Consider the following 57,671-nt stretch of genomic DNA (forward strand, 5'->3'; position numbering starts at 1 on the left):
ACATCCAATGGGAAGTTTCGGGATCTTTTGGCCATGGGGCTGAAGGATAATCCATGGTTTTCCCTAGCCGGACCGGGTGGAACGCCCGTGCTGGATAGCAAAGAGTGGGGGCTAGCTTTCCGGCAGTTTTTGCAGGACACCAAAGATCGACACCAGTTGCCGGCAGCGGCGATTATTGAGCCGATCCAGGCGGCGGAAGGTATTTTTGTCATAGCGCCATCCCTGCTGGCGGAAATGATTTCAGCCTGCGCCGAATTTGGCGTATTGAGTATTTTCGATGAGATTTACACCGGTCTTGGCCGCACGGGGACACCTTTCGTGGCCTCGCGGCAGCTTTGCCCCGACATGATCGTGCTTGGAAAATCTCTTGGCAATGGGGTGCCGGTTTCCGCCGTTGCCGGTCCGCCTAGCATCATCGATGTGCTGGGCTTCAGTCAGCATTCGTCCACCTTCACCTTCATGCCGCTGGCCTGCGCTGTGGCAAATGCGGTTCTGGAGGTGCAGAGACGGGACAATATTGCTGATCGGGCGGCGCAAAGCGGAGGCCGATTTACCGAACGGCTCCATGAGCTGGCAAATCGTGACGACCGTATCAGCGGTATTCGCGGCACGGGTCTTATGCTGGCATTCGATGTAGCGATCTCGGGTTCCGGGGCGCGGGTGCCGCTGGCCGCAGAGGTGGGGGCAGAACTGCTGAAGAATGGCGTTATTGTCAGAACCGGTGGTCTCGATGGCGCAACGGTGAAGCTTACGCCGCCGTTGACCTTCAGTGAGGCGCATATGGATGAATTCTTCGCCGCGCTGGATAAAACACTGGAGTCCTGCCGATGCCAGTGAAAGCCGAGATGACAGATCAGTGTCTGCTGCGCCGCAATCCGGCTGATCTAGCCGCGATTGATCTTGATGGTGCGTGGCGCTGGGGCGCGCTGGAGCGGCGGATTGGCGTCCTCTCCGGCGAGCTTGCCGCTGCCGGGGCGCAGGGAAAAACTGTTGTTCTGCGCGCATCCCATGGCGCGGGTAGCTATGCTGCCCTGATCGCCGTGCTGGGGATGGCGCGGCGTGTGGTTTTCATCGATCCCGAAATGCAGATAGAGCCGTTAGAGCCGGTGATGAAGGCGCTGAACATTGGCTGCGTGGTCAATCTCGGCGATGAGGCACCTATGAAGAGCCTGCGGGATTGGTTGCCGCAGGCGCGTTTCATCACGGTCGCTGAAGGCGCATGCGATCCGGATGATCCACAATTCCTGGGCCAAGGGGAAATGATCGAACGTCCTCTCCTCTGTGACGACTATGTCATTTTGACCAGCGGTACGACAGGAGCGCCGAAGGCCATTGTGCAGACGATGGCGGCGCTGCGCCAGCATATCGCCAATTACGCAGGTTATGTGCAGGTCAGGTCGGGGGAAAAGCTCTTGCAACTGGCCTCGACGGCCTGGGATGCAGGGTTGATGGATGTGTTCTCCGCCCTGTTTCATGGTGGGGTGCTGTGTACGATCAATCCCAGGGTCTCCTCCATGGAGACGGTGGCGGATTTTATCGCGCGGCACGAGATCGACGTGCTGCATATGACGGTACCCTATTTCCGGCATTTCCACCGCGCTGGGCTTGGGACTTACCGGCAACCGAAGCGTATCGTCATTGGTGGCGAGAAAATCTACGACGGCGATCTCGATCTGTTCAGCAGCTGTTTTCCTGTGGGGTCCCGGCTGTTTAATGCCTATGGGCCGACCGAATGCACCACGGCGATGTATGCCGTGCATGACCAGGGCGCGGAGCGGAAGGCTGGGTTATGGCCCCTGGCGCATCCGGTGACCGGCGTGATCACCGAACTGCGGGATGAAGACGGAAATCGCATATCCACGAGCGGCGTGGAGGGGGAGGTCACCTTGATCTCCGATCTCGTCGCGTCCTTGCTGGATTTGACGCATGGCGGTTTTGTGCCTCTGGGAGAGGGACTGGCTGGCACGGCGCGTGCCTATGCCACGGGCGATCTTGCCCGCTATGATGATCAGATGCGGCTGGTCATCATTGGCCGGAAGGATTCTGTCATCAAGGTCAACGGGCTGAAAGTTTCGTTGGCTGAGGTCGAGGCCGGGCTTCTCTCGCTCGATCTGGTGGCGGATTGCTGCGTTTTTACCCTCGTCGGTGAGGATGGGGATGAGATTGTCGCAGCTGTCGTTGCCAAGGGGGATGGTGTTACGGAAGCGAGTGTGCAGAAAGCGTTGGCGGACTTTCTCGACAGTCACAAACGGCCACGTTTGATATTACTCATGGACAGGCTACCGCTGACCCGCAACAACAAATTCGACCGGGAGGCGCTGGCGCAACTGGCCCGCGACAAGCGGGAGGCTGCGGAGACCGTGAGCCAGCAACACGCGCCGATTCTGGCGGCGATGGCCAAGGCATTGAAGGGCGCTAGTCTCGATACCAATCACAGTTTCTTCGAAAATGGTGGAAATTCACTGCTGGCGCTTTCCGTTGTGGCGGCCTTGAAACGGCAGGGAATCAAGCTGGCCCTGGAAGAAATTATCTCCGACAAGCCGATTTCCGGTCTTCTAAAGGCAAAAGAGCAACAAGCCGATCCGGTGGCTCCCGCAATGCGCACGGTCGCGACCGGATTGGATGCGGCACTTCCCAATCGGAATTTTCTCGAAAGTCGCGGCATTCCTGATCTGGATGGTTGGTGCCAGACGTGTGTGATCGATTATTCAGGACCTGTCAGCGACGCAGACCGGATCGGTTCCCTTGTGAAGGCCTTGCTGGAACGGCATGTGCCGGATGCGAGCCTGATCGAGATTGACGCTCTCAAGTCAGGGATGACGGTGTCGCAAGCCGTGACGGAGTGTGAAAGCGCGATTTCGTTTCGCAACAACCGGGTTGTTGTCGCGGCCCTTGTGGCCGACGGGGAGCAACTCAGCGTCGTCGTTAGCTGCCATCAGTTCCGGGTGGATCGGGTGTCCTGGATCATTCTGCTGTCGGAATTGTCGGAGGCCGATACGGCTGAGGTGATACGGGCCTGGCCAAAGCCAGATATAGACTATGCGGATTGGGTGAGGGCCTATGGTCAGTTTCTAGCGAATGAACGCGTGCCCGAAGTCTGGGATCGGCTGCCATGGGGTGAGTGTCCGCAGCCGATTGCCCGGGATTTGGCCTTCCCGGCAAGGGATGCGTTCAAGATCCTGCATCTCGACATCGGATCACCCTCAAAGATGCTTGCCCGCGATCCCTTGATGGAGGTCGCCGACTGGGTATTGGCCGCCGTTTTACTGGCTTTCGATCAGGTCTTTCCCGCCGCTTGTCAGAAAATCGATGTCCTGGGGCATGGTCGGGGACTGTCCGGCGGAGGCTTGTCCACCGATGGTATCTTCGGCTGGTTCACGGTCATCTGTCCGTTCCTTGTCAAAGTGCGGGGATTGGATGTGGCAGCGGCGGCCAATGCGGTTCGTCACTATCGCCACGAGGTTGAAAAGATTGCTCATACCTTCGGCAATGAACATTATCGATCCGGTGAACGGAGCGGGGTCTCTGCGGAACGGCAGTGTTTTGCCAGCTTCAATTATCTTGGCGACATCGCAATCTCCTCGACGGACCGCTTCTCAGTCAATCCGCTTTCGCTCACTACCTTGCATGGTCGGCCCAGCCACCATCTGGAAGTGACCGGCTACCAGCATGACGGACGCCTGCTTCTCAAGGTGGATTACAATGCCACCGCGCTGGGTGATGCGCTTGTTTCTGATATCGGACGGCATATTGCGACAGCACTGCGCGATTGCGGAGTGATCACGCTTGCGGGAGAGGCGGCATGAGTGCGCCATCCACGACAGACGCCAAGAGCATGGCCGCGAGCACTCTTCTGCTGTTTCTCGCCTGCGTGGCGATATGGTCCACCAACTGGATCGCAATCACCACACAGATCGTCGAAACGCCTGCTGTCGTGTCGCTGTTCTGGCGGTTTCTTCTGGCCTTTGTCACACTGACCATCGTTGATATGGTCAAACGACCCTCGGGCGAACGAATGCCAGCACCATTGCTGCTTTGTGGTCTCGTCGGCACGGTCTATTATTTTGCCGGGATCGGCCTGACCTATCTCGCCACCCGCTATCTGCCCAGTTCCTATGTGGCCTGTCTCAGCATATCGGTGATCTTCTTCGCCATGGCCTTGAAACGGATTTTCCAAGGGGTGCGCATTCGCACCAGCAATCTCATGGGTGCCGTGGTGGCCTCGTTCGGGGTCGCCTTATTTTTCCTGGGCGGCGAGGGTCGGGCCTCCAATGTCTGGCTGGGGTTGGGACTGGCGCTTTTGTCGTTCCTGGCCGTTGCCGCAGGGTCGGTCCTTTCTGAACATATTCAGAAAACCCATAAGCTGTCGTCGGTGCGGATCAACCGGATCGCTATCGGCTTTGCCTGTGCGCTCTATCTCGTTGTCGCCCTTGCTCAGGGCGCGTCCCTGGCTGTGCCGCTCAGTCTGTCCTATCTGTTGCCTCTGGCATATCTCGGTATTGTCTGCTCCGCGCTGGTTTTTGTCATGTATATTGCGCTGGTTGGCAGGATAGGGGCTGAATATGCCGGTTATATCGGCTTCATCTATCCGTTGATTGCCACCTATATTTCTTTTGCCTTCGGTGAAACCGATATCAGTGCCGCGATGATCGGCGGCAGCCTTCTGGTCGTTGTCGGATGCGTCATCGGCCTCAGGTTCGAAACGCTGTTCAGACGCAAGACGGCGTCTGCACGGTCATCAGGGTGAGGGTTGGCGAGATGCAGCATTTCGAGATCCGTCTCGCCACCGATGAAGACTGCCCGGACCTGTTTGACGTTCATCGCCACTCGGTGCGAAGCCTTTGTACCGCGCACTATACCAGTGAACAGATCGACATGTGGCTGGATGGGCGCCATCCCGGCATGTATCTGCCCGCTATCGAGCGCAGGGAGCTTTGGGTTGCAGCATTTTCCGATGCCATTCTGGGCCTGGTGGAAGTGCAGGGCAATGAGGTGACCAAGCTGTTCGTCAGCGGTGCGGCTGCCGGGGCTGGTGTGGGCAAAGCCCTGATGGGGCAGGCAATCGCCCACATCAGACAGGCTGGGGAAAGACGTATCTATCTGGAATCAACGCTCACTGGCCGGGATTTCTACCGGAAACTGGGTTTTGCCGAAATTGGAACCGGCACGTTCTCTCACGGGCCAGGTACGGTTTCTCTTGAAATCGTGCAAATGGAACTGCATGTCGATTGAGTAAATATTTGAATATTTAAAAATTATTTCAAAGTAATTCTTCTGATAAAAGGACTATATTGATGTCGATCAGAATTTTACAGGAAAATGTTCTTGATTCCAATTTATGCGCCGGTTGCGGGGCCTGCCAGTTGGTTTGTCCTGAGCAACTGATTGTCCTGCACCCGGACACTCTTCTGCCGGTGCTGGATTTCGACCCGGCCTCTTGTGGTGACTGCCACCTTTGCCATGATGTCTGTCCCGGTGCTGACCCCGCCACCGATGCGGCGGAGATGCAGCTTTTCGGCCGCGAGCGCCAATCCAGCGAACGGTGGCTGGGCATCCACATTGATCTCTTCGGCGCGCGCTCGACACGAGCGGATGTGTTCGAGGCTTCGGCCAGCGGCGGAACCGTCACCACCCTGCTGCTGGCCAGCCGCAGCACTGGTTTTCGTGTTGACCACGTTCTGACCATGGGCCGCAACCCTGATGCAGGCTGGCGCGCCAAGGGCGTGGTCTCCGGGGATGAGGAAACCATCATCGCCAATGCCCAATCCACCTACCAATTGGCGCCTTATCTGGCCGAATTGCGAGGCCTTTACGAACATTGTCGCAATGACAAGATCGCCGTCGTCGGCCTGGCCTGTCATATGCAGGCCATCCGCAAGCTTCAGCAATTGCAGGGCGATATTGCCGATTGGGCGCGGGAAAATATCATCCTCCTGATTGAAACGGCCTGCTCGTCCAGCACATTACCCAAGGGAACGGCGGATATCGTTCAAGGCTGCCTGAACCTGCCGCTGGACGCCGTTAGTGACCTTCGTTACCGCAGCGGTCCCTATCCGGGAAAACTGACGGTTTCCACCAAGGATGGCGGCAGCCATGCTCTGGAATTCTGGCAGATCCTGAAAGAGCTAAAGGGCGGGAAAAACCACCGCTGCCTCTCCTGCGGCGACTGGATGAGCGGCCTTGCCGACATCAGCGTCTGTGACGGTGATCCCAATATTTTCGATGCCAGCATCAACGGCACGGCGTTCGGCAAACATGGCCGCGTCCTCGTCCGGACGCCAATCGGCCAGAAGCTTGCCGATTACTGTCGTGACGAAGGATTGCTGGAGCAATGGCCGATTGATCTGGAAGGTTTCAATCTCGGTTTGGAGCGCAAGCGCAACCGCCGCCGCTCCTATGAGGCCGGAGCTTTGCCGGTGCCTAAGGGGCCATCGGCACCTGACATATTCGATCCTGAACAGATCCTCAGCGACGAGGCACTGATCGATCCCAAGCGTTACAAACGGGGCTGAGAGTGTGCTGATTTATCCGGACCGTCATATTCCTTCCACTACCCCGCCGGATCGGCCGGATTGGGCTGCTGCCGCTGCCCACATTCCCTCCGATAAATCCATCTCGCATCGGGCATTGCTGTTTGCCGCCCTGTCCGACCGTCCGGTGACGATCAGCGGCATCAATCAGGGGGCTGCCATTACCCTGCTGATCGATGCCCTACAGCAATTGGGGGTGTTGATCGACTTCGACCGATACTCTGGCACGGTGGCGTTCCATAACTCCTTACGTATCATGGCAAGCCAGGGCCTGCCCGAAACAAGGCAAGAGAGGGTGTACCTGGGGCCATCAAGCGCGGCGGCCCGGCTGTTGATCGGGGTGCTGTGCGGACTTGGTGTCGGCTGCGTTGTCGATGGCGACGAGACATTACGCAACAGACCTTTCGACTGGATCGTCGAACCTCTGACGGAATTGGGTGGCCGGTTCGAATATCTCGAGCGACCGGGATGCCTACCGCTGCGGATTTTGCCCGCGCAGATCGGGCCGGGCCGGGTTCAGACCACCATCGGCAGTGCGCAATCGGTCTCGGCCATCCTGTTTGCCGCCATCGCCGCGCGGGTGCCGGTCGAGATCGCGTATCCGGTTGTGGCCAGGGATCACACCCAGTTGATGGCACGGGGCTTTGGCGATGCGGTCGAGGACCGGGATCATGTCGTCACCTACAGGCCAGGCCAGTTTCAAGTTCCAGACACCCTGACCATTCCGCTCGACCCCTCGGCGCTTGCCTATCCGGCTGCGCTCTTATGGCTGATGAACAGGGATAGGCCGGAGGTGAGCCTGCGGTTTGAAGGGGTGTGCATCAATCCGACCCGGATCGGCTTTTTTCACTGGATGCAGTCCTGCGGGTTCGGCCTGGAGATATCCCCGGATGAGGGCGCACGCGGAGAGAAGGTGGGCGCGATTACCCTGAAAGGCGGCGGGACATTCAAGGCGCAGGGCATGCACGGCAAAGAAAGCCTGCATTCGATGATTGATGAAATTCCCCTGATGGTTGCCATCGCCGGTCTTTTGCCGGGCGAGGCGGTGTTCGAAGACCTTTTCGAGCTGACATTCAAGGAATCCGACCGGATCGCGGCGACCTGCCAGATGGTGCGCAGCCTCGGCATCGACACGGTCATCGATGGCTATGCGATCCGCACCACGGGCGGGCAAAGGCCGAGCGTGCAGGGTGATATCGCCGTTTTCAACGATCACCGGCTGTCGATGACGGCGCATGTGTTGATGCTGGCGCATGGGCTTGCGGGCCGTATTCCCGGCGGCGAGTGCTACAAGACCTCCTTTCCGCATTTTGACAAGTGCCTCCAGGCCGTGTTCGCGGGGCAGATATGATGCAGCAGGAAATACGGCAGCTGTTTGCGGTTCAAGGCGCGAAAGGTGTGCAGGTCCGGCGCGAAACTGTGCCGCCCTGCGATGACAACCATGTGGTCGTGGCAACGGACTTCACCATGATCAGCCCGGGTACGGAAATGCATTATATTCGTCAGGCACGCGAAACGGGCGAAATGCTGGAACTCGGTTACTGCGCCGTCGGTACGGTGCTGCACAAGGGCGCGCATGTCGATCATGTCGAGGAGGGAGGCAGGGTGATCGCCATGGGGTGGCGCGAAGCCATCCATTCGGATTACCTGGTCATGCCGCGTCGGCTGGTCTGCCGGATCATCGGGGATTTGCCGGGGGAACTCGCCATCCTGGCCACACTCGCGGCCACGGTGATCCATGCCGGTGACAGAAGCCGGCTGACGAGCCGCGACCGGGTTCTGATCCTTGGTCTCGGCGGGCTTGGCATGCTTATGGCGCTTATGGCAACGGATGCTGGCGCGGAGGTCTGCATCTGGGATCTGCAAGCGGAGCGGATGCGCCAATGTGCCGCTTGGCCGGCTTTCGATCCGGGTCAGTTGCGGCCCGGCAGTGGCGGACGGTTTACCAGGATCTATTTCTGCGCCGATGGCGATGTCAGTGATCAGATCGGCGGTTTTCTCAACCTGCTGGACCCGGATGGCAATGGTCAGGATCGCTCCATGCTGGTCAATCTCGGCAGGCTGTCGGGCCGGATCGGATTTTCACCAGCCTCCGGCAATTTCGATCTCGTCAATGTCTCGCGTTGCGGTGCCGGATATCGTGATGACCGCTATCACGCTGGCCTTGCCGATGTGGTTCCCTTACCCGGCGAGGCGCGGGTGGATGACAATCTGGCAAGGGCGCTGGCGCTGATCGACCGGCAGCGACAACTGGCTGCCACACTGCCACGAACAGTTTTTTCGCCACGTCAGGCCTTGGCGCTCTATCGCGGTGAAGCGGCGTTTCCCGTGGGTTTCAGTCTCATACGCCATGGTGACAGAGGAGAGGGTGTTGGTCTCGACGGTCATTGATGCATTTGAAAAGGCCGTGGCAGCCAATCCACAGGGGTGTGCGGTGCGCTATCAGGACGCTACGCTGACCTATGCGCAACTGGATGCACGCTCCAGTCTGGCCGCCACGCGCCTGTTGCAGGCGGGTGCCCGGCCCGGCCACACGATCGGCATCCAGATGCCGCGCGGCATAGATCTGATCGTCATGCTGCTGGCGACCTTGAAGGCGCGCTGCGGCTTCTGTTTCATCAGTCCGAAGAATCCGCAGAGCTGGAACAATTCGGTGATTGAAAGAGCCAAGGTTCGGCTGTTCATTACCGATGGCCCGCTGTGCAACGTCACCTTTGCGGGACATCTCCAAGCCACGGACCTGCTGGCTCCCGGGCAGGCGTCCTTGCCTCAAAGACCGGCAGCGGGGGATATCGTCTATGTCAATTTTTCGAGCGGCACGACCGGAGCGCCGAAAATCATTCCCTGCACCCATCTGGGGGTGATCGGCTTCTGTTATCAGCCGCCGCATTTTCCGGCGGGTCCTGAAACCGTGATGATCCATCACTCGGCGCTGACTTTTGACGCATCGCAGTTCGAGATCTGGACTGCGCTGTGCAATGGTGGCTGCCTCGTGCTGGCACCGGAGGAGCATCTGACCGGGGACACGTTGCGCCAGCTGATTGTCGAAAGCGGCGCCAATGCCCTTTGGCTGACGACCTCCTTGCTGAACATGCTGATGGATGCAGATCCCGAATGCCTGGGAGGGATTTCCAATATCATGGTGGGCGGCGAGGCGCTTTCTCCGGGTCATATCGACAGGCTGTACCGTCATAATCCGCGCATCACGGTCTATAACGGCTATGGCCCGACGGAAAATACCATGGGTACCTGCGTCTACCGTATCCCACGAAGCCATCATTTTTCTCGGGCCATCCCTATCGGATATCCGGTGCATGACAGCCGTCTTTATGTTGCCAACGAGGAAGGAAGGCCTTGCGCCTTTGGTGAGGAGGGAGAACTGGTGATTGCCGGAGACGGGCTATCGCCTGGCTATATCGGCGATGCGCTGCTGACCGCCAGTAAATTCCGCGCTTTCCCGCTATTGGGTGAGGAGAGGGCCTATGCCAGCGGTGATCTGGTGTCCCGCGATGAGGGGGGGCTTTTTCACTATGCCGGGCGCAAGGATGATCAGGTCAAGATCAGGGGCAACAGGACATCCCTGAGTGACATTGCGCTTGCCTATGGGCGGCATCCCGGCGTCGCAAATTGTGTGGCTGCGGTGCAGGCCACGCCCACCGGCAAGAGGGTCATGCTCTACTACCTGGTGAAAAGCATGGCAACTTCGCCAGAAGAGGCGGAGTTAAGAGAGTTTGGCATCATCTCCCTGCCGGATTTCATGGTTCCCGACCGCTTCGTGCAGGTTGAGGTCTTGCCCGTCACGGCGCATGGCAAGATCGACATGGCCGCCTTGGAGGCAATGAACGAGGCCAAGGACCGCCCCGTCACCTCTCTTCATTGGTTGCTGGATGCCTGCGGGCTCTCGGATTGGCAACCGGATCAGGATTTCTTTCAGGCTGGCGGTCACTCGGTCCTGGCGGTCAAGCTGGTGACCTTGCTCAACCGGCATCGGAAGGTGCCGCTTAGCCTGACGGAATTTTATCGGGACTGTTCCTGGCCGCGTATGGCGCATCTGCTGGACGAGGTGAGCGATGAGCTGTCCCATGATCCTGAGCCTGATATCTACGACTATCACATCATCCGGCTTTGAAGCGGAAGGAAGCGCGTCATGCCGCCACTGCCAGAGATTGTAACGCTCACCCTCCCTAGCGGACGTTTTGCCTTTGTCTATGCCCGCGGCAGAGAGGAGGCAAAAGAGCATTTGGCCGGGCGCCGCGCATTGCTGACGCCTGATTATGCCCATGAACTGACGGAAATTCCCTTGACGCCGATGCAGGCCTCAATGGTGTATCCCGAGTTTTTTCACGGTCATCTGACGGCGAATACTGTCGCCTATATCATCAAGCCCGGCGCTTTCGGCCAAATCGACCCGGACCTTGAAGAGATTGCGACATGCCTGGGACTGGCCTTTCCCCTGGTGACGGCGGTGGTTGTCGAGGGTGACGATGGTTTCGCATTTCGTCTGCCAAAAGAAGAGGTTCTGGGCGAACACTTTGTCTTTCGGGCAGAGCGGGGTTTTATCGACGAACGCGACTGTATTTCCTTTCTGTTGGATCGCCCAATAAGCCTGTTCGAAGGGCCGCTGCTGCGGTTGGGCGACGTCGATATCCTGGGACAGCGACATCTCGCCGTGCTGTTTCACCATATTCTTGGCGACCATATTGGCCAGCTGCAATTGCTTCGTGCGCTGATGGCGTTTTGTGCGCCAGGCAAGGTTGCTCTTGATGAGAGCTTGCCGGACCTTACTTTCGTTCCTGAGACTTTGAAGCTGGAAAGACGTCACGGCGATGCTGTGGAGCAGAGCCTGGATTTCTGGGCAGGCTATGGTGAAAGGGCAACCGTTTCGAGCCTGAGTCACGATGGAGGCGGCGTCATCTGGCATCAGACAGAAATCCCTCTGCCTTGGACCCGCTATACTCGCCTGCAATGGGCTGCCATGCGGGCCTATCGCTCTGCGATTGGCCGGTTGAGCGGGACCACCGATCCCCTGGTGCTATGCCTGTTTTCGCTGCGTGAGAAGCAGCAGGGCCTGGGTTTCTACACGGTCGCCGCCCCAATCCTGTTCGAGGACGACCTTCTTGGCGTCGATGACATGCCGGAGGATTTCCACGACTGTATGGAGGCGTTCCGCAACCACAGCATCGTTGGTTCGGAAGAGATCCAGGCTGCCACTGGATGGGATGCGGGGCAGATTTCCTACCTGTTCAATTTTGTCACGATGCCGGAGGAAGACTTGCTCTGGATGAAGAGCACCCTGCTGGATGCGCCTTCCGAAAATCCCCGAACGGATCTCGATCTGACCTTTATCGTGGCGGGCGCGCAACTGCATTTGCATCTTGCCTCCAGGCTTGATGAGGAAAGGCTGGCACCGTTTCTGAACTGCTTTCTTGAAACGCTGAAGGATAACCTATGATACTGTTGCTGCCGGATTTTGTTGGATATCCTTTTTGCTATATGGGCCTGATGAAAGATCTCGGGGAGGCCGTGGTTGCCGTGGCCGAGGATTACAATGACTATTGGCCTTACGGCTCTCTTGAAGAGCTTGCGGCCAGTATCGTCAGCCGACACAGGGGGCAGCAGGTTACCAAAGTTGTTGGCTATTCCTTCGGTGCACATCTTGCGGCCCATGTGATTGCGGCAATCACGCGCCAAGGTGGAGGTTCTCCTCAACTCTTCATGATTGACCCGCCAGCACTCGAGGGACTTGCCGGCATCGACCGCGCCAAAATCCTCAAGCGCTTGCAACAAGACGAGTCCTATCAGTATATCTTTGATCTCGTTGATTGCGAGCTATCCAACCTTGACTGCATGGTCGAAAACATCTGGCTACTGACAAGCGCTCAAACATCCATGCCGCCATCGAAAGCGGCTAGAATTTTCATGCAGCAGGACAGGGAAACTCAAATTCCGCCTGAATCTCTTCACCGATATCTCGGAGAATTCACTAGGCTTTCCTATGTAAAGGAATGCAATCATCAAACCATACTCAAAGATGAACATGTGATTGAGCAATTGCTGGACCTTTTGAAAACATGACGGCGGTGGTGCAGCCTTCAGCGACAGTTCGTCATTTAGTCTTTGATAGGCCGTTAAGGCGACGCCACCGTTGAATGTAATCGATCGACGGGCGAGGTGAGAGAGGCTCTTCAGCGGCTGGATGAGGTCATCCATGACCGGCCGGGACTGGCTATCTTTCACTCCCATGGATGAGAGTGAAAGACGTGCTGTGCCGTCCATCTCTGGAAGCTTAAGCGCCTTTGCGACGACAAAATAGTTGGAGGTAAGGGCATAAGGCTCCGAAAACCCGATGACGGCTTTTCGCTTATCGGTGATCGACATGCCGGCCATGATTGCATCGACTTTGCCAACCGTCAGCGCGGGAATGATGCCATCGGCACCGTAAAGTTAACCGACACGGGTCAAAAATATTGCGCTCGGCTTTCGCTTATGCGGTTTGCAGGCATGCGATTTCGTTCCACATCTGCATGGCCTGGGTTCTCAGTTCGCGATGATTGTCTGATGAGATCTCGTGGCGTGGAATGTGAAAAAGGTTGGCGACAGGGTCATGAATTGAAACGAAACGCTGGAGATGTCGCGCTGATTTGAAGCCTTTCATGATCCGTTCTCGTCGCCGGGTCGGTTGATGGGAATTCTCCGCCCGATTGTTCAGTCCTTTGTGCAAGCGATGCTCGACGCCGGGCATGATGTCGCGCTTTGCCGCGCCATAGGATCGCAGCTTGTCGGTGATTGCCACGCGCGGCGAGTGCCCCTGTCCTTTCATAAGCTTTCGCATAAGACATTTGGCGGCCTTGGTATCGCGGCAGCTCTGCACCAGCACGTCGAGAACGAAGCCATCCTGATCGACGGCGCGCCACAGCCAGTGTTTCTTGCCGCCAATGGAGATGGCAACCTCATCAAGATGCCATTTGTCGCCAAGCCGACCGGTGGATCTTCTCCGGATGTCATTGGAGAAATGTCGGCCGAATTTCTCCACCCAGAAACGCACGGTCTGGTGCGAAACGATGATCCCTCGCGCCGCCAGCAGATCTTCGACCATGCGCAGACTGAGCGGAAAACGAAGATAGAGACACACGGCGTGGGCAATCACTTCAGCTGGAAACCGATGGCGACGATAAAGGCGTTCACGAGGGACTTGGGTCATACTGAAAGATCGCACAGGTCTATCGCCGACAGGTTAACCTTACGGTGCCGCACCGCCAGATAGCGACATTTTAAGGTAGTCAGGAAGCAGTAGGATTAAATCGTGTCGCATGGTATAAGAAGTCAGAAACGAAAGTGACCCCCAATGCGCACAACCCAATCCCTCAGCATCACCCTTCCAATTGAGATGGCCGAAATGGTCAAGGCCAAGGTCGCGTCCGGCGAATATGCTTCCGAAAGCGAGGTTATCCGCGACGGCCTGCGCACGCTCGCCGCACGCGATTCTGTGGTGGAACGCTGGCTCCGTGAGGAAGTGGCTCCCGCCTATGACGCCCATAAGGCCGATCCGACGCGGGCGGTGCCTCTCGCTGACGGCATGGCAAATGTTCGTGCGCACATCGCCAAGGCCAAAAGCCGTTCTTGATGAAGCACTATACAATCCGCCTGTCACTGGAAGCGCAAACCGATTTGGTGGAAATCCATGAATCCATCACGACGCGTTCCGGCTCCGCCGTCACCGCCGACCGCTACATTGAGCGCATCGACGGCTTCCTGTCATCATTCGACGTATTCCCCGAACGTGGCACGGTGCGTAACGAAATACGTCCCGGCCTGCGCATCGTCGGATTCGAGCTGAGCGTGAGCGTGGCGTTCGTGGTTGAGGACGACGACGTGGTCATCCTGCGCATCCTTGCAGGTGGCCGTGAACTCACAATGGACGAATAAGCTATTTAAGGGCATCGTAACGTTAACCGGATATCGTTGGCAAAATGTCTACCGAATTTCTCAGCCCAGAGCCGCACGGTTTGATGAGAGACGATGACGCCACGCGCTGCCAGCAGATCCTCGACCATCCGCAGGCTAAGCGGAAACCGGAAATAGAGCCAAACAGCATGGGCAATCACATCGGCTGGAAATCGGTGGCGACGATAAAGTGGATCACGGCTACATCTGGTCATGCAGCCAGATCCCACATTTTGATCGATGTCCGGTTAACGTTACGATGCCCCCACATTAGCTGATCCGCGCACCAACGCCATATCACTTCCTTTAGCTTTCCTGATTGTTCGGGCTGGCAGCGCTCAAGCCGCGAAGATGGAAGCGCGCAAGGGCGCGGTTCGCAATGTGCAGATCTGCCGGACAAGCTCGCGGCGAAGCCTCCCTTGCGCGCGCAACAGCGCAAGCGGCACGCCTTCCCCCCGAAGGGGGGATCGGCTCAATGAGCCGATCCATAGGCAAAGGGGTCATATTCATTGTTATGTGCATCTGTGCATAACAACGATTATGATCCGTGGGAGATTATGGCCACCTCGCGGTGAGATCGCCTGAGACTGCGCAGCCCGGGGTCAACCGAGCTGCGCATAATCACAGTGACTGCAGGAATGCCATCAACTGATCTGGCGGCCGGTAACGTTCGGCTGCGGCGCTGATTGGCTGAAGGCGGTTGAGAGCAGCCGTCTTCATTGCGAGATCCGCCTCCATGTAGATGTGGGTAGTGCTGGGATCCTCGTGCCCAAGCCAGAGCGCGATGACCGTAATGTTCACGCCCGACTGCAACAGATGCATTGCGGTCGTATGACGGAATGTATGGGGCGAGATCGTCTTTTTCGCGAGGCTTGGAACTTCATGACTGGCTGCAGCTACTGCCAGGCCAAGTCGATGAGTAACATTCGACCGCGAGATCTGCCCACCAGCCTTGCTAGGGAATAGATAAGCGTCTGGTGCCGTGTTCTCCAGGTGAGTGACCCATTGCCGAAGTGTTTTCGCTGTCTCCTTCCAGAGGGGAACGCTGCGACGCTTCCTTCCCTTCCCAAACAGATGGGCAACGGGCGATACCTCCAACACCACATCGCCGACGCGAAGACCGATGGCCTCGGAGACACGAGCGCCGGTATTGTAGAGGAGCGCGAACAGTGCCCTATCTCGTCGGCCCGCCCATGTTCGGGAGTCTGGCGCTCCGATGATGGCTTCCATCTCGGGCCTGGTCAGGTATCCGAGAACTGGCTTGTCATGCCGCTTCTGGGGGATTGCCAAACAACGCTCGATGACACCGATGGCCGTCAGATCTTCATGTGCGGCATATTTCAGGAAGGACCGGATCGCCGACAGTCGTGCATTTCTGCTCCGGGCGCTGTTACCCCTGTCTCGTTCGAGATGATCCAGAAACGCAAGGACGGTCTCGGCATTCAGATCGGCAAGGGAAAGATCGGTAGGCAATTTGCCGGTCGCCTTTTGCGCATAAGCAAGGAACAGCTTGAACGTGTCGCGATAGGCAGCGACCGTGCAGGTGCTGACGGCACGCTGTTGTCTCAGATGGTCGATGAAGAAGCTTTGAAGCAAGGTCGCGAACGAAGGCGAGAGGTTAGCCATGGTCGCCATCTCCTACCTTGTTGTTGAGCTTTTCGAAGCGGTCCCCAGCTAGAGCCATCAACTCCGGTACGGCCTCAATATACCAGTAGGTATCGCGTAAATTGACGTGTCCCACATACGTCGACAACATCAACATGGCGCCGTCGATATCTGTGCCGTGTGCCTGCCACTCCAGAAGACGTCGGCATATGAATGTGTGCCTCAGATCGTGAAGACGAACGGACGAATGTTCGCCCCGCGGAACAATTCCAAGCCTGAGCGTCAGTTGTTTCCATCCACGCAGCACCTCGCGATACGCGAGCGCTTCGCCCGTCAGTTCGTCCTTGAAGAAGGGTTCGGAAGCCCCGCATCGGAAAGCTCCCCGCTGTTCAGCGATGAACTCTCCCAATGCCGTGACGGATGATGGATGGAGGGCGACAAGGCGTTTGCGTCCGAACTTAGCAAACCGAACGGTAATCTGGGCCGTGTCGAGATCCACGTCACCCATCCGTAGTCCGAGCGCTTCCGATATCCGCAAACCGGTCGAAGCCAATAGCCCGATCAGTGGAGGCAGCATAAGTGGCCCGGCGGCCCGCACCCGCTGCACTTGACGCGCGTCGGCAACAAGAGACCGCAATTCTTGTGATGTGAAGATATGGGGAGCGAGCCGTCGCTTCGAACTGCCGAACGGGCTGGTTTCCGGGAAACACGTGCCCGGTTCGATTGTCGCGAGATAGCGCGCAAACGGCTGCAGAACATTGACCCGCTGCGCCCAGGTGAAGGGATCACTGTTCGCAGCTTGGCCTCTGGCCCAATCCAGAATGATTCTGGAATCCAGTGGGCCATTGTGTCCATTTGCATCCGCAAAGCGAGCAAATGATAGCATTTGGCTACCAGAGCGGTCGAGTTTGAAGCCGAGGTGACGCCGTTCGGCGAGATAACTTTCCACTCGGGTAAGCATCGTTGACTGCATCGTCATGCGATCTCTCCCGGCCAAGGCAATGCAACGGCGGAAAGCCGGACAGTGTCGACGCGGGCATAGCCGGCGGTCGTCACCACGCTACGATGGCGCATGACGTCGGCGATCTGTTTCAACGGGACACCATCATTGGCCAACACGCTTGCTATTGTGTGGCGAAGAATATGGACCCTGGTATGCTGCCATCCCAACCGTCGATAGGCAGCATGAAGCGCCTTTTGCACGACGCGCCTGCCAACCGGCCTGCCCACTGGCGCGACATGTCGGACGAATATCTCCCGCTGTTCGGTCGCGGGCCGTTCATTTATCAGATAGTCAGCGATCGCCTCTCCCGTCGATGTTGGCAATGGCATGATGTCACGGCGCCTGGTCTTGGTTGCCGGCACGTTGATGATGCCGTTTTCCCAATCGATATCATCAAGCGTCAACCGGACGACCTCCAGCGACCGCAGGCCCAGATCGGCGAGGCACCGGACAATTGCATATGCTCTTCTCTGGTTGCGGTCGGTCGTGACGAAGGACGCAAGTAGCTGCTGCAACTCGGAGGGTGTCAGCCCTTGCGGTAACTCGGCGGCTGGCCTGAATGTTGGCGTTGGTATCGCCCGCTCGAGGTGCCGGACGTGGTCGCCAATGATAGCGCGATATCTCAGATAGCAACGAACTGCTCCCGCGATGCTTCGGATCGTTGCGGGCTTACGCGGTTCGGCACCCATGACAAAGTTTCGCAGGCCGGTCGGTTTCAGCCAGGCGATTCCAGCTGCATTGCTGTATCCGTGCGCGTCGAGCAATCGGCGAATGATTGCGCAACGATGCCGCCTGGTATCTTTTGACAATCCCCAGACCTTGAGCATTTTTTCGTCGAAACGCGCGATTTCGCCATCCGTTTCACTCGGTTCTGTATTGCGGACGACTCCATTTGCCTTGAGAACACGCAGTAGATGATTGAGAGCGGCCCTCATCACGATAACACTGTGCGGTGTTTTATGGTCGCAAGAGCATGTGACCAGATGCTCCGTGATGAAGCGTCGTATGGAATTCTCGTCCATCCTCTCCGGCATGATGCTCTCCGCTGCCAGCCATTCTCCAAAGTGCAATGCGCTCGCGATGTATTTTCGCCGGCGTGTATCGTGATAACGACCTTGGGCGAGGTAGTTCGATAAAAGCCCGATGTGGGGCCAAAGGATATTGTCGGGATCTTCAGTTCTGAGCCGCAAATGTTTCGGTGTTGGCATGTCTGGTCTCCTTTTCGCTGAGGTTGTCCAGATGCCATGTTGTCGTGATGACTTTCTCCAGTTTCAAGAATCGAGGAATTTGCGCCTGTTTCCGCCGGCTCTCACTTCGCTTTTTTTTGCTCAGCCTGTGGCCTCTTGCAGTCTAAACTTAGTCTGAGGCGCCGCAATTGGCGACCTGCCGCGGGATCGATGTTGCTTATCGGTTAGAAGACAATCGCCGCTAACGGCATGTGTGGTGGCTATTTTCCAACTTCATTCACGTAGTATTCCGGCACGCCAGTCGGGGCGGGATTATGCGCAGCTCGGTTGACCCCGGGCTGCGCAGTCTCAGGCGATCTCACCGCGAGGAGGCCATAATCTCCCACGGATCATAATCATTGATGATGGCGTCCTCGTCGCCGTCATACTCGGCGGAAGGCATGACGCCGATCTCTCCGTCAATCTCGAAGAGGGTGACCGGGACCATCAGGGTCCGGGCAAGATCGAGTGCGTGGTTTTGTGCGAGGCTGAGATCCGACATGTGAGGCTCCATCCGTTGGCGGGGCCGATCCCGCTCGATGGCGCCCGTTTGGTCCGGGCCCGGCCGCGGTCACCTCGGCGGCGTAGCCGGAGAGGTCGCAGTAGCTGCGAACCCCTTGTGGGTTGACCGTCCAAGGACGGGACTGGATTAGGGATGCCAGACAAGAGAGCTGGGTTCGGCAACGCCATAGGTTGGAGCGGATTGGTATTGGATCTCGCCGCAAAACATTCTCCGGGTCAGCCAGACTGTAGATCCTGCTACGAAATGGAGATGTGGAGATGCTTCATGACAAGAGCGCAGCTGGCGACGCCACACTGGAAGTCGTGCATCCTGGACAGGCCCGATTACATGGCCTAAACGAGCATCTCTAGCCGCCAACGAGCCCTTGCGTCGTGTCGGGTTTTTGCATATATTCCGTGTCGGGTGTTTGCAGAAAGAAACGAACCATGTATCAGGCTAGGACATTGAAGCAGAAAATCCAGAACCGCGTCGCGCGAACGAAGAAAACTGATGTCTTTCTTCCGCGGGACTTTGCTGACCTGAGTGGTGAGGATCAGGTTCTGCGCGCGCTCAGGTCTCTGGTCCACGATGGGGCTCTGATGCGGTTGGGCTACGGTGTCTACGCCCGGGCGATGCGGTCGCGTTTATCGGGCCAGCTTATTGTCTCCAGTTCCAACGGCTTCCACAGTGCTGCACTTCAGGCACTGAACAAGCTTGGTGTGGCTTGGGAGCAGAGCGACAGCACGAAAGCTTATAATGAAGGCCGTTCCACTCAGATCCCGGTGAACCCGACGGTCAAAGTCAAGGCGCGTTTCAACCGACGGCTCTCCGATGGCCGCGCGGAGCTCCGCGTTGAACGGTAATCCGGACCGCAAAACGCTTCTGGAGGTACAGGAGTTCTTTGGTCTGCCTTCGCCTGCTTTGGTGGAAAAGGACTGGTTCGTCGTCCGCGCCCTGGCTGCCATCCATGATGTGGAGGTCGATGGATTGACCCTGGCGTTCGGCGGGGGAACGGCGCTTGGACGCGCGTATCGTTTGCTCGAACGCATGTCAGAAGACATTGACCTGCGCATCGTCGGCAAGGACAATCCGTCTCGCGGCGAGCTTAAACGCCTGCGAGCCACTGTGAACGAGCGGCTTGAGGCAGCGGGTTTTGCGGTCGAAGGCAACTATGTTGTCAAGCAAAGCGATCGCTACGTTCGATATGATCTGCCCTATGAACCCATCGCTAAGGGTGAGGGCGTTTTGCGACCGGAGATCAAGATCGAAATCGCCGCATTCCCGATTTGCACGGCGCCGGAAAATCGCTCTGTTGCATCCTTTGTTGCTGAGGCCACCGGCGCGTCTGCCGAGGCCACGGATGTCGCGTGCGTGAGACTGGTTGAAACCGCGGCTGACAAGTTCGTTGGTCTCGGACGTCGGGCTGGATTTGCGTTTGCCGATCTTGGGCCCCTCGATCACACGCTTGTTCGTCACGTCTACGACCTATCGCGTATGGATGGCCACTACGATGCGGATGAGGCGGCCGCAATCGCGTTGGAAACGATGAAGGCTGAAGCCAAGAGCCGTGCCGACGATTATCCTGCCTATAAGGCGGACCCGAGGGCGGAAACGCTCCGCGCGTACGAGACGATGTCCAAACACGGAGAGTTCGCAGCGGGTTATGCGAAGCTGCTCGGCGACATGGTCTATGGTGAAAAGCCCGGGTTTGAAGCCGCGTTCGGAAAGGTTCAACATTTCGTCGAACGGATCCGCAGCGCCTAGAATTCGAGCGACGCACCTGCTCTACGATTATGAGGAACGTGTCTAGAGGCTCTAGCCGAGAGGCATCCTAACTCTGCCCATCCGCCCCCTTTAACGAAATTGAACCGCCGACCCGGTTATTGGAGGAAGGGTTGTAAAAGGCAATTCTGTACCGCGACATACTCAGGTACTCGCCGCTGGCCAGTCGTTTGCCGGCTCCTCAATCGCACCTTCCGACACATCCTCTGCAGGATCGGGATCACGTTCATTCGCAATCCGCAAACGCTCGATTTCCTCGATCGTGGCTTTAAAGACATCGGCTTGCTTGGCTCCGGAAACGACCGCTTGATCGACTAGGTTCGCCAAACCGCTTCTAAATTCGTCGCGCCAGTCATTGCTCATTTCGCTTCCTCCGTTTGATCTGTTTGTCGGATAGATCAATCCACAAGCGCGTGCGACACTCAGGGACTACTTTGATGGAGGGAACTGCTACCTCGCCTGCGATGAGAAGTTTGATACGGCCCAATGATTTTTCAGCATCTGGACCGAATGCTGTCCCGGCGACATGTGAGTTCGAGCGGCACTGTAAACTTACCGCCTTGAACGCAACATCTGGGCATGAGGAATTAGTTCATGCGGCGTGAAGGCGCGCGATTTGGTGCCATGATTGCATGGTTTCGGTTCGCAGTTCGCGATGGTGGACGGATGGAATATCGTGGCGGGGAATGTGAAAAAGGTTGGTGATCGGGTCATGGATGGAAACGAAACGCTGAAGATGTCGTGTTGACTTGAAGCGCTTCATGATCCTCTCCCGTCGTCGGACGGGCTGATGCGAGTTTTCTGCCCGATTGTTCAATCCTTTGTGAGAACGATGCTCAAAGCCGGGCATGACCTCCCGCTTTGCTGCACCATAGGATCGTAGTTTGTCGGTAATCATCACACGCGGGGCGCGGCCTTGGGCTTTCAGGAGCTTGCGCATCAAACGTTTTACCGCCTTGGCATTGCGGCGGCTTTGCACCAGCACGTCGAGAACAAAGCCGTCCTGGTCAAGGGCGCGCCAAAGCCAGTGTTTACTTCCACCGATGGTGATGACAACCTCATCGAGATGCCATTTGTCCCCGAGCCTGCCGGCAGATCGCTTCCGGATATCATTGGCAAAGTGTCAGCCGAATTTCTCAGCCCAGAGCCGCACGGTTTGATGAGAGACGATGATGCCACGCGCTGCCAGCAGATCCTCGACCATCCGCAGGCTAAGCGGAAACCGGAAATACAGCCAAACTGCATGGGCAATCACCTCGCCGGGAAATCGGTGGCGACGATAAAGGGGATCACGGCTGGATCTGGTCATGTAGCCAGATCCCATATTTTGATCGATGTCCGGTTAACGTTACGATGCCGACGACCGCGTTGCCGATTTCAGTAGCGCCGATTTTGCTGTCACTAAGCGCCGGAAGATCGCAGAATTTGGTCTGGCGAGTTGCCACAGGATCACGCAATCGAGAACCATCTAAAATATCGAAAAATGATAAAAATATCATAATTTAAGTCAGAAATTTCTGTATATTGATATTAATAATGATATAGATACCCCTTATCTGTTTGGGAGGACGGAGAATATGGGAGATGTAGTAACTACAAAAATATCGGGGGCACCTTTGGTCCCTGGTTATGAAGATCGGATGGTCGCGATTTTCGCATTGGCGGGCGGAGTTGCAGCACTCGATGCTCAAGCGGTCTATTACCTGATGCCGCGCATCGTTGCTGACCTTGGCCTGACGGATGCTCAGGTGGGAATTCTAGGCTCTGCCGTCCTGGTCGGCTGGTCGGTCGCCGCCTTTGCCTTCGGGCAGATCTCAGATCGGTTGGGGCGGCGCAAGCCTTTCCTTGTGCTCGCATTCCTAGCAATGGCCGCACTTTCTGGCTTAAGCGCCATTGTTGCGACCTTTGTTGGGTTGGTTGTGGCCCGCGTCCTGATGGGTCTTGCAGAAGGACCTGTCATCCCGGTGAAGCAGGCCATCGTCATGGCAGAATCGACGCCGTCGCGGCGCGGGTTGAACATGGGAATCGTGCAGAACTTCGGCGCACAACTGCTCGGAACCTTAATCGGCCCGATTGCCGTGGTCTCGATCGCAGACGCCTATGGCTGGCGCAACGCATTTCTGCTGTCGGCTCTGCCCAGTATTTTGGTCGTTTGGCTGATCTTGCGGTATATCCGCGAGCCCGCAACAGAAGCTACGAGCAATGCCTTTGTCGCCCCAAGATCGTCGCTCATGTCGATCCTCATGCGCCGGAACGTGTTTCTTTGCGCTTTGATCGGGATTGCTAACATCGCTTGGTTCTTTGTCCTTCTGACATTCCTGCCTTTGATCCTGACTCGGCAGGCCGGACTTTCATCCCAATCCATGAGCTATGTGATGGCGATGATCGGGGCTGCGGGCGCGGTCTCAGCGCTTTTGGTGCCGGGGCTGTCCGACCGGATTGGGCGTAAGACGGCTATCGCAATATTTTCCGCTGTCGGTGTGGTGGCGCCTCTCGGTGCGATACTTTTGGGGGGTAATCCGTGGTTGGTCGGCTTAGCGCTTTTTTGCGGCTGCATGCTGCTTGGAACCATGCCGCTATTTATGGCAACAGTCCCCCAAGAGAGCGTGTTGCCCGCAGACAGAGCCACTGCAACTGGTCTCGTCCTCGGTATCGGTCAGCTTCTGGGAGGCACGATCGGTCCGATCGTCGGAGGTCAACTGTCTGCAAACTTTGGTCCGATGGCACCAATGTGGTTGGCCGGCGGTTTGGCGGCTTTGGCAGGCCTGCTTGCGCTGTTTCTGGTTCCGCAGAAACTGACGTGAATTCTGATGGAGCTGCACTGGATGTATTCAGAAGAAAAGGCGGCCATTGGATCATCAACGTGTTCACCAACGATCAGCTGATTGCCGTTCGCCGCTGAGGAGACGAGGCCCAACGCGAAGTCAGGTGCCGGTGATTATTGCCAAAAGGAAGGATGATTATGAGTATTGAAAACGGCGGCAGCCTGGTCGTGCGGACGCTGAAGGCTGCGGGGGCCAAGCAGGCGTTTGGTCTTCATGGCGCGCATATTGATGCAATCTTCCAGGCGGCGCTTGACCTGGATTTTCCGATCATCGACACGCGGCATGAGGTTTCGGCCGGTCACGCAGCTGAGGGATATGCCCGCGTCTCAGGCCAGTTTGGGGTGGCTTTGGTAACAGCTGGTGGCGGCTTTACCAATGTCGTCACCTCGCTGGCAAATGCTTGGCTTGATCGTACTCCGGTGGTGGTGATCACGGGTTCAGGCCCATTACGGGATGATGAAACCAATACGCTTCAAGCGGGCATCGATCAGGTCGCGATGGCGGTGCCTGTGACGAAGTGGGCGCATCGTGTGGTCTCAACCGATCACATCCCGCGCCTTCTGGAACAAGCGATCCGCATAGCGACAGCCGCCCCGCAGGGGCCGGTTTTGCTCGACATGCCCTGGGATATCCTGACCGGCCCTGCCGGGGTGGCGGCAGCCGAGAGAGTTCAGAGTTTTGCAGAACCTGTGGCCGCGAGCGGAATCGACCAAGCGCTTGATCTATTAGCGCGTGCGGAGCGGCCCGTCATTGTGGCAGGCGGAGAAATCACGCGCGGGCATGGAGCCGAGGCACTCGCACGGTTCTGCGGGGAAACGGGCATTCCGGCCGTGGCGGACTTTGAAGGATTGACATCTCTATCGGATCTGCCCGAAGGCACGGGTTGTGGGCTTGTCCAAGGTCTTTTCGGCCTTGGAGCTAATGCCCCTGATGTGGTCATCATGGCGGGGATGCGGTTCGGCCTGACCACGGCGCATGGTTCCGGCATTCTGATCCCGCATTCAGCAAAGATCATCCAGATCGATCCTGATCCCCGTGAATTTGGCCGGCTTCAGCCCATTGAGATGGGGCTGAATGGCGGCGTGGCAGCAACAGTAGGCGCTATGGCGAATGCCGCCGCGGTGCGCGGTGGCGATAAGGTCCGGTTGGAGGGTTGGCGTAAGCATCTCTCCGGTCATGTCTCTGCGCGCTTCGATCAACTGGTCAAGGATTGCAGCTCTGCTCCTTCGGAGCGGCTTCATCCCTTCGTCGCATCACGTCTGGTGTGTGAGATCGCGGCCCCTGGCAACGTGGTGGTTGCCGATGGCGCCCTCACATATTTGTGGCTCAGCGAAACCATCGCCCGGTCTCGACCTCGCAGCTTTCTGTGCCACGGCTACCTCGGTGCCATGGGGGTCGGATTTGGCACCGCGCTCGGTGCGCAGAAGGCCGCAGGCGACGAGGGGCGGCGCGCAATTCTCATCACGGGCGACGGGGCGGTAGGATACGCACTGGGCGAATTCGACACAGCCCTGCGAAACGACTTGCCGCTGATCGTCGTGGTGATGAATAACTACAGCTGGGGTGCAACACAGCATTTCCAAAAACTGGCTGTCGGCCCGAATCGGGTGACAAAAACAATGCTTCCGAATGGCCGATATCACGAGGTTGCGGAAGCGATGAACTGCTCAGGTTATCTGGCGACAGACGAAAGCAGCCTGCGCGATGCGCTGACGCAGGCTTTGGCCGGGAACCGTCCAGCATGCATCAACGTGCAGGTGGATCTGGACCCGATCCCGCCGGAAGAGCGAATCATTATGGGCGGCATGCCGTTCGACAAAGATTTTCAGTGAGGAGATGACGGAATGACAATTTTAGCCGGGAAGGTTGTTGTGGTTACGGGTGGGGCCAGCGGCATTGGTCGCTCAATCGCAGTCCGTGCAGCGCAACTGGGCGCGAGTGCCGTTGTGATCGGCGATTTGGACGAGGCACCTAAGGAGGGCGGAGAAACCACCGCTCTGATCGTTGAAAAACATGGGGCATCGGCGCGCTTCTTGAAATGTGACGTGCGTTCCCATGACGATCTGGCCGCACTCATTGCGGTGGCCGATCAGTTTGGCGGTGTGGATGTCATGGTCTGCAATGCCGGGGTGGCGCTTGCCAGCGACGGGCCTGAAATCACCGATGGCGATTTCGACAAGCTCGTTTCGATCAACCTGCATGGTGCACTCAAATCGGCCCAGCACGCAGGCGCGGCAATGAAGGCCCGTGCCACCGGTGGAAGCATCGTTGTCATCTCGAGCATGGGGGGACTGCGCGGCTCTGGTTTCAACCTTGTCTACACCATGACCAAAGGCGGCGTGAACATGATGACAGCATCCCTTGCTGATGCCTTTGGTCCGGAGGGTATTCGGGTCAATGCTGTCTGCCCTGGCCTCATCAACACCCGACTGATCGAATCTTCTCCCGGGGTCGCCGCCGCTGCTGAGGGGTTGCGCCAGCGGATGCCGCTGCGTCGATTGGGCGAGCCGGACGAAATTGGTGATGTCGTTGCCTGGCTGGGTTCGGATCTATCGTCCTTCGTAACCGGGGCTGTGATCCCGGTCGATGGCGGGCAGACAGCAGTCATTTAAGGGGAATATCGGTAATGAACAATTTGAGCGCCGCTGATAATCTTGCAGCTCCCCAATCGCACCATGCAGACGTGAATGGCATAAGGTTGCACTATATCGAACTCGGTGAAGGGCCAGCCGTAATCTTCTGCCATGGCTTCCCTGAAACCTGGCGCAGCTGGTGCCATCAGATCTCCGCACTGGCCATGGCGGGATACCGGGCAATCGCACTGGACATGCGTGGACATGGTGGCTCGGACTGCCCGGATGATTTGGCAGACTACAGCGTCATTCACACGGTTGGCGACGTGATCGGGCTGATGGATGTGCTGCAAATCCCCAAGGCCGTTATCGTCGGCCATGACGCGGGCACGACAACTGCTTACAATGCAGCTCTCATGCGCCCCGACAGGTTTTACGGCGTCATGGCGCTTTCCATTCCCTTTATGCCGCGTCCGCAGCGCAACATGATGAATGCGATGATCGCCGCCGCGCCACCTGGCTTCTACATGCGCTATTTCCAGTCTCCGGCTGCACCGGAAAAGGAATTGGACGCCGATCCCCGCGAAACTTTGCGGCGTATCTACTTCCACAACAGCGGTGACAATCCCGCCGGACCTTCTGGAATGGAGACCGACGCATCCGGCCATCTCCTGCCTTCCCTTGCCACTCCAGACGGTGAAATGACATTTCTTCCCGATGACGAGCTGGACCAAGCCGCGAATGATTATCGTCGAACCGGCTTTCGCGGTGGCTTGAACGGTTATCGGGTCTTCGATCTGAACTGGAAGTTAACCGCGCCGTGGAGCGATATGGCGTTGACGGTACCCGCGACCTTCATCGGGGGAGATCGCGACATTGTGATGCACTTTCCGGGCTTCCGGCAGGCGGCCGAAGCGATGCCGCAGGCAGAATTTGTCAAAACAGCCGGGCACTGGATCCAGAAAGAGGCTCCGGCAGCGGTGAATGCGCATCTGCTGAGGTTCTTGCGACAGGTGTTGCCAGCGGGTTGACTGTTCATATCGCATCAAACAGTGCGCGGCTGCCTGCACGCAGCCGCAAGTGAAAAGAGCCGCAGCTTCATCATCAGCGGCCAAGGAGGAGGCGAAATGAAGAAGGAAATCAGGACCGGCACCTTTGCGCCAGTATCTACGGGGAATGAACATGCGGCTTGATGGGAAAAACGCAATCATCGTTGGTGCTGGATCTGGCATAGGGGCTGCGACCGCGCAGCTTTTTGCGGAGCTTGGTGCGCGATTGGTGCTGATGGGGCCGGAAGCCGCTCCGCTAGCGGCGGTGGCGCGCCATGCTAAAGCAGAGATGTTCGTCGGCGACGCGTCGCGGCGGGATGATATGGCAGGTGCGGTGGCACTGATCAACAAATGCTATGGTGCGGTTGATCTTCTCGTGAATTGTGCGGGCGGCGGCGGGAATGCCCCGCTCGGTGACCTGACAGACGAGCAATGGTCCAAAGCGCTTTCAACCAATCTGGAGACAGCGCGTATCTCTGCCGCAATGGCTCTGCCCGATTTGACGAAAACGCGCGGCGCAATCGTCTTCGTTGCCTCGCTGGCGGGGCTCCGGGCGGTGCCGGGTGCCACTGGCTATGTCGCCGCCAAGCATGCGGTGGTTGGCCTGATGAAGGCGATCGCCGCTGATTACGGTCCGTCTGGCATCCGTGTCAATGCGGTCTGCCCGGGGTTGGTCAGGACGGCGATGGCCGATGCGATCATGGATCACTTTGGCGGCGAAAACGGGATGGAGCGAGAGGCGATGTATGCGCGGGCGACGCGCGGATATCCGTTGCGCCGGCCCGGTGAGCCCGAGGAAGTTGCGCGCGCCATCGCCTTTCTCGCCAGCGACTGGGCCTCTTTCATTACGGGGCAATGCCTGGTGGCGGATGGCGGCGGCTCAGTCGTCGATGTTTTTTGAGAAACGGTGCCTGTGCCTCCAGTGATGGGGGGCGGCAGCGATGGAGGAATGAGAATGTTTGCCAAGAATGTTGTTCACACGGGCTATTTGGTCAGTGATATCGAGCAATCCTTACGTTTCTACGAGAAATTCGGCTTTAGCGTGTATGTCCGCATGCCGATGGGCGACGCCGAGCAGAACAAGATTGGCGAGGTCGTCTTCCTGTCACTGCCGGGGGACGGGCCGCGGCTGGAATTGCAACAACTTTTCGCCGAACCGAGACCGGATGCGGGCAATGCGCGCGGCCATATCGGCATCACCATTGTCGACATGGACCTGGCGCTACAATCTCTGGCGAGTAGCGACCTATCCCCTGAAATTCCCCCTTTCCGACCTGTAAAGGGCGGCGCGACTATCTGTTTTTTCCGGGACCCCGACGGCCATCTCGTCGAGCTACTTGCCGGGCTTGATCTGTGAGACGTTGTTGCGCGGATCGCCGTTGATCTGATATCAGGCGGCGTCTGTGCGGAGATTAGAAAACGGGCTCTGTTGCAAAGATTTCAAATAGCAACGAAATTCCCCAACCTACTTCGTCAAGCGGTCTGACTTTCGAGATTCTGGGCGAGCGTGCCACGGCTTGCCGTGATCAGCCTCAACGACGTTGTTCAGATATTTGACCTGCCGGTGCACGAACTCTCCGGGGCATTTGCCTTCAGCCTTCAGTTGTGAAAGCGCGATACCGTAGGTCGGTGCCTTGTCGGTGTTGATGACGGTTGGCTTCTCCCAAGGCAGCGTCGCCTTGCGTTTTGTTCGATAGAGCGGTGGGCATGAACATTTCTTCGTCTACCTTCGCCTCCCATCGTTACAAACGTCACCGCTTTCCAGCCGAGATTATCGCTCACGCGGTTTGGCTGTACTACCGGTTTCCATTGAGCATGCGGCATGTCGAGGATTTGCTGGCCGAACGCGGTATTGACGTTTCGTTCCAGACGGTATCGGAATGGGCCGCCAAATTTGGCTCCGAGTTTGCTGCGTCGCTTCGCCGGCGCTCAAAGGGCGGCTTTGCCGATAAATGGCACCTCGATGAGATGGTGGTAACCATCAAAGGCCGGAAATATTGGCTCTGGCGTGCCGTCGATGCTGAAGGCTATGTGCTTGAAGCCCTTTTGCAAAGCCGTCGCAACAAAAAGGCAGCACTGAAATTGATGCGCAAGTTGCTCAAAGGCCTGCGCCTCACGCCCCTTGTGATGGTGACCGACAAACTCCGGTCCTACGATGCCGCCAAACGCGATATCATACCCGGCGTTGAGCATCGTTCGCATAAGGGGCTGAACAATCGGGCCGAAAATTCCCATGTACCCATAAGGCGGAGAGAACGGATCATGATGCGGTTCAAGTCTGCCGCGCAATGCCAACGTTTCATTTCAACCCACGGACCGATTTCCAATCTCTTTCTGGTTCACCGCAAACATCAAACTGCCGCCGATCACCGAACGCTTCGCACCGAGGCTACGGCCGTCTGGCGTGAAATCACGCTGCCACACGCCACATAAAATCGACCGCCGCTGCCATCTGACGTCCTGTTCAAGTTAAGGCGACGCTGCCGCGCGAAGCATTTTAATGCTGAAGTACATGCTAGACACTAACATCTGCATTTTCACGATTAAAAATCGACCACAGCAGGTGCGCGACGCGTTCAATCGTTTCCATGATCAATTGTGCATCAGCTCGGTCAGTTTGATGGAACTGATTTACGGAGCGGAAAAGTCAGCCAGTCCTGAAAAGAACCTTCCCGTTGTGGAGGGCTTCGCAGCGCGCCGTGAAGTGTTATCGTACGATGAACCGGCAGCAAGCCATACGGGTCAATTGAGAGCCGAACTGGCGCGCAGTGGAACTCCAATCGGTCCATATGATCAATTGATTGCGGGACACGCTCGCTCGCGGGGGTTGATTGTGGTTACGAATAATCGCAGAGAATTCGATCGCGTTCCCGGGTTACGGGTGGAAGACTGGATAGGCTAGTGTCAAACGTTTCACCATAGCCATCAATAGCATCGGATAACGTCTTTCCGTCTGCACCTACTGCCGGGTCGCAGGTTCGCATAAGTTCAAGGCGGTCGGAAGAAGACTGGCAGGTGAACGGACTTAATTTCTGTTCAAAACAGGTGCCGGCGCTTTACATCCCTTCAAGAGCCGCGAATCTGATCGTCAAATCGCACGCGTCAGTTGACATTCGCTTGAAAACAGCTGGCTGTCGATGAAATCGACGACGCCCGGACCTTCGGTGAAAGATGCCGGCTCGATGGCCAGATCAGGTTGAACTGGCCGGGCAGGCCGAGGTGATCGACAAGCAGCGGCCGCACCCGGCTATATGTCGGTGCTCTCGGCGGCCCAGGTCGCACCGGTGATTGCCATGGTGCTGAGCAGGATTGCCGGTCGTTACGCGGCACTTCTCGGCCTCGAGGTCAGCCCGCTACCCGGGAGTCTGACCTTTCTGCCGGTGAAAATGGTCTGGGCAAACCACGCCGACAGCGATCCGGCTAATGGCTGGCTGAGACAGCAAATCCGCGATAGCATTGCGTGCAGCCCGGTCGGTGGCCAGGAGTCGCATGTTTCGAGGAAGATCAAAGATGAATGCGTTGTTTCCGGGCATTCGTGAAACTCCCGAGTCAGTTAACCGCGAAGATACCGTCGCTTTTGGCACCGCGCGCCAAAACACAGGGTGGTTGGAGCGACGACTTAGACGGCGTAACTGCACGCCTTGATGCAATTTGAAACGTCGACTCAGTTGCGCGGCGTGTAGCAAACAACTGGATTGCTGAAGAAGGCGGAATGGATTCGCTTTCACTCAGGCGATTGTTATCTCTGGAAGTGCTCATCAGGCCCTCGAGATAAGGTTGCTCAGCGCGTATCGGTTCAGCAGCACCGCTGCCTGACTCCACCCACGAATCTCGCCAATGCTTGTGGTACCAAGAAAAAAATCCTGGTCGTGGAGCTGTAAGGCGGCGATCTCGATATCTTGACCACCGCCGTTGCCATTGTCTGATCCTTAAATCAGAATTCCGTCCATCCCTGCTTGAGCGCGGTATTTCCCTGTGACGCCGGACGGCCTGCCGTGACGCTGCGTCGCGGTGCAGCCATCGCTGCCGCAGTCTGACGCAGTGCGACGACCGGAGAAACGTTCGTGTTACCCAACTGGAAGTGGCTGACCAGATCACGCAACTTGGTGGCTTCGTTGGCGAGACCGTCCGAAGCCGCAGTCGATTCTTCGACCATAGCGGCATTCTGCTGTGTGCTCTGGTCCATCGAATTGACCGCCGTGTTGATTTCGGCGAGACCCGTTGCTTGTTCCTTGGCCGACGTGGCAATTGAATCCATATGGCCGTTGATCTCGCTGATCTGGCTGCCAATGGTTTTCAGTGCCATACCTGTCTCACGCACCAGGCGGACGCCACTTTCCACTTCAGTGTTGGAGTTCTGGATCAGCCCCTTGATCTCCTTGGCCGCTTTGGCGGAACGCTGGGCCAGTTCACGCACTTCCTGGGCGACGACTGCAAAGCCACGCCCGGCTTCGCCGGCACGGGCGGCTTCGACACCGGCGTTCAATGCCAGTAGATTGGTCTGGAAGGCGATCTCGTCGATGACGCCGATGATGCTGGAAATCTGCTGGGAGGATGTTTCGATGCGGCCCATAGCGTCTTCGGCATAGCTCACCACCTCTGCCGACTTGACCGCACTCTGATTGGCCTGGGCGGCGGCTATGCGCGCCTCGCCTGTTCGTTTGGAAGAATTAGCGACATTTGCAGTTATCTGGTCGAGCGCCGCGGCGGTCTCCTCAAGGGAAGCAGCCTGCTGTTCGGTCCGCCGAGAGAGATCGTTGGCGCCCGAGGAGATTTCCTTCGTGCCGTTGTCCATCGACGCAATGCTTTCCGACATCGCCAGCAACGTTTCGCCAAGCTGGCTGACCGAGCTGTTAAAATCGAGACGCAGTCCTTCGAAGCCGGGCGAGAACGCCTCAGTCAATTGAAAGGCGAGATCGCCAGAGGCGAGCCGCTTGAGGCCGGCTGCAAGCGCGGAGGCAGCGAGATTAAGACGTTCGTCGGCTTCGGCTTCGGCGCGCTTTTGGTCGGCGGTTCTATTAACCTCCGCTTGCAGGCGATTGGCTTCTGCGTCCCGCTGGAGACGGGCGTTGTCAATCGCCGCCTGGCGGAAGGTTTCGACGGCGCTTGCCATGGCACCGATTTCATCGGCACGCCCGGCAAAGGGAATTTCGATGGTGACATCCCCCTCCGCGAGCTTGCTCATTGCACCAGTAATGGTACCAATCGGATTGGCGACTGCCCTGAGGATGAATAGAATGCTGGCACAGATCACCAGTCCCACCAGGCAGGTCGTCACCAGTGTGGTTAGTGTGTCCCTGGCATAGCCTTCATCGGCAACACCGGTGGCTTCGATCGCCTCTTCGACATTACCGGCGACGAGCGACTGAATATCGGCATTCAGATCGTTGGCGATCGGCGCCAGCTTGTGGATGAAGATATCGGCGGCCTCGTCGGTTTTGTGTTGCCGCGACAGATCGAACAATGCCGGAAGGGCATCTAAATAGTGTTTTGACTTCGCCTCAATGGTTTCCAAGGCTACGCGCTCGGAGTCCTTGTCTATGGACGCCTTATAGGCCGCGACGGCCTTGTTGAATTCTACCTCGGTCGCAACAATTGCCACGTCCAGCTTCGCCATGTCGGCAACGTCAGTCGCGATAATGTGCTTGGCCACCGCAAGCCGGAGTGACATGAAGGTATGATCCAGTTGTCCGGAGGCAACGATTGCGGGGATCGCATTGCTGCCGAGGTTTTGGCCGGTTTCGTGAAGGCTGGCACTGCCGGCATGCGAAAGATAGGCGAAAATACCGAACAGGATGCTGATCAGCGTTAGGACGCCGATCAGAGAAGATTTTATCGAGGGACGTGGCATACAATTGCTCCAATGGGCTAGGCATCGAAGCAAAAAAACGTGCTTTGCTTAAATGGGTGAAATATTTATTCAAGAATAATCGGAATAAATAAATTATTTCATTCTAATGGAGTTGAAAATCAGAATGATCCTAAAAAAGATATTTTAGCTGCTCGCGGGGCATCGTAACGTTAACCGGACATCGATCAAAATGTGGGATCTGGCTGCATGACCAGATCCAGCCGTGATCCCCTTTATCGTCGCCACCGATTTCCAGCGGAAGTGATTGCCCATGCAGTTTGGCTGTATTTCCGGTTTCCGCTTAGCCTGCGTATGGTCGAGGATCTGCTGGCAGTGCGTGGCATCATCGTCTCTCATCAAACCGTGCGGCTCTGGGCGGAGAAATTCGGCCGGCATTTCGCCAATGACATCCGGAGGCGCTCAGCCAGCAGGCTCGGTGACAAATGGCACTTCGACGAGGTTGTCATCACGATCGCCGGCAAGAAACATTGGCTCTGACGCGCCATCGATCAGGGCGGTTTTGTTCTCGACGTGCTGGTGCAAAGCCGCCGCGATGCCAAGGCGGCAAAGCGTTTGATGCGAAAGCTTCTGAAAGGGCAATGCCGTGCGCCGCGTGTGATAATCACCGACAAGCTTTGATCCTACGGTGCTGCGAAGCGCGATATCATGCCCGGCATCGAACATCGCTCGCACAAGGGCCTGAACAATCGGGCCGAGAATTCTCATCAGCCTGTCCGACGGCGTGAAAGGATTATGAGGCGCTTCAAGTCAGCGAGGCACCTTCAACGGTTCGTTTCCATCCACGATCCGATTGCCAACCTCTTTCACATTCCCCGCCACGACATTCCATCCACCCATCATCGCGAATTGCGAAAAACAGCCATGCAAACATGGTACCAAATCGCTGGCATTCAAGCCGCCTAAACCAGAACCTCAACCCCAGATCATGACTGCGAAGCGCTAAGTTTATATTGCCGCCGTGTGTCCTAAGCTCAAAAAAGTCTGGGATGATAACTGGCAGATCTACGGGATTCGTAAGCTCTGGCGACAAATGAAGCGTGAGGGCTCGGATGTTGTCCGATGCACAATCGCACCGTTCGGTCGGGTCAGCTTGAAATGTTCGGCGGTTATACCGATACACGCCAGACGATTGTCGTGAAGTCAACCGCTACTGATCACTCCTGGCGAATGTTTCAAAGAAGGCTTTCGACTTTCCATCCGGTGCCTTGCCGACGCCCCAACGTATCAAGGTGGATGCATCTTTTGCAAAACACCAGTATTGTCCGATAATCACATCGCCATCCAGCAGTTCCAGGACCTGAAATTCCGTTGCCGATAGCTGGCGTATCCGTACCTCGTTGAAGCGCGCATTACCAAACACCGGGCCAGTCACGTCATCTAGCGTGGTATCAAACTGGTTGATGTAAAGCTTGTCCTCATTGGTGTTATTCACGCCCTTGTAGGCGAGGAAATTCGGCGCGAAACGCATGTTCAACGTCAGTTTGAAACCTTTGGGAAACAGGCCATTGCTCCAGTAGCTGCTCGCGTGAACGGAGTGATAGGCGCCGCTGAGATGTCTGTTATCCCATTCCCCGAATGTTTCCTCCGGCAAGGGTGCGCCTGAGGCCAAACGTTCGATAAGAAAGTCGCTATGATTCATTGTTTTGATCCAGTTGTGGTTATGATCGGGCCGCCGTTCTCAACGTCAGCCGTTGCGCGCACCTCTGTTGCGCAAGGTCGGGTCAAGCTGATCGCGCAGCCAGTCACCCATGATTGACACGCTGAGTGCGAGGCAGACAATGATCCCTCCGGGAAACATGGTCAGCCACCAGGCGGTGGTCAACCGATCGCGACCATTGCTCATGATCTCGCCTAGGCTGGTCATGGGTGGCTGAACTCCCAGACCCAGAAAGCTCAGGCCAGTTTCCAAAAGCACTGTGAGCGGCAGATTGATGGTGAACTGCACCAAAATCACATTAAAGATATTGGGCAGGATATGGCGCAGGTAGATGCGGGCGGTGGAGGCCCCCATGACGCGTTCAGCGGTGATATATCCGCGCTCACGGACAGAAAGCGTCGCGGCCCGCACAAGCCGGGCATAGGTTTCCCACCCGCCAAAGCCGATCATGATGATCAGCAGCGTCAGGCTGCTCTTGAAGATGGCCAGCACAAACAAGGCAATAATGATGATCGGGATGGATGCCTGAACATCGACAGCCATCATGATGATGCTTTCAAGCCGTCCCCGCCGCCCACCGGCCACAAGGCCAAGGAATGAGCCGAGCACAGCCCCGATCAGCGTGCCGGTCACGGCCACAAGCAAAGTGACTTGAGAACCCATGGCAAGCCTTGCGACCAGATCGCGCCCGCGATCATCCGTGCCAAGCAGATGCTTGGGATCACCACCCAGAAAGCTTGGCGGCTTCAGGCGCTCCAGAAGAGAGGTTTGACGAAAATCAAAATGGCTGAGAAGCGGCCCGAACAGGGCAAACAACACGAACAACCCGGTGAAAATTGCGCTGATCCGGACAGCCCAGGGCATGGCGGACCAGATGGCGCCAATCCGTCTCATGGCGAACTCCTGCGGATTCTCGGATCAAGGACTGTGTAAAGGATATCGACCAACAGATTGGCAATGGTCATGGACAGCCCCACCATCAGCACGAGGAACTGCACCACGGCAATATCGCGGGTGGCGACAGAGCGCACCAGCAATTGGCCGACGCCGGGCCAGGCGAAAACCTGTTCGGTCACCACCGCTCCGGCAACAATACCTCCAAGACTGAAACCCAGCATGGTCACCACCGGAATGGCGGCGTTCGGCACGGCATGGCGCAAGAGCCGCCTTACATCTGGAACGCCCCGCGCCTCCAGAGCACGCATGAAAGGCTGATTGAGCGTCTCAAGAAGAGAAGACCGCGTGAAGCGGGCAAATGCGCCCATATGCGCAAGGCCAAGCGTTGCAGCCGGTGGCAGAAGCGTCACAAGCGATATAGTGTTGCTGGCCGATGCGCCAAAGAAAATGCCAAAGCCAAATGCGCCGACCAGAATGACGATCAAGCCGAAGAAGAAATTCGGCATGGCAAAGGCAAAAACGGAAAAGCCCATGACCAAGCGGTCAATGGCGCTGTTGCGATGAAGCGCTGCGGCAATGCCGATTGTCAGCCCGAACACCAGCGCGATCAGAAGCGACGTTCCGCCCAGCGCAAGGGTTGCGGGCAGTCGATCCATGAAAATCGCCGCAACCGGGCGCCCGGTGTGGATTGAGTAGCCGAAATCTCCCTGCGCCAGATTGGTGAGGTAGCTGAAATATTGGACTGGTAGCGGTTTATCGAGCCCCATTTTGATGCGGTAGGCCTCGACCACTTCCGGCGGTGCATCGGGCGGTGCCAAAGCCTCGGCCGGATCGCCAGAGAGCCGGATGAAGAAAAACACAATCGTGACCACGATCAGCAATGTGAGCAGAGAGCGAAGAAACCGGAACAGGATGATACGGGTCATGCAGGGTTCCCAATCGCTTCAGTTCTGTGGCGTTGCCCGAGGGCTGTGCGGGAAAGGCCCGCCTTATCCGGCAGGCAATCCAGCAGCATCCGGGTGTAGGCGTGCTTGGGAGAGCCAAATACCGCCGCCGCTTTCCCCTGTTCGACGGCTTCGCCTTTCAGCATCACGGTCACATCATCGCAGATCGCTGCTGCAACCCGCAGATCATGGGTAACAAACAGCATGGCAAAGCCGAGTTTTTGCTGAAGTTCAGCAAACAGACCGAGAATCTGGGCCTGAATGGATACATCAAGCGCGGAAATGGCCTCGTCCGCAATCAGAATGTCTGGCTCAACCACAAGGGCGCGTGCAATGCAGATGCGCTGCTTTTGGCCACCGGAAAATTCGTGCGGAAACCGCTCATATGTCGATTGCGGCAATCCGACAAGATCAAGCATGCGGCGTGCCTTTTCTTCGGCCTCACGCCGGGATACGCCATGGATAACGGCCCCTTCCGCAATGCTGAACCCGGCGGCTTGGCGCGGATCAAGCGCGCCTGCGGGGTCCTGCTGCACCAGCTGTATTCGTTTGCGCATGGCGCGGGACAATCCTGATGTGACATCCACACCATCCAGAAAGACCTGACCGCCCGCGAGCGGCTCCAACTGCAACAGCCCCTTGATGAAGGAGGATTTTCCTGAGCCGCTCTGGCCCACCAATCCGTGGGTCTGGCCTCGTAACAACTTCAGAGACAGATGGCGCACGGCATGAATGGAGCGATTTTGCAAAAGACCCACTGGCTGCTGGTAGGTCAGCGAGATATCGCGGGCCTCCAACACCACGTTTGTCGGGTTATTCTGTCCGGGTGGAATGGTCCGGGCGGGCAGGCTTTCCAGCAATTGAATCGTGTAGGGATGCTGTGGATTTGTAAAAATGGCTTGTTTTGAGCTGCTTTCGACGATTTGACCGTGCTGCATGACCACGACGTGATCAGCGATATCCGCAACGACGGCCAGATCGTGGGTGATGAAAATCAACCCGGCCCGGTATTGAGCCTGCATGTCACGGATCAGGCGCAGGATTTCGGCTTGGGTGGTGACATCCAGCGCGGTTGTTGGCTCATCCGCAATCAGCAGGGACGGGTGCAGCGCCAATGCCATGGCAATTGCGATGCGTTGTGCCTGCCCACCAGACAGTTGATGCGGAAAGTTTCCGTGGATACGGGCAGGGTCTGGCAATTGAACCGCAGTAATCATCTCCAGCGCATGTGCGCGGCGCTTGGCAGCATCTTTCATGCCATGAACCAGCAGCAATTCTTCGATTTGCCGCCCAACCGACATCACCGGATCAAGGCTTGGGCCAGCTTCTTGAAAAATCATACCAATGCGGTTGCCGCGCAGCCGCTGCATCAAGGCCCGATTGCCTTGGGGAAGGGCCGCTCCTTCGAAACGGATTTCGCCGCTTAACTGCGTCAGACCATCGGGAAGCATGTCCAGAATTGCCTGCGCTGTCATCGACTTTCCCGAGCCGCTTTCTCCGACAATGCACAGACACTGACCGGGCCAGACATCCAGATTGAGATCGTTCACCGCAAAAGGCCGATCAGCGCCCTGCGGCAGGCTGATCGTCAATCCCCGAACGGACAGTAGGCTGTGCTCCGAGGTTTCCACGCTTAACCTCCGTTACTTCACAGTCATGAAGGTGCTATCGAAAATGGTGAGTTGCGAGCCGCTTGGATTCCATTTGAACTTGTCGGAAATCGCGAAGGTTTGCACGTTGCGCCACAAATCGAAGCCGGGTGTCACGTCTTCCCAATCCTTGACCAGATCAAGATAGGCCGCCTTCTTTTCCTCAAAACTTTGCGCCTTTTCAAAACGCTCGCCATCCTTCACATAGGCTTCCGTCGGCACCCATGTGCGGTGGCTGGCTGTCACGCGGCTAGAGGATGGCCCCCAGTCCAGCCACAGCGGGCGATAGGGATCGCCGGTGAACTCGGATGACATCGACATGTTCAGCAAGTGAAATGGCCGTTTGTAGGCCAGCGAAAAATTATCCACCACGTTCAATTGAACATTGATGCCAAGATCACGCCACGTCTCAACCATATATTCGGCAGCGGCCTCATAATTGGGATAAAAGCCGCGCACAATGTTCCAGATCAGTGTCTCGCCCTTGTATTTGGTCTTTGCCAGCAAGGACTTCGCCGCTTCTGGATTATAATCATACTGGCCTTTGCGGGCGGGATCGTAAAAGGCCCCGTATTCCGGGAAGTTGAAAGGCGCGGGGGTAATGGTCAGATCACCCCACAGAGCCTTGGTGATGGCGGGTCGATCAATGGCCATGACCATGGCCTTGCGCAGATTGGCATCCACCAGGGGATTGTTCTCCATGCCGTCCACAGTCAGTGTATTGAAAGCGGCCAGCGGATAATTGCCGATTTGCGTGACAATCAACGTCACGCCTTTCATGGCCTTGACCTGCCCCAGTTGGTCGATGGGCACATCCACGATCATATCGTAATCGCCAGAGGCCAGCCCGGCCAGCCGCGTGGAATATTCCGGCACAATCTTCCAGGTGACGCTTTTCAGCGGTGGTTTTCCGGCCCAATACTCATCAAAAGCCACCGCCGTCGCATGGCTGGAAGGGTCGAACTCGGTCACTTTGTAGGGGCCGGTGCCAATCGGCTTCTGGCCGAAAGCGTCCGTGCCCACCTGCTGGTAATAGTTCTTCGGAAGGACATATCCGATCGGGGTTGTGAGCCGATTGATAAATGTCGGGTCGGGGAAGGATGTCTCCAACTCGACGGTAAAATCATTGATGGCTTCAACGCGGACCAGTCCACGGGCGTAATTTTTGCCGCGTGGGGCCATGGGCTTTTCGCCCCACAGACGCTCCGAGGACAGCGAGAATGCAACATCATGTGCCGTCATGGCATCGCCGTTCTGGAATTTGACACCCTTGCGGATGGAAAGGGTCCAGACTGTTGGCTTTGTTTGCTCCCATTTCTCAGCCAGCCAAGGCACAAGGGTATTGCCATCCTGATCGGTGTTATAGTTGCGGCGGATCAGGGTATCGAACACATTGCCGTAAACGCGACCGCCGGTCGTGGAAATGCCGTTGACAGGGTCAAGCGTCGTCCAAAGATTATCAACCGCGAAGGTGAAATTCGGGCGCTCTCCTTGGGCCGCGGCAAGCGATGACCCAAGCGGTAAGACGGCCCCGATGGGAGCAGCAAGACTGAGAGCGACGAATGTTCTGCGTTTCATCATGGCATGCTTCCCTCTGAAGTGTTTTCACATGACCAGACATGGTGCTGATCTTGTCCCGATAGATGGTCAGGCGGCAGAAACGGATTTGGTCTCGTGCTGATCCGCGCCAAACGAATAGGCGCGCTCATTGGCCAACGACGGAATGGAGGCACGCGTTGTTGCCACGCATGTCAGGTCAAGCTCCGCAATGGAGAGGCCAATGTGTTTTTCCATATCGACAAGAACCTTGCCCCAGGGATCAATGATCATCGATTGGCCCCAGGTCTCGCGCCCGTCATCGTGCTTTCCGCACTGGGCGGCGGCCACCACGAAACAGCCATTTTCAATGGCGCGGGCGCGCAGCAGCGTTTCCCAATGGGCGACGCCGGTTGCCATGGCAAAGGCCGAGGGAATGAACAACACGTTCGCACCTGCTTTGGCATAATCGCGATAGAGATGCGGGAAGCGCAGGTCATAGCAGACACTCATGCCGAACGAACCCCATGGCGTGTGGGCCAAAACGGCCTGTCCACCCGGCGCATAACGGTCCGATTCACGGCTGGGCGGATGATCGGGCAAATTGACATCGAACAGGTGGATCTTGTCATAGCGGGTGTTCAGTGCGCCCGACGGATCAATCAGGTGGCTGCTGTTGGAAAATCGGGGCTCCTTCCCCCGTGAAAGCGGTGTGGAGCCTGTGTGTATCCAGATGCCATACTGCGCAGCAAGTCGCCTTGCCACAGCGAGAAAGGGGTCGTTGGCCTCATCCGTCACCTGAAGACGTGCCGCAGCCACATCCCGGTTGAGAAGACCGGACGCTTCCGGCAACGCTAGCAGCTCCACCCCAGCGCGGTGCGCTTCCTCTGCGAGAGCCTCAAGCGTTTCAATATTGCGCTGATGCGTGTTTGAGGAGCACATCTGCGCCATGCCCAGCTTCAGAGTTGATCTGGTTGGTGACCTGCTGGCTTTGGCGTCGCTCATTCCACACTCCAATCCATGGTTGCCTAAAAAGTCGGCATGCCCAAATTATCTCCGTATCCAGACTAGGTTGTGTTACCTGACAAAAAAAGTATAAATTTTGCGCCGTTCGTCTATATTTCTCACATGATATTCTTTTTTTGAGGGAAAATGCGTTGGCCAAAGACCGTCTGCCACCTTTGCGCGCCCTGAGAATGCTCGAATCGTTTCTCCACAGCGGCTCTGTGACAGCAACCGCACGCGAGCTAAACGTGTCGCACTCGGCCGTCAGCCACCAGTTGAAGCAGATTGAAGATTGGGCGGGAATACGGCTGGTGCGCCGCGAGGGGCGACATGCAATTTTGACAGAGGCGGGAGAAAGCCTGTCGCGCGTTGTCAATGAAAGCTTCGGTGCCATCCGGCATGAGTTGGACAGGCTGACGATGCGGGAGGACCTGCCGATATCCGTTGCGGCGCTCCGGATCGTCTTTCCCAACTGGTTGCTTCAAACAGTCCACGAATTTATGGCGACATACCCCGGGCATTCGGTCTATCTTCAAGAGCATCTTTCGGACCAACCGGTACTGCCCGAGCCGGATATCACCATTGGGTTTTCACTTGGCGGCGAGATTCCAGAAGGCGCCAGCCGTATTATCCCGGGTCGGGCCATTCCGGTGTGCTCTCCCGCCTTTCTGGCGCATCACCCTATCCGTGACAACGCGGATATTGCATCCTCCACACTGTTGCAGGATGAAGACATGCGGATGTGGCGCACATGGCTTGAAAAGGTTGGGATCGAGTGGGGACTGGGCGCAACGTTCGGGAAATGCTTTGTCTCTGGCTCGGCCCTTGCTGTTGAAGCGGCTCTGGCTGGTTTGGGCATTGCCTTGTGCAGAGAGGCGCTGATCAGCCCGCATCTCCAAAGTGGAGCGCTGGTTACTGTGTCTGATGTGGGCATAGACGATCAGTCCTGCTATTTTCTGATCCTTTCCCAACGCGGTGAAAGCCGCTTGGCAACCGTCAGATTGTCGGATTGGCTGAAACAATCCGTCGCGAAAAAATTTGGTCCACTTTGTCAGTCCTTTCCCTCTGCGTGACAGGGTGGAAAAATCCGGTAAGGCAATGTCAGCGCCGCGATACGGCGCATCAGGCCTTGAGTTTAACGCAAAGGCTGCTTCTACACAAAATAAAGGGTCAGACACATTGTAATCGCCACGTCGGCGAAGGCTTTCGTTATACGCCGGCCAATGCGGGATCGCTGCAGTACGTCCAATCAGTGGAACCTCTTTTCAGTTTCAATATTCGGTTTTCCGGATGTGTTTCACTCCGCCGCGACGGCTCGGTGAGTTTCAGCAGGATTTGAGCCACTTTTTGAGGTTCCGTCGCAAACTTTCTGTTCACCTGATGGCGTCATAGGTGTCATCTGATTTCCAGATTACAGACCGAGCTTTGCGCGTATGATCAGTTTCAAAGGCAGCCATTACCCGAAAGACGTGATTTTGTACGCGGTGTTTTTGTACGTCCGATATGCCGTTTCGTATCGTGATCTGGAAGAGATTTTCGCGGAGCGCAGCGTTAAAGTCGATCATGCGACATTGAACAGATGGGTTGTGAAATATTCACCCCTGATAGCCCGTGAGGCCCATCGGCGGAAATCAACGACCAGCACCTTCTTTGCTCGCACTATAGGCAATAGTGGCTGGCCTGAGAAAGTTGTCATAGACAAGAGCGGCGCCAACCTTGCCGGATTGCAAAACATGAACTGGTTGTTGCTGTTCCACGGCTGGTTCTGGCTGATCGAGATTGTCCAGATCAAATATCTCAACAACATCATTGAGCAGGACCATCGTTTTATCAAGAAGCTGACGCGACCGATGAAGGGTTTCAAATCCTTTTCATCAGCATCGGCTACATTGGATGGAATTGAGGTCGCCCATATGATCAGAAAGGGCCAATTCCAAACAGCAGGCCAATCCGCCTTTCAGCAATTTGCTGAACTCGCTGCATAACTGCGTCCGGCGATAGCCACACCTGCGATCATTTCAAAAATTTGCGACGGAACCCTCTTGAAAACACCTCGAGGTTTGCCCAAGCCGGTACCGATCGGTGTACTGGACGCTGGCATTAGTCGTTCTATGGCGAAGGTGGATTGAACGGCCGCCCTAGATAGGTGAAATCCTCAGCCTTCGAAGCTACCTCCGTATTCCTTCGGCACGAGATCAGTTTGCGCATCCCCATTCCTGATCAGGTCAAGGATTGTTTTCGCCACCAGCTCAGGTCGCTGTGCGAACGATGCCGTGCCAGCTTCCTGTGCTTTTGCTGAATCCAGGCCCGATTTCACGGAGCCATAGAATTCAGTTGCTGTTATAAATGGGTGCATTATCGAAACGACAATTCCAGCATCTGCAAGCTCAAGGCGCGCCACACTTGACAGCATGTTCAGAGCCGATTTGGAGCTGGTGTAGGCGGCTGAGCCTGGATATATGGCAAGCGTTGCACCCGAGCTGACGTTGACAATGCTTCCAGCGTGTTGCTTGCGCATAAACGGGATGACCGCCTGCATCGTTATCAGCGGGGCCACGCTATTGAGGTTGAGCAATTTTCGAAAATCATCAATGCCGATGTCTTCAATACCGCCATAAAGACCCTGTCCAGCGTTGTTCACCAGGGCATCGATACGACCAAATTTTCCGATAGCGGCCTGGACGGCCTGTTGCACATCTTCGGTGCAGGTGACATCGCAGACCACTGCCAGTGCTTCATCGCCTAATTCCCGCGCCAGCGCATCGATGCGATCTTTCCGACGGGCCAGCAGGACCACCCGCGCGCCCGATTGAGCAACAGCCCGTGCGGTGGCTTCACCAATACCCGACGAAGCGCCGGTCACGAGTATAACTGCGTCCTTAATTTCCATTGGAATGTACCTTTCGTTGGATGGCGTAGCGCGCTTCAAGCTCACGGCACTCTTGCAGCCCCTATTTCACGCCGTGATCGGCTTTTGTGACCCGCGTAGGAGCGGGCCATGGTGCTCTTGAACACCAATAGGCTCCGGCTGACGATCTCGCGTGTCTGATCCAGTCTAAAATTTGCACATTCCTGCCAACGACGTTGATCTAAAATTCAGCTCGTGCGACATCTGCTGCAATGAGCGATGCCATCCATACTTTGAGAGATTTTGTGGGAGAACATGCCAAAGGCGTTCTTACCAGAACTGGAATCCCTCGCGTCGACATCCTCAAGGTTACCGAGCCAACAGAGCTTTTCCCAGAAATCTATCAGCCTCTGGTTAGCCTTATCCTACAAGGTGAGAAGCGCCTGCTCGTTGGAAACCAGGTTCTGAAATATACCGCAGGGCAGACGTTTATCGGGTCTGTGGAGCTTCCCGTGGTCGGCGAGATCGTCGACGCAAGCGCCAGGGGTCCGTACCTCGCTGTCAGCCTAACGTTCGATCGCTCTTTGGTCGCCGACCTGCTACGCGACGACCGCAACCCGACGAAACTGGCCGACACGCGAAGTTTTTCCGTCAATCGCGCGAGTGACAGACTCATTGATGCCTGGCTCAGAATGTTACGCCTGATGGAGCAACCCGACGAGATTGCCGTGATGGGTCCATTGCTCGAGCGTGAAATCCTGTTCCGACTGCTACGTGGCCCGCAAGGTGCTGTTCTCAGACAAGTCGCAGGCATCGATGACCGGTTCGCGCAAATCAGAAACGCCTTGATCCGGCTGAGGAAGGAATATGCAACCGCCTTCCAGGTAGAGGACCTTGCGTCCGCTGCAAACATGAGCCCTTCCGCCTTCCAGCGGCGCTTCAAAACAAGCACCGGCCTTTCCCCAATCCAATATCAAAAGCAAATCAGATTGTACGAAGCGCGAGGACTGCTGTTTGCCAAGCCGGGTAATGTTTCAGCAGTTGCACTCGCCGTTGGCTATGAAAGTCTTTCGCAATTCACCCGCGAATACGCACGTATGTTTGGGTCTCCTCCCGCTCGCGACATCAGAAATCTAAGGGCGAATTCGCCCGCAGCTCCGCCCTCGTATTGATCCGCCGCCAATATAGTAGGCGCGGTACTCAACTCGCTTGTTTGATCATCAAGCGCTCCGGGCATGGAATTGAGTGGTACAGCTACACCAACGATCAGTCCTTCCCGGAGCTGCAACGACCCCTGATCGGCATCATTTTGTCTAGAACACAAAATGGCGTTGGTGCGCGGATCAGCTAATGTGCGGTATTCGGTCTTTGATCTTCTGGCTTATTTGGTTGCTCCCGCCGATGCTTGGCAACGGACGGATCTCGGGCGTGCGCAGGCCAGCATTCGGTTAAGAATGGCGACGCCGATCGCAGCTTCTGTCTGTTGAGCGAGGAATGTCCGAGCGCGCAAACGCTGTCCAATGACGCCTTTATATCGACCCATCGCGGTTTCAACCAATGCTCGTTTCCCATAGCCGGTAGATGCCTGCCATTTCAACCGGCCATCTATCTGGACGGACGCGATGTGGTCGTCTCTCTGGCAGGACGCTTGGGCGCAGGATTGTTCTACCGCGTTCGATCGCGGTGGAATGACGACCTTTGCGCCTGCGCTGTGACGCAGAGCTGCGTCGTAAGTTGGATAGCCATCATAGGCTCCATCGGCCGTGAACTGGCCGATCTCATCATCGATCTGACCCAGCAACGGCTTCAGCTGCGAAGTGTCGCCGGCTTCCTGATCCGTCAGGCTATGGGCAATGATCTCGCCACTGTCCGCGTCAACAGCCAGGTGCAGTTTGCGCCAACCACGCCGGGACTTTGTCCCATGCTTTTCTTCCAGCCATTGGCCGGTGCCATAGACCTTGAGCCCGGTGCTGTCGACCAGAACGTGAATGGGTCCGTCTGGCACATGCTGTCGGTCGGTGCTTCTGGCCGATGGCTTCCAGGTTCTGGCCCTGCGGCTGAGCGTGGTGTGATCGGGCACAGGCAGATCTAGCGCCATCATATCAAGCACCGAACTCATAAGCCCTTCGCTCTGGCGTAACCGCAGCCCAAACACCATGCCCAACGTTAACGTAGTTTCGATCGCCAGATCCGAATAGAGAGGCTGGCCACCGCGCGTCTTACGCCGTGGGGCCGCCCAGCCTGCCAGCGCCTCTGGCGTTATCCAAAGAGTTAAACTGCCACGGCGGCGAAGGCCCGCCTCATACTCTGCCCAGTTCGTCACTTTGAACTTCATTTTACCGATGTGATGGCGGCGGGAAGCGTTATGTTTGTGCGGCATCCGGGATCAATCTTGCTATTTTCGATCGCAGCCACATAGTCGCAAAACGTTGAAAATTTGATCCCCGCACCAACGCCTCTCCGACAAGTATTTTGGTCAAGACGTATCCAAGTAGTGGTATGTTGACCGCTGGATCTTGTCCAAATTCTTCTATAATCATGTCATGAGCGCCCGGCGAAAATCTCTGCCGGGCGCCTCTTTTTTTGAGGAACATGCCCGTGCCGCATTGGCTTCAATTGATGTTGGATTCACTTAGCCCGCTTCTATGGGCAGGGTTGATCTTTACCATTCCGTTGACGATACTTTCGTTTACATTCGGTTTGGCGCTTGGGCTTGTGACGGCCATTGCTCGACTGTTTGGTGCGAAACCGGTGGCGGCGATTGCCCGCTTCTATGTTTGGGTCATTCGTGGCACCCCTCTGTTGGTCCAGCTGTTTGTGATTTTCTATGGCTTGCCAAGCCTTGGTATTTTGCTGGATGCCTTTCCGGCGGCCCTGATCGGCTTTACGCTGAACATTGGTGCCTATAGTTCTGAAATCATTCGGGCGGTCATTTCATCCGTACCGAAAGGCCAATGGGAAGCGGCCTATTCGATTGGCATGAGCTGGCATCAAGCCATGCTGCGCACGATTTTGCCGCAGGCTACCCGCGTGGCCGTGCCGCCGCTGTCCAACACGTTTATTTCTCTGGTGAAAGACACGTCGCTTGCTGCTGCCATCACTGTGCCTGAACTGTTTCAGGCGGCGCAACGTATTGTGGCCACCACCTATGAGCCGCTGATCCTTTATATCGAAGCGGCATTGATTTATCTCGCCCTCAGTTCTGTGCTCTCGACATTGCAAGTGCGGCTGGAGCGTCGCTTTGCCCGGTATGGCGGCATGATGGAGGCCAATGCATGATTGAGCTTTCCAATATCGAAAAGCGTTTTGGTGATGCTGTTATCTTGAAAGATATCAACCTGCGGATTCCGCAAGGCAATGTTACGGCGCTGGTTGGCCCGTCTGGTGGTGGCAAAAGCACGCTGTTACGCTGCATCAATTTGCTGGAAATACCGACTATGGGCACCGTTCAGATTGGCGAGGCAAGCCTGACATTTACACCCGACCAGAAAATCAGATGGCAATCCATTCAGAAAATTCGCCGCCAAACCGGCATGGTTTTTCAGAATTTTCAGCTATTCCCCCATCAGACAGCCTTGGAAAATGTGATGGAAGGCTTGGTCACGGTGTTGAAATGGCCGAAGGAAAAGGCCCGTGAGCGTGCCATGGAACTGCTGACCAAAGTGGACATGGCGCATAAGGCCGATGTCTGGCCGTCCACCTTGTCTGGCGGCCAGCAGCAGCGCATTGCCATTGCCAGAGCCTTGGCACCATCGCCGCGCGTTTTGTTGTGTGATGAGCCGACATCGGCACTAGACCCGGAACTTGCGGCAGAGGTTGTGGATGTGTTGAGCCGATTGGCTGGCGAAGGAACCACCATGGTCATCGCCACTCACGATCTTAGGCTTGCGTCAAAGATTGCCAATGATGTTGTGTTCCTGGAAGCTGGTCGCGTTGTTGAAACGGGCAGTGCCAAAAACATCTTCACGGCCCCGCAGCAGGATCGCACAAAGCGTTTCATCTCCACGATTAATGCCGCACATAGCTACGACATCTAGTGGAATGAATTTGACATTTGATACCCCCGTGCGGCACCCTCGAGGATCAAATGTCAAATTCTTAAATTCCACTAGAAACAGTGACTTGCTAGTGGTCCTGAAGATTCCGACATTTGCTCTCGAGGGTGCTGCAAACGGAGGCAAATGTCGGAATCGGACCACTACCATGGCGCAAAATCGCGCGCCTTCACGCCGCATAAGCCAGGACCTCACGCCGATAGAATGGTGTCACGGTTTTGAGTTTACAGTGCCAGTCCAACGCATGACGGTCACTGCAACTATCCTTCACTCGTGCCAATCAGCCATCCCAGCGCGCGTTTACCGCTTTCAGTTACCTTGACCGCTCTTGAAGCTGCCGTCTGTAACCATCCCTGCGCAAGGAAATGCTTGAAGAGAAAAGCACCAATGTGACCGCCGATATGACTCTGTCCTTGCTCACTCCAGTCCGGACAGCCAAACGCGAGCCGACGATAGCCGTTATTTAGCTCAAGCTTTGCTAAATCGACACCTAATCTTCCGAAAACGGCTTCGGCGTTCGGACCCATTTCAACTTCCGCCCATGGGAACTTCGCTTCGGTTAACCCTCCATGTTTAACTAGCCCCTTGAACACCCGTACGCCGACATCTCCCGCAAGATGGTCGTAACACGCACGTGCTGTTCGAAGCGGTTCAGGCGTTTGCATAGTAGTGGCATTCGCACTGCCCGTCGCTGCCCATGATAGAGATGAAATGACTTCCGCGACGGCAGGCGACGACACGCGATAGAAAACAAGACGACCGATTTTTTCAGCCTCTACAAGGCTGTGGTCTCGTAAGTTACGTAAATGATTGGAGACGTTTGACTGGGAAGAGCCCGTCAGTTCAACAAGTTCTGCAACTGAGCAAGGCCCCCATGTCAAACTTTGAAGCATCTGTAACCGACAGGGATCGGACAACATACCGGCGATTCGGGCCGCCACCTTTAATTCATCTGTCATTGACATCACCTACAACAAGATGTCACATATCACTGTCCAATGATATGTATGGGTGGATAATGGCGAAAACCGCTAGCTGGCCTGTGTTCAATCTAGCGCTCTCCAATGTCATTTTTGGCACAATCGGCCTTTTCGCTGTTCAGGGTTCTTTGCCTCCATTTGCGACTGTCTTCTGGCGTTGTGTTTTCGCAACCGTCTTCCTCTTCACATGGTGCTTAGTGTTTGGCTACCTGAAGCCGGCGAAGCTCTCTCCCAAGTTGCTCTTACTAGCGGCAATAGGAGGCGTCGGAAACATCGGCAGTTCCGTAGCTCTGTTTGGTGCTTATGGATACACAACCATCGGTACCGCGACAGTCATATACCATATCCAGCCGTTCCTCGTCGTCCTTATCGGCGCGCTTGTATTCAAGGAAACGGTAAAGCCGACCGAGTTGTTTTGGATTGCCTTAGCCTTCTTAGGATTGGTTCTTTCAACGGGGTTAGTGGGCGCATCAACGTCCGCTGACGGTTCGTGGTACCTAGGCGTTGGCCTCTCGCTCATTGCCGCATTGCTGTATGCGATAGGAACCATAATTGGGAAAGGCGTGGGAGAGCAGCGCCCAGAAGTGACGACACTCATGCAGACCGTGGTCGGCGTTATACTCCTTGCGCCGTTTGCGCAGCTTCTCCAACCTGTTCCGAACGCTTCCTGGATCTGGCTCGCATCACTCGGAGTTCTCCACACCGGGATAGCGTATGTCTTGATGTTCTCTGCTTATCCGCATTTGCGAACACCGGTCATCGGCGTCCTAGCCTTTCTTTTTCCGCTGGTCTCGATACTCGTTGACTGGTTCGCCTTCGGAAAAGCTCTCCAGTCGACTCAATGGGTTGGACTGTCACTGATAATGCTGGGGACTCTTGGTGTCCAGCTGTCGTGGGTACCACGCATTCGACGCACGCAGACTGCAGAGCAACCTTCGACGCTGGAGTGAGATACTCCGGCATTAAGCCAACGAAATCAAATTTGCCACGCAACAGCCGCAGAATAACCAGGCGGAGCAATGATGGAATGGACTCGCCAACAGCCCTCGATGATTTCGCTTCCCGCCGCCGAAACGCTTTCTGGGGAGCGGCTGAAGCCTGTTCCCATCGCTTTTAGAATAGCTTCCTTTCTGGTCCACAACGAGAAGAACTTTTCCAAGTGGCTTTCGCCATCGCGCTTGAGGAAAAACTGATGCTCATCCCGGCAAAAGTATTGATCCATCAAAGCATTAACGTCCCCAAGAGGCCTGTGCCTCTCTATGTCAATACCAAGCTCGGTGCGACCAAGGGAAACCGCAACAAAAGTGCCCGAATGCGAAAGGTTGAATCGGAGCCAGCAGAAGCGCGCAAGGGCGAGAAAGGGCTTACCGTGAGGTGTTCTCTCGAAAAGAAGCGACGATGGCTCGACATCAAGGATGCTGCCGAGTTTACCTTTGAGAACAGCTTTCGCCACCAGCCGGCGAGCACGCTCGGCTGGATCGATGACCAAGGCTGCCTCGCGAGTTTCCTCATCCGACAACCATCTCAACAACGTCTCCGGGATCGGTTCCCTGCCCGACACGTAGCTTCCTATGTCGCATAGGCGGCAGCTCGGCTTTTTGTCGGCGATATGAGTTTTAGAGGAAGCATCCTTCCTCCAACAACGATGTGGGGTAAGCCAGGTGGAGCGTGAATAAGTAACAGGCCACCATCAACAACCATTTAAGCCACAACAATATTCATCACCTAATGAAACGAGCAGCGTTATGGAAGATGATTTTCAAGGTAACGAAATAGCGATCGTGGGCATAGCTTGCCGTTTCCCGGGCGCCGACACCCCCCAATCTTTCTGGCAAAATTTAATCGCCAAGCGCGAAAGCATTGTTCAGCTGTCCCGACCGCAATTGCGGCAGCAGGGCGTTCCAGAGGCGGTGCTTGACAGCGACGACTATGTCCCCGCCGGTGCTGCTCTCGAAAATTTCGATAAATTCGACGCAGAGCTATTCAATATGACCGCGAAGGAAGCCGTAACAACGGATCCCCAGCACCGCCTGTTCTTGGAATGTGCCTGGGAGGCTCTCCAGGCAGCGGGCGAACTACAACGACGCGATGGCCTTTCGGTGGGGGTGTATGGGGGAGCAGGTCCTAACACCTATCTCCTTCAATATCATGCGAACGAGAACACCGGCGAAACCAATCGTTATCTGGACACCGCTTCAGGTTTCCTTACCATGTTGGGAAACGACAAGGACTACGTCTGCACGAGGACCTCCTTCAAACTCGACTTGCGCGGGCCAAGCCTCAACGTCCAGAGTGCCTGCTCAACCGGCCTTCTCTCAGTACACCTTGCATGCCAGGCGCTTCAACTGGGCGAATGCGACGTTGCGCTGGCAGGCGCATCATCAGTGCTCGTGCCGCATGGTGTCGGCTATCTCTATCAGCAAGGTGGAATTGTGTCCGGCGACGGTCGTTGCCGCTCTTTCGACGCATCTGCGGACGGAACGGTGTTTGCTAGCGGTGTTGGTGTGGTAGCATTGAAACGTCTCGATGACGCCATGACCGACAGGGATTTTGTCTATGCTGTCATCCGCGGTTCCGCGGCCAACAACGATGGCGCGGACAAGGCAAGCTTTGGGGCGCCGAGCGTTCGGGGCCAGGCAGACGTTGTCCGACAGGCGCTCTTGAATGCAGGCGTATCACCTGGAAGTGTTTCCTACATCGAAACACACGGAACCGGCACACCACTGGGAGATCCGATCGAGATACGCGCATTGTCAGACGTATTCGGAGGCTCGAACGCAGAGCCGGGAAGTTGCGCACTAGGAGCGGTAAAAACGAACATCGGCCATCTTTCTGCAGCTGCAGGCATTGCCGGCCTAATCAAGGCTGCTCTTAGCCTACGACATAAAATGATTGCCCCTACCCTGCACTTCGAGACATTGAATCCCGAGATCAGCTTTGATGGGACGCCATTCTTCATCAACACAGACTCTCTGGACTGGGCAAGTGAAGGGCCGCGCCGCGCAGGCGTGACATCCTTGGGAGTTGGTGGAACAAACGTCCACGTCGTTCTGCAAGAAGCGCCCCCGCGCAAGGCATCAGATGAACCCGCCATTGCATCGAGACCAGAAGTCCTGACCCTTTCTGCGCATTCGGTGCCGGCACTCCGCGATTTGGCAACGCGCTATCGTGATTTCCTGCGGTCGTCAGAAAATGCGAAACTACAGGACATCGCGTACAGCGCAAATACAGGCCTTGCTGACTTGCCTTATCGTTGCGCCATAGTCGCGGCAGATCATAGGGACATGGCCGAGCAACTTGACAACCTGTCGAAGACAGTCGGGAACATCGCCGAGACTGTTTCCGGCAAGATCGCATTCCTGTTTTCTGGACACGGCGCACACTATGTTGGCATGGGACGGACGCTCTACAAGAGTGAGCCTGTATTCCGGCGTTGGATCGAGAGCTCGGCTCCGCTCGTCGAGCAGGCCTGTGGCGTCAATCTCATTGATGTTCTGTTTCCAGCCAATCCCGCAGACACCCTGATCGATCAGCCACGGTATGCGCAACCGGCCTTGCTTGCTTTCGAGTATGCCCTCGCGCAACTTTGGTTAAGCCGCGGACTCCAGCCCGATGTGCTGATCGGCCACAGTCTCGGTGAGTACACCGCCGCATGCCTCGCCGGGCTTTTCGAGTTTCCCGATGCCTTGAGACTAGTAGCAACCCGCAGCCGGCTCATGCAGGAGGCTGAACCTGCCGGTTGGATGTTGGCTGTAGCGCTCAGTGCCGAGGACACCACCCGCCTTATTGCGGATCTTGGTGGCGATTTGTGGATTGCTGCCATCAATGCTCCCAACAGCGTGGTTATTTCGGGAACGTCCACCAACATTATGGCGCTACGGCATCACCTGACTATTCGGGATATATCCAACAGCATAGTGAACACGTCATTTGCTTCGCATTGCCCGCTGATGGAGCCGATCCTCCCGGAATTCACCGCTGTGGCGAAAACTGTGGCATTCTCATCCGCAAAGATTCCGATCATCACCAATGTATCGGGCATTGCTTCTCCAAACGAAATGGCCTGCGCGCAATATTGGTGCGATCATCTGCGCAAACCAGTGCTTTTCGCACAGAGCGTCGATGCAGCGCTCCAATTGGGTGTCAGGATTTTTCTGGAGATCGGCCCCCGCCCAGTTCTCGCAAATCTGGGAAAACTTTGCTCCAGTGATCGGCCGGACGCCGATGCGATCACTTGGGTGGCAGCGCTGAGCGATGCAGCAGATGACGAAAAACAGGACGTAACCGCCCTGGCCGAACTCTATAGGGGCGGCGCCAAAATCTCCTGGCGACATCTGTACAAGAGCAGGAAGCTCTCTCGTGTCGAACTTCCGACCTATCCGTTCCAGCGTCGTCGTTTTTGGCCGACTCCCGAAGCGCCCAAGGAGCCATGGTTCCACCAGACTGTCTGGACTGAGGATAAAGGAAATATACCGACAAGCGGGAACGTGCCGGATATCCTGTTGATATGCAGTCCGCGCCGGTGCGCCGCAGACGATCTTGTCAGTTGCCTTGAGCAGAAAATTATACAGGACAAGGAGATAAGCGACGGACACAGGCCAATCGTCATCTATGTCGAGGACATGAAACTGGATGAAATCCAGCGCCTCGTCCGCAACACCCCCGGCAGAGAACGGCCATGCCAGTGCCTGATCACCTATGTGTCATTCACGGAGAAAAAAAACGAGGCAGCAGCATCCTCAGATCGGCAAACTGGTTGGGAGGATGTATACGAGACTGCGCAGTTTCTTCGCAACCTTTCAAGGTGGGAGAGCCAACTCGACTTCCACCTTCAGGTGATCACTCGAAACGCTATGAGCGTCACGGATAGCGATGCCAAGGTCGAACCATCGCAGACGGCCATCTGGTCCCTTGGAGCTGTATTCGCAAATGAGCACCCCAGCATTTCGTGCTCGCTGATCGACCTGGATAGCTTGGGATGCAGGGATGCAATCAGCTTCCTGCTCAAGCAGGAGAAACACGGACAGTATGCGTTCCGCGGCGACCGCCGTTTCGAGGCCCGGTTGCAAGATTTCGAAGTGGCGGAAACACCGGCCACAGCAATTCGTAGTGACGGAACCTACCTAATTACCGGCGGGCTCGGTGGGATCGGAAAATCGATCGCCCGATGGCTGGTTACGCTCGGAGCCGGAAAGATTGTCCTCGTCGGCAGAACAACAGGCGATGCCGCAAAACAACAGGACCTCGCATTACTGCGACGCATCTCACCAGACATTCGGTTCGAGAGCGCCGATGTAACATCGAATGACGATATTGCGCGCGTAGTCGAGGCCATAGACGCTTCGGGTTTTCCTCTTCGAGGCATATTCCACGCCGCCGGCGTTACCGAGAGCGGCATGTTCCCTGAACTGTCCAGCGATTCTCTGGAACGGGCGTTGAGGCCCAAAGTTCAGGGGGCGATGCTTCTGGACCGACATACCCGCGGGCACGACCTCGACTTCTTCGTATGCTTTTCCTCGCTGTCATCGATGCTTGGATTCAGAGGGCAAGCTGCGTATGTCGCGGCCAACGCCGCGATGGAAGGGGTTGTCACAAGACGCGTGCAGGAAGGGCTTCCGGCACTCGCACTATGCTGGGGACCATGGGAGGGCGAAGGAATGTCCTCGAACCTGACCGATACACACAGAGCACGATTGTCGGCGATGGGCGTAAGGTCATTCCCTCCCGAGGTCGGTTTGGCGAAACTGCACTCGCTGCTTGGCCACAGGGGCGTGCACGGCGCATTTCCAATCGACTGGACCATTTACCTCGCTCAGTTCGGGGGAGAAACACCGCCACTCTTCTCGAATCTTGGCGAGAAGGCGAATATCCGGCAAACGCCGAAGACTGAGGGCAAATTCAAGGATGATCTCGCCGCCGTTCCCGTCGAGGCGAGGCAACAGTTCATCGTCGCCGCCGTTTCGTCGATCGTGGCAAAGTCAATCGGATCGACGCCGGAAACGGTCCCGGCAGACGTTCCCATCAATCGGCTGGGTTTCGATTCACTCACTACCCTGGAACTGCGAAATGCATTGAAGGCCCTGGGGATCAACCTTCCGCTCGGCCCGCTGTTTGCGGGCGCCTCGATCAACGACATTGCACAGATTGTCTTTGATCAGGTCGAGGCAGACTCCCCTTTGAAGACAAGTGTCACCGCCGCGCCTGGTGCCGGTGAACCTCTTGTGGTCAAGAACAAAGGTGTCGATCCTCGACTAAAACTGGTCTGCTTCGCATATGCCGGCGGCGGCCCAGCCGTTTTCAACGGATGGGATGAAGCCTTCGGCTCCGACATCGAGGTGGCGGTCGTTCAGCTTCCGGGACGAGGCTCTCGTCTCAATGAAACTCCTTACACGACGATGAGCCAGCTTGTGAACGGTCTTGCACCCGCACTCGCAGAATATATCGACAGGCCATTTGCTTTTTTCGGGCACTGCATCGGAGGCGTGCAAGCCTTCGAGTTGACGCACCATTTGCATCAGGCAATTGGCATGTTGCCTGCTCATCTCTTCGTCGCGGGTTCGAGAGCGCCCCAGATCTACAATGAAGACCAGGCGGCGGTTGATGCTGCGCAATTTGGCGCCACGGCAGCCCGTGCCGGTGTTGCTACGGATCAGGATTTCATCGAAATGCTTCAGGACGTGAATTTTGCGAACAACAGAGCATTGTTCAAAGATTCCGAGCTGCTGTCACTCATGTTGCCAGTGATAAAAGCCGACTATCAGCTAAACAATACCTATCGTTTTCAACCTAAACGACCGCTCGGCGTCCCGATTACCGCTCTGGGGGGACGGGCCGACCCATATACGACAGGTCAACATATTCTGGGCTGGCAGGCACATTCCGAAATGCGACTTGTCACCCAGTTTTTCCCCGGTGACCACTACTTCATGGAAACCCAAAGCGAACTCCTTATCGAAGTTGCCTCACGCACGCTTGCGGAGTTCCTGACCAAGATACGTAGATCGGATTTCAGGCTCATCTCTTCTCATTAAAGTTATTCCCGGAGATCACCATGTGTTTGACAATGAAGACCCGAATTCAAGCCACCGTTCTGGCGATCAGTATGAGTTGCGTTCCGTTTCTCAAAGACGCCCGTGCGCAAACCATCGAGAAACCCATCACATTTTACGATGGCGGTTGGGAAAATATCCAGATCAGCAACGCGATCGCCATTTACATAGTCAAACACGGGTTCGAGCGTGACGCAGTGGATGTCGATTCCAATGTCCCGAAAATGCAGGAGGCCATGCAGAACGGGACGATGGACGTCAACCTCGAAATGTACAACAACCTTATGGCTGAGTGGGTAAATGCGCAGGTTGCGGCCGGTTCCATTCTTGAACTCGGTCAGACCTATGAGAGTGCATCCCAGGGCTTTTACGTTCCCACCTACGTCATCAAGGGCGATCCCGCTCGTGACATCAAGGCAATCGCGCCTGACCTCAAAGGTGTTTCGGATATTACCCGCTATGCCGAAGCGTTCAGACAAGCCAATCCCAACAAGGAGGCGATGCTCGTGAATTGCATTCCGGGATGGGCATGCCGTGAAATAAACCTCATCAAGCTTGCTACCTACGGCCTGGACAAGGAACTCAAGTCGATCGAGCCCACCAACGAGAATGAGCTGAACGAAATCATTCTGAAGGAATACGAGGCAGGCCGTCCTTTCATCACATATTACTGGGCGCCCAGTGCTATGCCAAGCATGATCGACCTGACGCTTGTCGAGGAGCCGCCTTATGACGCGGCCTGCTGGGCCTCAATCGAAAAAATCCTGACGCCCTTTCAGCCAGGAGTACCAGCGGAACGGGCCTGCGCCTACGAAACGATACCGATCCTGAAATATGTGACTAAGAAGATGGCCACGGAAAACCCTGACATCACGAGTTTCTTGCGCACGATGTTTATCGGCACACAAACGATGGGTGAACTGGCTGCCTATATGCACCAGCAGAAAGCCAGTCCGGAAGAAACTGCACTCCATTTTCTGAAGAGTTATCGGGGGCAATGGGAAAAATGGGTGGCTGAATCCGTCGAAACGCGGGTTTTCAAATCCCTGAGCGAATAGTCCGGGGATGCCATGAGGGAAAAACGAATGAGCGACCTGTGCTTCATCGACAGAATTCATGACGCCGATCTAGAAAATCCCGATGCGGCTGCGATCGTTTTTCACGGAAAAGCCTCCAGTTACCGTGACCTTGCCAAACGCGCATCGGCACTCTCGGCAACCTTTCACGCAACAGGGCTCTCAATCGGGTGCCGGGTCGGGATTCATCTGCGGCGATCGCCGGACCTCATTGCCACCTTGCTGGCCGTTCTCAAACTCGGGGCGACCTTTGTCCCCTTGCCCATCGACTCCCCCGTCGAAAGGAACAAGCTTGTTGCTGAAATGGCGGATCTGCACTTCCTTGTCGTTGATGACAAAAACTCTGGCAGCTTTCCGGCGCGGACACGCATCCCGCTCGACGGCATCAACACCAACGGCTTGTCGTCTCCTCCAGCATTAGAGATCGATGACGATACGCTGGCCTATATAATGTTTACATCCGGATCGACTGGTCGCCCCAAAGGCGTGATGGTCCGCCGCCGGAACGTTTCTTACTTCCTCGGTGCGGTGGAACAGCTCATCCGGTTTCGCGAATGGCGCAAAATGCTGGCCGCCACAACGTTCGGATTCGACATATCCATTCTCGAATTGCTACTTCCACTAGCCCACGGGGGAACCATCCTGCTTGCAGACGATCATGAATCGAAAAGCAGCGAAGAACTTATCCGCCTTGGTGCGGCGCAAGGGCGATGCCTGGTACAGGCAACGCCGACAATGTGGCGGATGATCGTCTCGTCCGGATGGTTTGAGGAAAGCGAGATCGGTGCACTTTGCGGAGGAGAGGCTCTTCCATTCGATCTGGCCCGTAAGCTCCACGATCATGCCGCCATCGCATGGAATCTTTACGGACCAACGGAAACGACGATCTGGTCGTTTGGCCACCGCCTTTCACCGGAAGATTTTACCGATCCTGCCAGGTCCGTGTCGATTGGTCGTCCCCTCGAAGGTACTGGTTACGCTATCGACACCACAGAGCCGGACGGAAGAATCGGAGAACTTCGCATTGCCGGCCCTGGAGTCGCTGCCGGATATTTTCGGCGTCC

General features: G+C 56.4%; 49 protein-coding genes and 5 pseudogenes (2 of these 54 running past the window's edge). 33 read left to right on the forward strand and 21 right to left on the reverse strand.

The features are described 5' to 3' along the window. The 10 genes from FS819_RS18830 to FS819_RS18875 form a co-directional block, all read left to right on the forward strand. Positions 1-837, forward strand: partial view of an aspartate aminotransferase family protein gene (locus FS819_RS18830; RefSeq protein WP_156549927.1) — the 3' portion only. The gene continues 450 nt to the left of window position 1, outside the view; the window shows 837 of its 1,287 coding nt (coding positions 451-1,287); the start codon falls outside the window, past its left edge; the stop codon is at positions 835-837. Continuing rightward, complete coding sequence (locus FS819_RS18835) at positions 828-3,806, forward strand: AMP-binding protein (RefSeq protein ID WP_156549929.1); 2,979 nt, start codon at positions 828-830, stop codon at positions 3,804-3,806. The genes FS819_RS18830 and FS819_RS18835 overlap by 10 nt, the downstream gene beginning before the upstream one ends. Then, the gene (locus FS819_RS18840; RefSeq protein WP_156549931.1) at positions 3,803-4,747 is read left to right on the forward strand and encodes a DMT family transporter; all 945 of its coding nucleotides are present in this window, start codon (positions 3,803-3,805) and stop codon (positions 4,745-4,747) included. Before FS819_RS18835 ends, FS819_RS18840 begins: the two co-directional genes overlap by 4 nt. An 11-nt stretch (positions 4,748-4,758) precedes the next feature. Beyond that, positions 4,759-5,232 (forward strand): GNAT family N-acetyltransferase, encoded by a 474-nt coding sequence (locus FS819_RS18845; protein WP_197434132.1) that lies wholly within the window; start codon positions 4,759-4,761, stop codon positions 5,230-5,232. Positions 5,233-5,294: 62 nt separating this feature from the next. After that, positions 5,295-6,512 (forward strand): Coenzyme F420 hydrogenase/dehydrogenase, beta subunit C-terminal domain, encoded by a 1,218-nt coding sequence (locus FS819_RS18850; protein ID WP_156549935.1) that lies wholly within the window; start codon positions 5,295-5,297, stop codon positions 6,510-6,512. Between the two features lie 4 nt (positions 6,513-6,516). Beyond that, complete coding sequence (locus FS819_RS18855; RefSeq protein ID WP_197434133.1) at positions 6,517-7,881, forward strand: 3-phosphoshikimate 1-carboxyvinyltransferase; 1,365 nt, start codon at positions 6,517-6,519, stop codon at positions 7,879-7,881. Further along, positions 7,878-8,921 (forward strand): MDR/zinc-dependent alcohol dehydrogenase-like family protein, encoded by a 1,044-nt coding sequence (locus FS819_RS18860; protein ID WP_156549937.1) that lies wholly within the window; start codon positions 7,878-7,880, stop codon positions 8,919-8,921. Before FS819_RS18855 ends, FS819_RS18860 begins: the two co-directional genes overlap by 4 nt. After that, complete coding sequence (locus tag FS819_RS18865; RefSeq protein WP_197434134.1) at positions 8,902-10,659, forward strand: non-ribosomal peptide synthetase; 1,758 nt, start codon at positions 8,902-8,904, stop codon at positions 10,657-10,659. Before FS819_RS18860 ends, FS819_RS18865 begins: the two co-directional genes overlap by 20 nt. Positions 10,660-10,677: 18 nt before the next feature. Then, complete coding sequence (locus FS819_RS18870; protein WP_156549941.1) at positions 10,678-11,982, forward strand: hypothetical protein; 1,305 nt, start codon at positions 10,678-10,680, stop codon at positions 11,980-11,982. Then, entirely contained in the window at positions 11,979-12,605 is a 627-nt protein-coding gene (locus FS819_RS18875) for a thioesterase domain-containing protein (protein ID WP_156537541.1), read from the forward strand. Before FS819_RS18870 ends, FS819_RS18875 begins: the two co-directional genes overlap by 4 nt. Before the next feature lie 219 nt (positions 12,606-12,824). Here the strand turns inward: FS819_RS18875 and FS819_RS18880 are convergent. Both FS819_RS18880 and FS819_RS18885 read right to left on the reverse strand, forming a co-directional pair. After that, positions 12,825-12,917, reverse strand: a pseudogene (locus FS819_RS18880) (transporter substrate-binding domain-containing protein); the annotation flags it as partial. 97 nt (positions 12,918-13,014) lie between these two features. After that, entirely contained in the window at positions 13,015-13,731 is a 717-nt protein-coding gene (locus FS819_RS18885; protein ID WP_156537540.1) for an IS6 family transposase, read from the reverse strand. 144 nt (positions 13,732-13,875) lie between these two features. Between FS819_RS18885 and FS819_RS18890 the strand changes: the two genes are divergently transcribed. Together FS819_RS18890 and FS819_RS18895 are read left to right on the forward strand one after the other, a co-directional pair. Then, positions 13,876-14,154 carry a ribbon-helix-helix domain-containing protein gene (locus tag FS819_RS18890; protein ID WP_156537539.1) on the forward strand — a complete coding sequence of 93 codons (279 nt, stop codon included), beginning with the start codon at positions 13,876-13,878 and terminating at the stop codon, positions 14,152-14,154. Further along, positions 14,154-14,456: a type II toxin-antitoxin system RelE/ParE family toxin gene (locus FS819_RS18895; protein WP_156549942.1), complete on the forward strand. Its 303-nt coding sequence runs from the start codon at positions 14,154-14,156 to the stop codon at positions 14,454-14,456. Before FS819_RS18890 ends, FS819_RS18895 begins: the two co-directional genes overlap by 1 nt. A gap of 26 nt (positions 14,457-14,482) precedes the next feature. On the opposite strand, the pseudogene FS819_RS18900 reads toward FS819_RS18895, so the two are convergent. The 5 genes and pseudogenes from FS819_RS18900 to FS819_RS18920 all read right to left on the reverse strand — a co-directional run. Further along, positions 14,483-14,689, reverse strand: a pseudogene (locus FS819_RS18900) (IS6 family transposase); the annotation flags it as partial. 406 nt (positions 14,690-15,095) lie between these two features. Beyond that, positions 15,096-16,100: a site-specific integrase gene (locus tag FS819_RS18905; RefSeq protein WP_156551618.1), complete on the reverse strand. Its 1,005-nt coding sequence runs from the start codon at positions 16,098-16,100 to the stop codon at positions 15,096-15,098. Further along, positions 16,093-17,058, reverse strand: coding sequence for a tyrosine-type recombinase/integrase (locus tag FS819_RS18910; protein ID WP_156551619.1), 966 nt, complete (start codon positions 17,056-17,058; stop codon positions 16,093-16,095). The genes FS819_RS18905 and FS819_RS18910 overlap by 8 nt, the downstream gene beginning before the upstream one ends. Continuing rightward, positions 17,055-18,116, reverse strand: coding sequence for a tyrosine-type recombinase/integrase (locus tag FS819_RS18915; protein WP_492437117.1), 1,062 nt, complete (start codon positions 18,114-18,116; stop codon positions 17,055-17,057). Before FS819_RS18915 ends, FS819_RS18910 begins: the two co-directional genes overlap by 4 nt. Before the next feature lie 511 nt (positions 18,117-18,627). Continuing rightward, complete coding sequence (locus FS819_RS18920) at positions 18,628-18,810, reverse strand: hypothetical protein (RefSeq protein WP_156547114.1); 183 nt, start codon at positions 18,808-18,810, stop codon at positions 18,628-18,630. Positions 18,811-19,274: 464 nt separating this feature from the next. Between FS819_RS18920 and FS819_RS18925 the strand changes: the two genes are divergently transcribed. Both FS819_RS18925 and FS819_RS18930 read left to right on the forward strand, forming a co-directional pair. Beyond that, a complete protein-coding gene (locus FS819_RS18925; RefSeq protein ID WP_234625163.1) occupies positions 19,275-19,673 on the forward strand; it encodes a DUF6088 family protein in 399 nt (132 codons plus the stop codon). Beyond that, positions 19,663-20,574 (forward strand): nucleotidyl transferase AbiEii/AbiGii toxin family protein, encoded by a 912-nt coding sequence (locus FS819_RS18930; RefSeq protein ID WP_498724607.1) that lies wholly within the window; start codon positions 19,663-19,665, stop codon positions 20,572-20,574. Before FS819_RS18925 ends, FS819_RS18930 begins: the two co-directional genes overlap by 11 nt. Before the next feature lie 162 nt (positions 20,575-20,736). On the opposite strand, the gene FS819_RS18935 is transcribed toward FS819_RS18930, so the two are convergent. Together FS819_RS18935 and FS819_RS18940 are read right to left on the reverse strand one after the other, a co-directional pair. Beyond that, on the reverse strand, positions 20,737-20,955 hold the full coding sequence (locus tag FS819_RS18935) for a hypothetical protein (RefSeq protein WP_156547120.1): 219 nt from the start codon (positions 20,953-20,955) through the stop codon (positions 20,737-20,739). A 229-nt stretch (positions 20,956-21,184) separates the two neighbouring features. Next, positions 21,185-21,901: pseudogene (locus tag FS819_RS18940) on the reverse strand (IS6 family transposase). Positions 21,902-22,232: 331 nt separating this feature from the next. Here FS819_RS18940 and FS819_RS18945 point away from each other — a divergent pair. The 6 genes from FS819_RS18945 (at position 22,233) to FS819_RS18970 (ending at position 28,396) form a co-directional block, all read left to right on the forward strand. Continuing rightward, positions 22,233-23,396: an MFS transporter gene (locus tag FS819_RS18945; RefSeq protein WP_197434043.1), complete on the forward strand. Its 1,164-nt coding sequence runs from the start codon at positions 22,233-22,235 to the stop codon at positions 23,394-23,396. Between the two features lie 158 nt (positions 23,397-23,554). Continuing rightward, entirely contained in the window at positions 23,555-25,249 is a 1,695-nt protein-coding gene (locus FS819_RS18950; RefSeq protein WP_156547124.1) for a thiamine pyrophosphate-binding protein, read from the forward strand. 12 nt (positions 25,250-25,261) lie between these two features. Beyond that, the gene (locus FS819_RS18955; RefSeq protein ID WP_156547126.1) at positions 25,262-26,029 is read left to right on the forward strand and encodes an SDR family NAD(P)-dependent oxidoreductase; all 768 of its coding nucleotides are present in this window, start codon (positions 25,262-25,264) and stop codon (positions 26,027-26,029) included. Positions 26,030-26,043: 14 nt separating this feature from the next. Continuing rightward, entirely contained in the window at positions 26,044-27,021 is a 978-nt protein-coding gene (locus FS819_RS18960; RefSeq protein ID WP_156547128.1) for an alpha/beta fold hydrolase, read from the forward strand. Between the two features lie 151 nt (positions 27,022-27,172). After that, a complete protein-coding gene (locus tag FS819_RS18965) occupies positions 27,173-27,940 on the forward strand; it encodes an SDR family NAD(P)-dependent oxidoreductase (protein WP_156547130.1) in 768 nt (255 codons plus the stop codon). A gap of 54 nt (positions 27,941-27,994) precedes the next feature. Further along, complete coding sequence (locus tag FS819_RS18970) at positions 27,995-28,396, forward strand: VOC family protein (protein ID WP_197434042.1); 402 nt, start codon at positions 27,995-27,997, stop codon at positions 28,394-28,396. A gap of 159 nt (positions 28,397-28,555) precedes the next feature. Here FS819_RS18970 and FS819_RS18975 read toward each other — a convergent pair. After that, positions 28,556-28,705, reverse strand: a pseudogene (locus FS819_RS18975) (DDE-type integrase/transposase/recombinase); the annotation flags it as partial. Between the two features lie 41 nt (positions 28,706-28,746). On the opposite strand from FS819_RS18975, the gene FS819_RS18980 reads away from it, so the two are divergent. The 3 genes from FS819_RS18980 (at position 28,747) to FS819_RS18990 (ending at position 30,578) form a co-directional block, all read left to right on the forward strand. After that, positions 28,747-29,472: an IS6 family transposase gene (locus tag FS819_RS18980; RefSeq protein ID WP_156547134.1), complete on the forward strand. Its 726-nt coding sequence runs from the start codon at positions 28,747-28,749 to the stop codon at positions 29,470-29,472. Between the two features lie 67 nt (positions 29,473-29,539). Then, positions 29,540-29,941, forward strand: a complete 402-nt coding sequence (gene vapC / locus FS819_RS18985; protein WP_156547136.1) for a type II toxin-antitoxin system tRNA(fMet)-specific endonuclease VapC — start codon at positions 29,540-29,542, stop codon at positions 29,939-29,941. Positions 29,942-30,290: 349 nt separating this feature from the next. Next, a complete protein-coding gene (locus FS819_RS18990) occupies positions 30,291-30,578 on the forward strand; it encodes a type 2 periplasmic-binding domain-containing protein (protein ID WP_197434041.1) in 288 nt (95 codons plus the stop codon). A 395-nt stretch (positions 30,579-30,973) separates the two neighbouring features. Here the strand turns inward: FS819_RS18990 and FS819_RS18995 are convergent, their stop codons facing one another. Then, positions 30,974-32,890 carry a methyl-accepting chemotaxis protein gene (locus FS819_RS18995; RefSeq protein ID WP_156547138.1) on the reverse strand — a complete coding sequence of 639 codons (1,917 nt, stop codon included), beginning with the start codon at positions 32,888-32,890 and terminating at the stop codon, positions 30,974-30,976. A gap of 207 nt (positions 32,891-33,097) precedes the next feature. Here FS819_RS18995 and FS819_RS19000 point away from each other — a divergent pair. Then, positions 33,098-33,814, forward strand: a pseudogene (locus FS819_RS19000) (IS6 family transposase). 244 nt (positions 33,815-34,058) lie between these two features. Here the strand turns inward: FS819_RS19000 and FS819_RS19005 are convergent. The 6 genes from FS819_RS19005 to FS819_RS19030 all read right to left on the reverse strand — a co-directional run bounded on the left by FS819_RS19005 (position 34,059) and on the right by FS819_RS19030 (position 40,599). Further along, a complete protein-coding gene (locus FS819_RS19005) occupies positions 34,059-34,550 on the reverse strand; it encodes a hypothetical protein (RefSeq protein WP_156547140.1) in 492 nt (163 codons plus the stop codon). A gap of 45 nt (positions 34,551-34,595) precedes the next feature. After that, entirely contained in the window at positions 34,596-35,462 is an 867-nt protein-coding gene (locus FS819_RS19010; RefSeq protein ID WP_197434040.1) for an ABC transporter permease, read from the reverse strand. Then, on the reverse strand, positions 35,459-36,391 hold the full coding sequence (locus tag FS819_RS19015) for an ABC transporter permease (RefSeq protein ID WP_156547142.1): 933 nt from the start codon (positions 36,389-36,391) through the stop codon (positions 35,459-35,461). The genes FS819_RS19010 and FS819_RS19015 overlap by 4 nt, the downstream gene beginning before the upstream one ends. Further along, positions 36,388-38,040: a dipeptide ABC transporter ATP-binding protein gene (locus FS819_RS19020; RefSeq protein ID WP_234625132.1), complete on the reverse strand. Its 1,653-nt coding sequence runs from the start codon at positions 38,038-38,040 to the stop codon at positions 36,388-36,390. The genes FS819_RS19015 and FS819_RS19020 overlap by 4 nt, the downstream gene beginning before the upstream one ends. Before the next feature lie 12 nt (positions 38,041-38,052). Then, complete coding sequence (locus FS819_RS19025; protein WP_197434039.1) at positions 38,053-39,639, reverse strand: ABC transporter substrate-binding protein; 1,587 nt, start codon at positions 39,637-39,639, stop codon at positions 38,053-38,055. A gap of 66 nt (positions 39,640-39,705) precedes the next feature. Beyond that, positions 39,706-40,599: a carbon-nitrogen hydrolase family protein gene (locus FS819_RS19030; RefSeq protein ID WP_156547144.1), complete on the reverse strand. Its 894-nt coding sequence runs from the start codon at positions 40,597-40,599 to the stop codon at positions 39,706-39,708. A 152-nt stretch (positions 40,600-40,751) separates the two neighbouring features. Here FS819_RS19030 and FS819_RS19035 point away from each other — a divergent pair, with 152 nt between their 5' ends. Both FS819_RS19035 and FS819_RS19040 read left to right on the forward strand, forming a co-directional pair. Beyond that, positions 40,752-41,672 carry a LysR family transcriptional regulator gene (locus tag FS819_RS19035; RefSeq protein ID WP_156547146.1) on the forward strand — a complete coding sequence of 307 codons (921 nt, stop codon included), beginning with the start codon at positions 40,752-40,754 and terminating at the stop codon, positions 41,670-41,672. A gap of 360 nt (positions 41,673-42,032) precedes the next feature. Next, positions 42,033-42,584 carry a DDE-type integrase/transposase/recombinase gene (locus FS819_RS19040; RefSeq protein ID WP_156547148.1) on the forward strand — a complete coding sequence of 184 codons (552 nt, stop codon included), beginning with the start codon at positions 42,033-42,035 and terminating at the stop codon, positions 42,582-42,584. A gap of 170 nt (positions 42,585-42,754) precedes the next feature. Here FS819_RS19040 and FS819_RS19045 read toward each other — a convergent pair whose 3' ends face one another. Then, a complete protein-coding gene (locus tag FS819_RS19045; RefSeq protein WP_156547149.1) occupies positions 42,755-43,489 on the reverse strand; it encodes an SDR family oxidoreductase in 735 nt (244 codons plus the stop codon). A 230-nt stretch (positions 43,490-43,719) separates the two neighbouring features. On the opposite strand from FS819_RS19045, the gene FS819_RS19050 reads away from it, so the two are divergent. Further along, on the forward strand, positions 43,720-44,619 hold the full coding sequence (locus FS819_RS19050; protein ID WP_156547151.1) for an AraC family transcriptional regulator: 900 nt from the start codon (positions 43,720-43,722) through the stop codon (positions 44,617-44,619). Between the two features lie 209 nt (positions 44,620-44,828). Here FS819_RS19050 and FS819_RS19055 read toward each other — a convergent pair whose 3' ends face one another. Next, positions 44,829-45,827 (reverse strand): IS5 family transposase, encoded by a 999-nt coding sequence (locus FS819_RS19055; RefSeq protein WP_156547153.1) that lies wholly within the window; start codon positions 45,825-45,827, stop codon positions 44,829-44,831. A 218-nt stretch (positions 45,828-46,045) separates the two neighbouring features. Between FS819_RS19055 and FS819_RS19060 the strand changes: the two genes are divergently transcribed. Both FS819_RS19060 and FS819_RS19065 read left to right on the forward strand, forming a co-directional pair. After that, entirely contained in the window at positions 46,046-46,726 is a 681-nt protein-coding gene (locus tag FS819_RS19060) for an amino acid ABC transporter permease (RefSeq protein WP_234625131.1), read from the forward strand. Next, positions 46,723-47,484 carry an amino acid ABC transporter ATP-binding protein gene (locus FS819_RS19065; RefSeq protein WP_156547158.1) on the forward strand — a complete coding sequence of 254 codons (762 nt, stop codon included), beginning with the start codon at positions 46,723-46,725 and terminating at the stop codon, positions 47,482-47,484. Before FS819_RS19060 ends, FS819_RS19065 begins: the two co-directional genes overlap by 4 nt. A gap of 278 nt (positions 47,485-47,762) precedes the next feature. Here the strand turns inward: FS819_RS19065 and FS819_RS19070 are convergent, their stop codons facing one another. Further along, complete coding sequence (locus tag FS819_RS19070) at positions 47,763-48,461, reverse strand: ArsR/SmtB family transcription factor (protein WP_197434038.1); 699 nt, start codon at positions 48,459-48,461, stop codon at positions 47,763-47,765. A gap of 59 nt (positions 48,462-48,520) precedes the next feature. On the opposite strand from FS819_RS19070, the gene FS819_RS19075 reads away from it, so the two are divergent. Next, positions 48,521-49,432, forward strand: coding sequence for a DMT family transporter (locus FS819_RS19075; RefSeq protein ID WP_197434037.1), 912 nt, complete (start codon positions 48,521-48,523; stop codon positions 49,430-49,432). Between the two features lie 26 nt (positions 49,433-49,458). On the opposite strand, the gene FS819_RS19080 is transcribed toward FS819_RS19075, so the two are convergent. Continuing rightward, positions 49,459-50,043: a 4'-phosphopantetheinyl transferase family protein gene (locus tag FS819_RS19080; protein ID WP_156547164.1), complete on the reverse strand. Its 585-nt coding sequence runs from the start codon at positions 50,041-50,043 to the stop codon at positions 49,459-49,461. A 184-nt stretch (positions 50,044-50,227) separates the two neighbouring features. On the opposite strand from FS819_RS19080, the gene FS819_RS19085 reads away from it, so the two are divergent. The 3 genes in view from FS819_RS19085 to FS819_RS19095 are tightly spaced (at most 27 nt apart) and all read left to right on the forward strand, a layout consistent with a single transcriptional unit that may run on beyond the window. Continuing rightward, complete coding sequence (locus FS819_RS19085; protein WP_156547166.1) at positions 50,228-55,513, forward strand: type I polyketide synthase; 5,286 nt, start codon at positions 50,228-50,230, stop codon at positions 55,511-55,513. Positions 55,514-55,533: 20 nt separating this feature from the next. Further along, positions 55,534-56,589 carry a glycine betaine ABC transporter substrate-binding protein gene (locus tag FS819_RS19090; RefSeq protein WP_156547168.1) on the forward strand — a complete coding sequence of 352 codons (1,056 nt, stop codon included), beginning with the start codon at positions 55,534-55,536 and terminating at the stop codon, positions 56,587-56,589. 27 nt (positions 56,590-56,616) lie between these two features. Further along, positions 56,617-57,671, forward strand: partial view of an amino acid adenylation domain-containing protein gene (locus FS819_RS19095; RefSeq protein ID WP_197434036.1) — the 5' end (the start) only. 1,957 nt of this gene lie beyond the right edge of the window; the window shows 1,055 of its 3,012 coding nt (coding positions 1-1,055); the start codon lies at positions 56,617-56,619; the stop codon falls past the right edge of the window.

It is taken from the genome of Allorhizobium sp. Av2 (genome assembly GCF_021462805.2).
GTDB classification, from domain to species: Bacteria; Pseudomonadota; Alphaproteobacteria; order Rhizobiales; family Rhizobiaceae; genus Allorhizobium; species Allorhizobium vitis_G.

Excerpts from the sequence above, each read along its gene's own strand:
- FS819_RS18835 (WP_156549929.1), top strand. The coding sequence starts at position 828 with ATGCCAGTGAAAGCCGAGATGACAGATCAGTGTCTGCTGCGCCGCAAT.
- FS819_RS18840 (WP_156549931.1), top strand. The coding sequence starts at position 3,803 with ATGAGTGCGCCATCCACGACAGACGCCAAGAGCATGGCCGCGAGCACT.
- FS819_RS18845 (WP_197434132.1), top strand. The coding sequence starts at position 4,759 with ATGCAGCATTTCGAGATCCGTCTCGCCACCGATGAAGACTGCCCGGAC.
- FS819_RS18850 (WP_156549935.1), top strand. The coding sequence starts at position 5,295 with ATGTCGATCAGAATTTTACAGGAAAATGTTCTTGATTCCAATTTATGC.
- FS819_RS18860 (WP_156549937.1), top strand. The coding sequence starts at position 7,878 with ATGATGCAGCAGGAAATACGGCAGCTGTTTGCGGTTCAAGGCGCGAAA.
- FS819_RS18870 (WP_156549941.1), top strand. The coding sequence starts at position 10,678 with ATGCCGCCACTGCCAGAGATTGTAACGCTCACCCTCCCTAGCGGACGT.
- FS819_RS18875 (WP_156537541.1), top strand. The coding sequence starts at position 11,979 with ATGATACTGTTGCTGCCGGATTTTGTTGGATATCCTTTTTGCTATATG.
- FS819_RS18885 (WP_156537540.1), bottom strand. The coding sequence starts at position 13,731 with ATGACCCAAGTCCCTCGTGAACGCCTTTATCGTCGCCATCGGTTTCCA.
- FS819_RS18890 (WP_156537539.1), top strand. The coding sequence starts at position 13,876 with ATGCGCACAACCCAATCCCTCAGCATCACCCTTCCAATTGAGATGGCC.
- FS819_RS18895 (WP_156549942.1), top strand. The coding sequence starts at position 14,154 with ATGAAGCACTATACAATCCGCCTGTCACTGGAAGCGCAAACCGATTTG.
- FS819_RS18905 (WP_156551618.1), bottom strand. The coding sequence starts at position 16,100 with ATGGCTAACCTCTCGCCTTCGTTCGCGACCTTGCTTCAAAGCTTCTTC.
- FS819_RS18910 (WP_156551619.1), bottom strand. The coding sequence starts at position 17,058 with ATGACGATGCAGTCAACGATGCTTACCCGAGTGGAAAGTTATCTCGCC.
- FS819_RS18915 (WP_492437117.1), bottom strand. The coding sequence starts at position 18,116 with ATGCCGGAGAGGATGGACGAGAATTCCATACGACGCTTCATCACGGAG.
- FS819_RS18920 (WP_156547114.1), bottom strand. The coding sequence starts at position 18,810 with ATGTCGGATCTCAGCCTCGCACAAAACCACGCACTCGATCTTGCCCGG.
- FS819_RS18935 (WP_156547120.1), bottom strand. The coding sequence starts at position 20,955 with ATGAGCAATGACTGGCGCGACGAATTTAGAAGCGGTTTGGCGAACCTA.
- FS819_RS18945 (WP_197434043.1), top strand. The coding sequence starts at position 22,233 with ATGGTCGCGATTTTCGCATTGGCGGGCGGAGTTGCAGCACTCGATGCT.
- FS819_RS18950 (WP_156547124.1), top strand. The coding sequence starts at position 23,555 with ATGAGTATTGAAAACGGCGGCAGCCTGGTCGTGCGGACGCTGAAGGCT.
- FS819_RS18955 (WP_156547126.1), top strand. The coding sequence starts at position 25,262 with ATGACAATTTTAGCCGGGAAGGTTGTTGTGGTTACGGGTGGGGCCAGC.
- FS819_RS18960 (WP_156547128.1), top strand. The coding sequence starts at position 26,044 with ATGAACAATTTGAGCGCCGCTGATAATCTTGCAGCTCCCCAATCGCAC.
- FS819_RS18965 (WP_156547130.1), top strand. The coding sequence starts at position 27,173 with ATGCGGCTTGATGGGAAAAACGCAATCATCGTTGGTGCTGGATCTGGC.
- FS819_RS18970 (WP_197434042.1), top strand. The coding sequence starts at position 27,995 with ATGTTTGCCAAGAATGTTGTTCACACGGGCTATTTGGTCAGTGATATC.
- FS819_RS18980 (WP_156547134.1), top strand. The coding sequence starts at position 28,747 with ATGAACATTTCTTCGTCTACCTTCGCCTCCCATCGTTACAAACGTCAC.
- vapC (WP_156547136.1), top strand. The coding sequence starts at position 29,540 with ATGCTGAAGTACATGCTAGACACTAACATCTGCATTTTCACGATTAAA.
- FS819_RS18990 (WP_197434041.1), top strand. The coding sequence starts at position 30,291 with ATGTCGGTGCTCTCGGCGGCCCAGGTCGCACCGGTGATTGCCATGGTG.
- FS819_RS18995 (WP_156547138.1), bottom strand. The coding sequence starts at position 32,890 with ATGCCACGTCCCTCGATAAAATCTTCTCTGATCGGCGTCCTAACGCTG.
- FS819_RS19005 (WP_156547140.1), bottom strand. The coding sequence starts at position 34,550 with ATGAATCATAGCGACTTTCTTATCGAACGTTTGGCCTCAGGCGCACCC.
- FS819_RS19010 (WP_197434040.1), bottom strand. The coding sequence starts at position 35,462 with ATGAGACGGATTGGCGCCATCTGGTCCGCCATGCCCTGGGCTGTCCGG.
- FS819_RS19015 (WP_156547142.1), bottom strand. The coding sequence starts at position 36,391 with ATGACCCGTATCATCCTGTTCCGGTTTCTTCGCTCTCTGCTCACATTG.
- FS819_RS19025 (WP_197434039.1), bottom strand. The coding sequence starts at position 39,639 with ATGATGAAACGCAGAACATTCGTCGCTCTCAGTCTTGCTGCTCCCATC.
- FS819_RS19030 (WP_156547144.1), bottom strand. The coding sequence starts at position 40,599 with ATGAGCGACGCCAAAGCCAGCAGGTCACCAACCAGATCAACTCTGAAG.
- FS819_RS19040 (WP_156547148.1), top strand. The coding sequence starts at position 42,033 with ATGATCAGTTTCAAAGGCAGCCATTACCCGAAAGACGTGATTTTGTAC.
- FS819_RS19045 (WP_156547149.1), bottom strand. The coding sequence starts at position 43,489 with ATGGAAATTAAGGACGCAGTTATACTCGTGACCGGCGCTTCGTCGGGT.
- FS819_RS19050 (WP_156547151.1), top strand. The coding sequence starts at position 43,720 with ATGAGCGATGCCATCCATACTTTGAGAGATTTTGTGGGAGAACATGCC.
- FS819_RS19055 (WP_156547153.1), bottom strand. The coding sequence starts at position 45,827 with ATGCCGCACAAACATAACGCTTCCCGCCGCCATCACATCGGTAAAATG.
- FS819_RS19065 (WP_156547158.1), top strand. The coding sequence starts at position 46,723 with ATGATTGAGCTTTCCAATATCGAAAAGCGTTTTGGTGATGCTGTTATC.
- FS819_RS19070 (WP_197434038.1), bottom strand. The coding sequence starts at position 48,461 with ATGACAGATGAATTAAAGGTGGCGGCCCGAATCGCCGGTATGTTGTCC.
- FS819_RS19075 (WP_197434037.1), top strand. The coding sequence starts at position 48,521 with ATGGCGAAAACCGCTAGCTGGCCTGTGTTCAATCTAGCGCTCTCCAAT.
- FS819_RS19085 (WP_156547166.1), top strand. The coding sequence starts at position 50,228 with ATGGAAGATGATTTTCAAGGTAACGAAATAGCGATCGTGGGCATAGCT.
- FS819_RS19090 (WP_156547168.1), top strand. The coding sequence starts at position 55,534 with ATGTGTTTGACAATGAAGACCCGAATTCAAGCCACCGTTCTGGCGATC.